We start from the raw sequence: 57,671 nt of genomic DNA on the forward strand, positions 1-57,671 counted from the left end.
TGAACTCGGCTAGGCCCGGAAGGGAGCAACCGCAGCAAGCGACTCGTGTGCCGGGGTGTCGGCTCTAGGGGAACCTCCAATTGTCCCCATCCTTTTCCAATCTTCTTTATCTTTAACTCAGCTATTAGCAATAACTGCTCTACTTAGCATTTAGCAACACAGCTAAATTTACTCGAAAAAGCTTGTTGCAAATCGATGTAGCGATACCAATACCATATGACTTAGCTGTCGGCTTCTTCCTGCTGCATTCTTTTTTGTAGATTCTGTTTAAGAAAGGCGCGTGATTTCTCTAATGCTGCTTGGATTTCTCGTTTGAGCTCTTGTAACTCGTTGTAATCTTCGAAGAAATAGGTGTCGACTAGGTGACGAATATAGCGCACGGGCAGTTGATTGAGTGTCACACAGCAGAGATCGGCTAAATAATCCTCCGGTAATTCATCCATCAGGCCTTCATCGGATAACATTTCCATTAAGAGAACTTCGTAATAGTTACGGATTTCGAGTTGCATCGCTGTGCTCCATGATGATTTTTATTGAGTTTGCTACCACAAATGGTTGGCTGCAATAAAAAGTTGGCTATGTCTTTGGCTTAATTGTAGTTCGTCTCGGCTGTAGCCGCCGCCAATTACCGCCGCAACAGGAATATTTGCCGCTTTTGCCATAGATAACACGGTTAGATCACGTTGATACAATCCCTGCTTGCTGATCTTTAGGTGCCCTAAGTCATCATCTTGATGAATATCGACGCCGGCGTCATACAGGATGAGATCTGGTTGATGGAGTCGAATCAACAACTCAAGAGTCTGTTCGACGGTTTCCTGATAAGCGCTGTCATCTGCACCTTTCGTCAATTCAATATCATAGTGTGACTGCTGTTTACGACTGGGAAAATTCTCTTTGCAGTGGATGGAGCAACTGATAATGCCTTGATGCCTGTGGCTGAGGGTGGCTGTGCCATCACCTTGATGTACGTCACAGTCAAAAATCAGCACCTTATGTAATTGCTGCTCGGCCATCAGTTTACGGGCGGCGATAATCAAGTCGTTGAAAATACAGTAGCCGCTGCCAAAGTCATAGTGTGCATGGTGATAACCGCCCGTTAAGTGAAGGGCGATACCCGTTTGCAAGGCTAAATGTGCGGTTAAACTCGTCCCCGATACCGAGTGCAAAGTACGTTCGACTAAGGCCTCACTCCATGGAAAGCCGATGCGTCTAAAGGCCGTATTGGCTAAGCTGCCTTGGATAAATTGTTCGACATAATCTTGCTGATGCACCTGCATTACATCTTCTGCCGTCATCGGTGAGGGAGTATGAAATTGAGCCGGAACAGCCAGTTGATTATCGAGCAGATACTGATAAAGACGTGCGTATTTGGTTGTGGGAAAGCGGTGGTGGGAGGGTAACGCCAGCTTGGAGTAGCTGGCGTGATAAACCAATGGGATCATCTTGATTAGAGTTGTGAAATAGCCCAGCTCATAAACTCTTTACGTGTTTTCTCATCGGCTTGTAACCACCAGTATTGCAACATCTGTTGTGGATTCGCGCCAGCCGCTTTAGAAGTATCAACCGGAGCGGTTAATGAGGTGGCGTTCACAGCTGCCTGCGCCGAAGTGGGGGCTGGCGCGGCAACAACCGCCGCTGTGCCTGCTGCGCCCGTTGCAGCGGCTGCAGTGCCTGACACATCTACCGCTTGGTTACCGCTAAAGAGACGGGAGACAAAGCTCTCTTCTTCAATGTCGGTGTTTGTCACTTTGTAATTCACCTGACCTTTGTCTGAGCGGGTTAATACAACCTGAGGATTTTGAGCGAAGGTTTTAGGCTTTTTAACGACCTTGCCCTCAGCGGCTTGCAAATAATATTGATGATCGCCGTCCACTTCTAAGGTCACGATAAAAGGGGAAGACTTTACGAAGGTCTGGCTGTCACTGAAATCGTCTTCAACCATCTCATGGTAACGGATCGCGATTTTGTGAGTGCCGGGCGCCAACTCTAAGCTGCTTTTATGGTTGAATACGCTGGACTCGACTTTTTTGCCATCGAGGGCAAGGTATTCGAAGGACATAGGGATATTCAGATCTGCGGCAAAGGCTGAGGCAGAGCCGAGTAGCACTAGCAGGCTGCTGATTGGCAAAAGTGATTTCATTGTTGCTCCTTAACGATTATGACTCTGATGCGGACGTTCGAATGCTTGAATGCGATCTTCGATATAACTGATGGCTTGCCTGCATTTACCCAAACGACGATGCATCAAAAGGATGTCATTTTGCAAACGGATTTTGTCAGCACTATGACAGTTTTCAAGTTTTGATTCCATTTCTGCAATTTTTTGTTCAAATTTCTTAGCCCAATTCAGATGCTTATTCAGTTCGGCATAGATTTCGTGGCTATTTTGTAACACATTGCTGGCAATCCAAGCAAACCCACTGGCTTGGTGCGATTGGGTCTGTTGTTGGGCAAAACGCGCACGTTTACTGGCACGTTGTTGATTTTTAGACTTTATATCGATTGAGGTCGTCAGTAGCGCCCGTTTAACCGCGGTAAAACGGTCTTGAATACGTTCACAGCTTAGGGCGATGGTTTGCGGCGCGAGTTTTAGGGCGATTTGCTTCTCTAACTGACCGATACTATTACGAATTTGTTCAATGCAAGGCATGAGTTGGGCGCCATTTTGAATAAACAGCGACTGATTAAAGCGCTCAATATCCTGCAGAAGTTTACGCTGGCTCGGCGCAAGATGACTGTCGTGTTGCAGTACTTCTTGCTCAAGCGTTGTGAGCTGATTTTTCAACGTGCTGATTAGCTGCGAAGTGTTCAAAACCATGCGCTCCACGCCAGATTAGCGGCAATTGACAGGACAATTAATATAAACAACGGCCGAATAAAAGGCATACCAAATTTTATCGCGCAGCGGGCTCCGATAAAGGAGCCGAGCATCATAGATAATCCCATCCACAGACCGATTTGCCAATGGACTTGCCCTAGAAAGCCAAAAATCGCCAGCGCCGTCAAGTTGCTAGTAAAGGTCATCGCTCTCGCGAGTGCACAACTGTGTAAAAGAGGTAATTGATATAATGAACCTGAACTCACGGTCCAAAAGGCACCAATGCCGGGGCCTGCAAAACCATCGTATATGCCTAATAATAAACCTTGTAGGCTTTGTTTTAGTTTAGGTTGGGCTTTTGTTGGTGCCTGACAATCGGTATCCGAGATAGCATTTGGGCTAAGCAAGCTGTAAATCGCGATGCCAATAATGAGCAGTGGCAAGGCTTTTTCGAGCCACTGAGCATTTAACAGGTACACCAACACACTGCCGAGTACCGCGCCAATAAAGGTGGCGATAAACGCCATATACCAAAAACTGGGTCTGAGCAGATGTTGGCGATAATAGGTCCAAGCCGCCATGGACGAGCCAAAACTGGCGGCAAATTTATTGGTACCTAAGGCGGTGTGGGGTGGGATCCCGAGGGTGAGCAGGGCTGGAATAGAGAGCAGGCCTCCACCACCGACCACGGCATCGATAAAACCTGCAATTAAGCCAATGACAGCCAACAGGGCCCAGTTGCTGGGCTCGAGTAACAACTCCAAATCTTAATCCTACTCAATGACTCGTCTAAAGGGGGGCAGTGCGTCTAGCAAGGATTTGCCGTAACGTTTAGTCACTAATCGTCTATCTAGGATAGTGACTCGGCCATAATCCTGCTCTTTACGCAGTAATCTACCACAACTTTGGATAAGCTTTCGCGATGCATCTGGAATGGTAAGTTGCAGAAACGGATTTCCGCCCTTTATTTTCACATACTCGGCATGGGCTTGCTCGACGGGTGAGGTTGGCACGGCAAAGGGCAGTTTAGTCACAATGAGGTTGGTGAGGTAATCCCCGGGTAAGTCTAGGCCTTCAGAAAAACTGCCGGTACCGAACAAGATACTCGGTTCACCTTTGTCGCACTTGGCTTTGTGGGTCTCAAGTAATTGCTGGCGCGGTGCATTACCTTGAATAAGAATTTCCTGCGTGAGCTTGCCCTCGAGCAGCTCGGTCACTTTCTCCATTTGCCAGTAAGAAGCAAACAACACTAAGGTGGCCATTTCGCCTTCAATCAGTTCCAAAATGTGTTCGGCAAGCTCAGCGGTATAGGCATCATCCGTCGGCTCGGTTTTCATCTTAGGTAAGTAGAGCGTGGCGTTATTCGGATAATCGAAGGGGGATTGCAGGGCGAGATAACGACTGCCGTCCTTTACCGATAATCCCACCTGATGGGCGAAATGGTCGAAGTTATTCAGCGCCCGCAGCGTTGCGCTGCATAATACGACGCCAGCCGCCTTTTGCCACAGCATAGACTCGAGCATAAACCCAACTTCAATCGGCGAGGCGCTAAACAGGTAATCGACCTGTTTGCCCGTGAGTAATTCAATCCAGCGGGCGAGGGGCGCGCCTTTAGTGGAATCTTCCTTTGCCATCATTTTCCAGAGCTTTTGCAGGTTTTCGAGTCGCTGCAACATAAAGCCCATTTCGGCCTGTAGCGCTTCTGCTTGATGCTTAGGAATGTCGCCATCTTTTATCGCCTCGGCCAGCAATAATTGCATCTTGTTAAATTGCTTGAGGGCAAGATTAGAGGTGGCCGCGAGATTTTCGGCTGGGATTTTTAGTGCATCGGGCAATTTACCGTGTTCGAACCGATAGCGGCTCTCGGGATTGGCAAACTGTTTGGTTTGAGTGTCACAAAAGTGGGCGACTTGATTGAGCTGAGCGATTAAGTCACCGATATGATCCTGCATCGCCTGCGCTGGGGCGATAATATTGTTGCTCTTTATCTGATTTTGTAACTTTGCACTGGTCTTCCCGACTTTTTCGAGCCAGTCGGCGGCGCCCCTAAGTGTTGCCTGTGCGCTAGAAAAGTCCCGGGCAACGATAGGTAAGTGATGGGCTTCGTCAATGACGTAAAATACGTCTTCGGGATCGGGTAAAATCACCCCGCCACCGAGCTCTAAGTCTGCAAACAGCAAACTGTGGTTGGCGATCAGTACATCCCAGGTATCCACGTCCTCGCGGGCCTTGTGAAACGGGCAATTTCGATGACTGGCGAGTTGCCGATGACAACTATGTTTATCGCAGGCGATTTGCTGCCAGAGATGGTCTGGTATCGGTGTCGATAGCGTATCGATTTCACCGTTCCAGCGGCCTTCATTAAAGTCGCTGAGTAGCTCCTGCAGCATGGCAATTTGGCTGTTATCCGGCTTTGTTTGCCACATGGCCATTTGGGTACTGTTATCATCGCCTATTAGCATCGCAAGCTTGGATAAACAGACATAACGCTGGCGCCCTTTTACCAGACCGAAGCGAAAGTTTAGTCCTGATTGTTCGAGAAAAAACGGTAAGTCTTTGTGCAGTAACTGCTCCTGCAGCGCCACGGTTGCCGTAGCGATACAGACTTTTTTCTTACTCGCGAGTGCAAGCGGGATCGTGCCCAAAATATAAGACAATGATTTACCAATCCCCGTACCCGCTTCGACCACTATGATGCGTCTATCTTTGTCATAGTCGCCAGCTAGGGTCTTAGAGATTTCTGCCACCATAAAATTTTGCTCGCGGCGTGGCCTAAAATTAGGCAAAGAGGCGGCAATATCTTTATAGATAGCGCGGATCTGGTTTTTTACGTTGTCAGGTAACATGCGGCACTACTTTATCGAATTAATGCTGTACATAATAACAGTGATTGCATAGCCTAAGAAACTTTTCTGCTATTTTATGGCAATTTTATTCTGTATCCCGAGAATCAATAAGCAGCGAGAGCCTTAGAGTGAAACCGCAGTTGAATCCCCCCGAGAGTCTGACACATGACACGGCTGCGCCCGTGAGTGTACAGGGACGCGTCCTGACGCGCCATGCTATTACGCGCGGTGCAACGCTTGTGCTGCAGTATTATCTCGCCACCGTTTCAGGCCCTGTGCTGGTGGAGTTACCTGACTCTGAGTACATTTGTTTTTGTCATCAAAGCGATATGGTGGCATTGCAGTTACAAACGCCGGGGCTGGCGCTGCGCTTTGTACCGCTTACGCTTAAAAGCTTTAAAAGACAATCCGTGGCGGCAATATATGCTCCATCGAGTAGTGTGTTTCGTCACTTGCAGCGGATAGCGACGGATGCGGGGATTCCCTTATTTGAGGCGGATATCCGTCCCGAGCAGCGTTTTTTAATCGAGCGTTTTGTGGCGCTCGATGTGGCATTTTTAGGGCATTTTGTCAGCAAAGCTGGCATAGATGGACAGTTGCCTGTTTTTAGCGCCATACGCGCCAAAGCGGTTGCGTCGCAGCCAGCAATTAAACTGCGCTCTATCTCCCTCGATTTTGAATGCAGTTTTGATGGTTTACTCTATTCCGTGGCCCTTTATGGACGCGATGTGCAATCTCAGCCCTATGAAAAAGTCATTATGGTGGGCGAGCCGCAGCATGATGCTGCAATCTATATCGAATGGGTGAACGATGAGGCAGCGCTTATCCATAGTCTCATCGCTTGGTTTACTGAGTTTGATCCCGATGTGATCATTGGTTGGTCGGTGGTGACCTTTGACTTAGCGCTGTTATATCGGCGTGCCATGTTGCATCGCATTCCGTTACGCATTGGGCGTGGTGGCGCGCTCCTTGAGTGGAAGGTCGAGAATAAATTTCGGCCAGAAACCTTAAGTTTACCGGGGCGAGTGGTGCTCGATGGTATTGATTGGTTAAAGGCGGCCTTTTATCAATTCGAGCGCTTCTCCTTGGAGTTTGTCGCCCAAGCGCTACTAGGTGAAGGCAAAGCGATTCATGATGTAGAAAATCGAGCGCAAGAGATTGATGCGCTATTTGCCGAAAATAAACAAGGGCTTGCACATTATAATCTGACCGATAGTCGCTTAGTGTGGGATATCTTTGAACATACGCAATTGTGGGATTTTGCCCTCGCTCGCGCCGAGTTAACGGGGTTAGAACTGGGGCGCGTAGGCGCCTCAGTCGCCGCATTCAACCACTTGTATCTACCGCATTTACATAGAGCGGGTTTCGTCGCGCCCGCAGAGCCTGCTAGCCAAGGGATAGAAAGCCCTGGCGGTTATGTGATGGATTCTGTCCCTGGTTTTTATCAGCATATTTTAGTGTTTGACTTTAAAAGCCTTTACCCATCGATTATCCGAACTTTTTTGATTGATCCTAAGGGGTTGATTGAAGGTTTAGATAATGAGAACGGATCTGCATTAGATAAGCCTGAAACTGTTCCGGGTTTTTTGGGCGCGCGGTTTAGTCGGCACCAACCGATCCTGCCCAAACTCATCCAAAATCTCTCAGAGCAACGTGAAAAAGCTAAGCGGGAGGCGAATGCGCCTTTATCGCAAGCGATTAAAATCATTATGAATTCGCTATATGGGGTTTTAGGCTCCCAAGGCTGTGTGTTCCATGATGCGAAACTGGCAAGCTCCATCACCATGCGCGGTCATCAAATTATGAAACAAACCCGCGCGTGGATTGAGGAGATGGGCTACCAAGTCATTTATGGAGATACTGACTCTACCTTCGTCTATTTAGGCCCAGAACCCGATCTCAGTGATATTAATGCCTTAGGTAAGCAGATTGCCGCGCGAATTAATCAGCAATGGCAGAGTAAAATCGTAAAGGAGTTTCAGCTAGAAAGCTTCCTTGAGCTACAGTTTGAGCGCCACTACGAACAGTTTTTTATGCCGACCCTGCGCGGCTCGGAAGAGGGGAGTAAGAAGCGCTATGTTGGAGCGTGGCGTAACCATAGCGGAGCGTTAGAAATCACTTTTAAGGGAATGGAGCAGGTTCGTAGCGATTGGAGTCCCTTAGCCCGGAAGGTGCAGGCAGAACTCTATGAACGCATGTTTAACCAACGGGATATTAGTGGTTATTTGGCTGATGTTATCGGCGAACTTCAAGCGGGCAAGCGCGATGATGAGTTAGTGTTTAGTAAGCGTATGCGCCGTAATTTAGAAGAATACACGGCTAAGTCTTCTCCCCATGTGAAAGTCGCGCGACAGCTTTGTGAGCTAACAGGAAAGTCATCCTTTGGCAAGCGAGGGGCGCAGATTGATTATGTAATTACTGTAAACGGTCCTGAACCTGTTTCGCATAGATCGTCTACAATTGATTATCAGTACTACATAGATAAGCAAATAGGCCCTATTGCAGAGCCTGTTTTTTCAATAATGAAACTAAATTACACCAGCATTACGTCGAATCAGCTATTGTTAATTTAGTGTTTTCATTGTGTTTTTTATGTTTTATTTGCGGTTGTTTGTAGTGATTTAAGCTGTTTTGTAGAGGTTAAGCGCGACGTTTTTGTGATGTTTATCTAGATATTCCTTCGGTTTCGCTTGGAGAGTTTGATGAAAGTTTGCTACTCTCGGTGGGAAATTGTAAGGAAATATAACAACGGAATGACGTTGATAAAACTATAGACGAAAAGGTTAAGCACCAAATGAACAAAACGTTAGTAGCTACTGCGCTAGCAGCACTCTTTCTCGCCCCAACGGTATCTGCAATCGAAATCTACAAAGACAATAAAAATGCGGTAGAAATCGGTGGCTTTATTGATGCGCGCGTAATCAACACTCAAGGTGAAACTGAGGTTGTTAATGGTGCTTCTCGAATTAATTTTGGTTTCAGCCGTGAGTTAACACACGGTTGGAACGCCTTTGCCAAATTGGAATGGGGTGTGAACCCTGTCGGCAACAGCGATATTGTCTATAACAACCGCTTCGAATCAGTGCAAAATGAGTTTTTCTACAACCGTTTAGGTTACGCAGGCATTAGCCATGATGAATACGGCACTATCACTATTGGTAAGCAATGGGGTGCTTGGTATGACGTGGTTTACAACACCAACTACGGTTTCGTATGGGATGGTAACGCTGCGGGTGTTTACACCTTCAACAAAGATGACGGTGCGGTAAACGGTGTTGGTCGTGGTGATAAGATTGTTCAATACCGTAATAGCATAGGCGATGTGAGTTTTGCGGTTCAGACACAATTAAAAAACAGCAGTTTCTATACCTGTGATATTGAAAATATCACAGAAGAAGCCTGCGAAGTAGAATGGAACGCTGGTAAGAAAGAAGCGCAACAAGTCACCTATGATTACACCTATGGCGGCTCTGTAACTTACAAAGCGACAGATAAGCTTAGCTTGATGGCGGGTATCAACCGCGGTGAATTTGATATTGCCTATGGCAATGGCGATCAAAAAACCGCTGTTGATTTGATCTACGGCGTGGGCGCAACTTGGGGCGACTTCGATAAAGATGGTTTATATGTTGCGGCCAACGTTCACAAAGAAGAAAACCATGATACCGATAATATTGGCCGCTTGATCAAAGATGCCTATGGTGTTGAAACTTTAGTTTCTTATAAGTTTGATAACGGTTTACGCCCATTTGTGTCTTACAACATTCTGGATGCCGGTAAAGATTATGTAATTCAACCAAACTTTAACGCCGATCCTAATGATGTGTTCAAGCGTCAGTTTGTAGTTGTAGGTTTACACTTTGTTTGGGATCCAAGCACGGTACTCTATGTTGAAGCACGTAAAGACTTCAGCGATTTTACCAGCGCAGACCAAGCGCAAGAAGCCAGAATGTCATTGTCAGAAGACGACGGCATCGCCATTGGTATCCGCTATACGCTTTAAGCCTCAGCTGTTTATCTAGAAACTAGATAACTAAAAGTTAACAAAAAACGCCAGTCAGCAATGACTGGCGTTTTTGTTTATGCCGCCGTCATTCAGGTCTCCCACTGTATCTTGTCTGCATTTTGTTTTATTTGTTTATTTTATGTTGATTAAAGGTTTTATATGTGATTTTATTGTTTCCATTGAGTACTCCGTTGTTTTGCGAGGTACTCCTGTTTGAAACTGCTTATTAAATAAGCGGATTATAATAAAGACATAATATGTCCAGGGAGATAGACAATGCATAAGAATAACTTTTTAGCCAAGTCTGTGCGTTTCGCATTGATTGGTGGTGTGGCTGCAACTGCGCTAAACGTGCCATTAGTAATGGCTGCTGATGAAGCTAGCGCCGAGAAAGTAGAACGTATTGAGGTAACTGGTTCACGTATTAAACGTAGTGATTTAGAAGGTGCATCACCTGTAACAACCATTTCATCAGAAGATATGAAAATGGAAGGAAACCTTACTGTTGCAGATGCCTTACGTAACAGCAACTTAAACACTTTCGGTTCTTTTTCCGAAAGGTCTGGTAGTTCTGCTCAGTCACAAGCAACCATTGATTTACGTGGTGCGGGCTCTGATCGAACGCTTGTGTTGATCGATGGTAAACGTTTCCCAGGATCACCAACATTAGGCGGAGGTTCTGCGAACCTTAACGCTATTCCAATGGCAGCAGTGGAACGTATTGAGATCCTAACTGACGGCGCTTCTTCAACCTATGGTTCAGATGCCATTGCTGGTGTTGTTAACATCATTATGAAGAAGAACTATCAAGGCATAGAATTTAATGTTGGAAGTGGTTCGCGTGAAGCAGATGGTGGCCAGACTAGCAAAGAATTTTCTGTTGTTGCTGGTTATCAGATGGATAAAGGTAATATAACGTTCGCTTTTGACCATCAAGACCGCAAAGGTATTTCGGATGGTGACCGTCCTTATACTGCTGCAAGTATGACTGATAATAATGGCGACGGAATAATTCAAGCTTATACAGATACAATAGGTTGGAGTATCTATGGCGCAACTGTTGCGTCACCAGATTTTTCTGAAGCTCAAGCATCACCATTGTGTGATGATCTAGCCGCTCAATATGGATCAGATGTATTTAAGAAAGTTGCTGCAGATGATGATTGGGGGCCAGGTTCAACCTACTGTATGTATGCGTTTGCAAACGTTTCATATAATAAAGCATCAATAGACCGTAATACTGTATACGTTGATGCAAATTATGAGATTTCTGAAAACGTTGAATGGTTTGGCCGTACAATGTTCACCCAAAACAATTCATTTGGTCGCTATGCGCCACCTGCAGCAGCATGGAATAAAATGTCTGCAGATAATCCTAATAATCCATATGGTGAGGAAACAACTGGTTATTGGCGTTGGGTTGGGATTGGAACTCGCGATGGTAATGTTGATGACTATAATCAAGATTACTTAACTGGATTGAGAGGGACAATAAGTGCTTTAAATGATGCTCAGTGGGAGTTTTACTACCACTACAATAAAGCTGATAATAAGTCAATTGGTGAGTACTATTTAAGTTATGCAGGTCTTGCTTACAATATCGCAAATGGTATCGATCTTGGTTCTGAGGAAGGCATTGCTAATATGAAGGCAACGACTTTGACTCAAAGTCGTGCCGAATTTCATCAATATAATGGCGGTATAGGATTTGATGCTTTTGAACTTCCTGGTGGGGCTGTTGCGCATTATTTTGGGATGGAATACTTTACTCAAGATTTTTCTGAGGTTTATGATGCTCAATCACAAGCAGGGTTAATTGGTGGTAGTGCTGGTAACTCTTCTAGTGGGGAAAGAGAAGTATTTGCTGCATTTTACGAAGCTGCATTACCCGTTATCGATAGTGTAGAAGTTAACTTAGCAGCTAGATACGATAAGTATAGTGACTTCGGTAGTAATATTTCTCCTAAAGTTTCTGCAAGATGGCAAGCGTTAGACAATGTGGTTGTCAGGGCTTCTTATTCTGAAGCTTTCCGTGCTCCACGATTAGATCAGCTTAATGCAGTAGATACTTTTAGTGCTGAAAGCGGAAAAGATTACCCTTTCTGCGTATCAAATCCGAATAGTAGTGGGACTTGTCCAACTAAGCAATTTGATACTTACATTTCATCAAATAAGGATTTAGATGCAGAAACGTCTAAATATATTAACTTTGGTGTAGCTTGGGATGTTATCGAACAGTTATCAATTAAGGTTGATTACTTTAACCTAGATATCGATAACGCTATTGCTCAAAGAAGTGTCACAAACGTGATGCGTGGTATTGCAAACGGGCAACTAACCCCAGATGATACTTTTTATGTTGAGCGAGCTCCAACATCCGACGGTACTTTAGGGAAAACGCTTAAAGTTGGTACAGGTTATGCCAATGGTGATAAATTAAAAATTGAAGGTATTGATGTTGTATTAAATGGGAACATTGAGACCGAAATTGGTGACTTTTCTGTAAATTGGAATAACTCGTTTGTTTTAGATTATACGTCTGAGCAGATTGGTGGTGCGAATGCTACTAATACAGCCGGTTGGGAAGGTCAACCAGATTATAAGAGCGTCTTCACTACAACTTATAAAATTGCGGACCATACCTTTGCATGGAATATGAATTACACAGCAAGTACATATGCTAAAGATAAAGCTATTGATCCCGCTGGTCTTATTCTCGTGCCAGAGGGTCATCTGGACTCATGGTTGATTCATAATATTAGTTATACATATGACGCCGGAAACTTTGGTGCTGTTACGTTAATGGTTAATAACCTAACAGATGAAGACCCAATATTGAATGAAGGCGTTTATGAGAATGCTGATCTGTATAACAACTACGGACGTGAGTACCGTGCTTCTTATACAATCAAATTCTAATGCATAGTTAATAAACTTCTTGCAGTTAAAAGGCCAGTTATATACTGGCCTTTTTATTAATTTATTGGCCAAATTTTGAAGTCTAAATTTTTTAAGCTTGGTCGTACTTGAAGAACCAGCCTTTAATTACATCTTGAAAGAAAGTTGAGCATTCAGTCTGATTACTCAAACAGTTGAAAATAGTTATTTAAGATGTAGGCTGTTCAGTAGTTTGGTTTGAATAGTGGGATATATGAATGAGTGAACACTGGAGTGAGTATTGGAAATCTGGACACTTAACTTCATTCGGTAATGAATTTAGTGAGAATTATACAGGCCACTTACGCAGTATCTGGGAGCGCATCTTTAACCGTTTGCCTGATAATTTTAGATTACTAGATATCGCGACAGGGAATGGCGCATTACCCCTTTTAGCACAGGATCATTTCAAAAAATCTGATGTTAAAGGAGCGATTAAAGGCATTGATTTTGCTAACATAAATTCTCAACCGTTGATCGAGCATCATCTTAATAATAATATTAGCATTGAGCTCATCGGGAATGTTAGAGCAGAGAGTTTACCTTTTTCAGATAGTGAATTTGATATGGTAATTTCTCAATTTGGTATCGAATATTCAGACATAGAGAAGTCTTTTTATGAAGTGAACCGAGTGCTGGTTAAAGGTGGAGTGTTTGAGTCAATTATCCACAATAAGGGTTCTTCCATTATCAGGAGTAATAGTAGGTTACTTGATTTCTTGCGGCTTAAACAGATTGATATCATCACTCAATTATTGAGACAACTTGCTCAGGATATGGGAACATTGCGTGGCCCAGACGATTTAAAGCGGGTGAAGTCTTGTCCTAAATGCGAACAGAGTCGAATGGACATTAATCGGCATTTGTCCGAGGTTGCCACAATCGATGAGATGGCATTACATGAAACTGAGCTTCTTAGTTATGTGAACAATTTTTTCAAGAATGGACTTTTTTGGCCTGTAGATAAAAAGCTTGAGTATCTTGATTTTGTTAATACGCAACTCGAAGTGTACAAAAACCGACTAAGTGAGCTCGTTGCTGCGGCTATGGATTCAGAGAAAATAAATACTCTTAAACAATATCTTATAACGCTAAAAGTAGAAGGGCTTGCGGTAGAAGAAGTGCATAATGAGAAGAATGAAGTCATTGCATGGCACATGCGATATTCGACATTTAAAAATGCTTAAGCACAGAAAATGCAAGTTTATCTATCAATAGGTTCATTTCAAGTCATAGCTTGTTAATGAGTGATACCCAAGTAAATGTTTAAATTCCGTTAACGACCAATTTTGGTTTCATTTCTTAAAAAGCATTATTTTTTAGTGGGTTAGATACTGCTTTTCAGTAGGGTTGGGAATTTAGAGCATACGCATAAAGATTATGTTGCTTAAAAAAACACCTTTCGTAAAAAAATTCATAACTAAGACTTCTTTACACTCGTTTTTACATGTTCTGAATGTTGACACAGGTCAACATTTTGTGAAATGATGCCAGCGGGTCTATGCCTGTAAGGGCATAGGAAAGGGAAGAAAAAACTAAGAATCACAAGAGAAAGATGAGCTTACGGTAAGCATTTCCTAAAGTAAGTCTTGCTTAAAGTGATGTTGCTGGTAAGTTAACTTTTTTATTCACTTCAAATTGGTTGGGAACTATGTCCAAGGTAAGCAATAGAACAAAAATCGCTACTGCACTTGTTGGCGTGCTGGCATTAGCGAGCAGCAACTTAGTAGTTGCAGATCCTCTTACCGACGTGCAGAAAGCGGATAGTATGATCCATGCTGATGCTGCTGCGTCGCAAAAGAACGTTGATAAGTATTTCGATCAAGCACAAGACATGCTTTTTGAGTATGGTTCAGTTGCTGATGAGCGTGAGTCACTGAAGTCCTATAACGATTACGTTGCCAGCTTGGTTGCTGATCAACAAAAAACAATGGACGCAGTTCAAAATGACATTAATGGCGTAGATAAACTGCGTCAGGGCGTTGTGCCTTTAATGTTTAAAATGGTTGAGTCTTTAGAACAATTCGTTCAATTAGACTTGCCATTCAACTCTGAAGTCCGTGCTAACCGTGTTAAAGAGTTAAAAACACTGCTAAACACAGCAGAAGTGACTTTAGCTGAAAAATACCGTTTGATCCTAGATGCGTACAGCATCGAGCGTGAGTATGGTAGTGCTGTTGCAGTTAACCAAGGTAAGTTGACCTTAGATGGTAAAGAAGTATTAGTAGACTTCTTTAACTTGGGTCGTGTTGCTCTGTATGCACAAAGCTTAGATCAAAAGACTGGCTGGATGTACAACCCAGAAACTAAGGGTTGGGATAAGTTAGATGACAGCTATCTGCGTGAACTGACTAAAGGTATCCGCATTGCCCGTAAACAAGGCGCTCTAGATCTATTCGCATTACCAATTCCTGCTGCGGAGACTGCACAATAATGAAGAAGTTAATTACTACAGCTGTATTAGCTGCAAGTTTTTCTTTAACTGCTGGTATGGCTAGCGCTGCTGATGCACCTAAGACCATCGACCAATTATTGCAGCAAGTTAAAGTTGATCGCGCTGCTGAAGGCAAAGTTAACAGCAAGCGTGAGCAAGAGTTCCAAGCTGAGCGTGGCGATAAAGCGGCATTATTGAAGCGTGAAAAAGACGCTTTAGCGGCTGAAAAACAACGCGGTAAAGATTTAAACCAAGCCTTCTTAGATAATGAGCGCAAAATCGCCCAGTTAGAAGAAGATCTGAAAACTGCTCAAGGTGACTTGGGTGAGATGTTCGGTGTGGTTAAAGGTGAAGCGGGTGATTTCGCTGGTAAATTAGCGAGTTCAAACGTCAGTGCTCAATTTCCTAATCGTGACAAATTTGTTGCTGATTTAGGTGCGCGTAAGCAATTACCAAAAATTGAAGAATTAGAGCAATTCTGGCAAGAACAGTTATTCGAAATGGTGCAATCTGGTAAGGTTGTTAAATTTAATGCGTCTGTTACTGCGATTGATGGTAGTGTAAAAAATACCACTATTCACCGTATTGGTACTTATAACCTAACGGCTGATGGCAAATATGTTGTTTACAATCCTGAATTAGGTTTAGTTCAAGAGTTATCACAACAGCCAGAAGGTTATCAAGTCAGTGCTGTTGGTAAATGGGAACAAACTACTTCAGGTACTGCACCATTCTACATTGACCCCGCTCGTGGTGTTTTGTTAAATATCTTTACAAACAAAGCGAGTATGGAAGATCGTTTAGAGTCTGGTGGCACAATTGGTTATATCATTCTGGTATTACTTGCACTTGGCTTATTAATTGCTGCAGAGCGTTTTATTGTTCTGGCTGCTATTGGTGCAAAAGTTAAAAATCAAGCGAAGAATGTTGATAAACCAGGTAATAACGCTCTTGGCCGTATCTTGAAGGTTTACCATGAAAACAAAGACGTTGATGTTGAAACGTTGGAGTTGAAATTGGATGAAGCCATTCTGAAAGAAACCCCAGCATTAGAAGCGCGTATTCCAATTCTAAAAGTGATTGCTGCTATCGGTCCTATGTTAGGTCTGCTAGGTACAGTAACCGGTATGATTGCAACTTTCCAAAGTATTCAATTGTTCGGTACTGGCGATCCAAAACTGATGGCTGGCGGTATCTCAATGGCGCTGGTAACGACGGTTCAAGGTCTGGTTGCGGCTCTACCTCTGATGTTATTGCATGCACTTTTAGTTGCACGTAGTAAATCAATCACCCAAATTTTGGAAGAACAAAGTGCGGGTATCATCGCAGCACATGCTGAGAAGAGGGCTAACTAATGATGATTCACCTGATGGACATATGGGATTCCGTCAGGGGCTTCATGGCCTCCGGAGGCAACGTCCTCTGGTTAGTTGCGTTTGTGCTGTTCTTAATGTGGGTATTGATGCTTGAACGTTACTGGTATCTAAATTGGATATCACCAAAGCAACATAAAGCAATCATAGCTGCATGGGATGCTAGAGAGGAAACTACCTCTTGGTATGCACACCGTATCCGTGAAGCTTGGCTGTCCCAAGCGAAGCAAGATTTGAATGCACGTATGCTGATGATTAAAACCTTAGTAGCGATTTGTCCTATGATAGGTTTATTAGGTACCGTTACCGGTATGATTTCAGTGTTCGATGTGATGGCAGTTCAGGGGACGAGTAATGCTCGTTTAATGGCGGCTGGTATTTCAATGGCAACCATGCCCACTATGGCGGGAATGGTTGCCGCATTATCGGGAGTATTCTTCAGTACTCGCCTTGATGTGAAAATGAAAATCAGCTTAGAAAAGCTAAAAGACAGCATGCCGCACCACTAGAGAGAGATTGAACATGGCACGTAAAAAGCATTCCAGTGTAGACGAGGAAGCGCAAATTGATATGACACCGATGCTCGACATCGTGTTCATCATGCTGATCTTCTTCATTGTAACAACGTCATTCGTGAAACCATCTGGTTTGGACTACAATAAACCAAAAGCTTCACAAGCGACTTCTAAGCCTTCGGCGAACATCTTTATCGGCGTCAGCAAAACTGGCGTGATTATGATGGAAAACCGTCAGGTTGATATCGAGCGTGTAACTGCAAACGTTGAGCGTATGCTAGCTGAAGCGCCTGAAGCAGCAGTGCTGATCCAGGCCGACAAAGATACGCAACACGGCTTAGTTGTTAAAGTTCTAGACCAAGTCAAAGCGGCTGGTATAGATAAGATTTCGGTATCTGCGGGGAACGATTAATATGCTAAGAGCACTAGTATCAATCATTATTGGTGCTGCTGTGACTTTTGGTCTGTTCGCTTTTATGGCGTTCTTGGTCGGTGGTGGGGCGCAACGCGCTGAAACATCGGCCGAGACCCCTGTAATTGAAATCACCATGGATAGACAGGATGCAAAAGCACAGAATAAACCAAGGGTAGTGCCTAAGCCGCCACCACCACCAGAGCAACCACAAAAGCCTGATACTACGCCACCAGACACTTCATCAAATATTGATACGTCTATGTCGTTCAATATGGGTGGTGTTGAAGCTGGTGGTCATAGTGCCGGTGGTTTCAAATTGGGTAATATGATGACGCGTGACGGCGATGCAACACCAATCGTCCGTATTGAGCCTCAATATCCAATTGCTGCGGCACGTGACGGTAAAGAAGGTTGGGTGCAGTTACGCTTTACCATTAACGAGTTGGGTGGTGTTGATGATGTTGAAATTATCAATGCTGAACCTAAACGTTTGTTTGATAAAGAAGCAATTCGTGCACTGAAAAAGTGGAAATATAAGCCAAAGATTGTTGATGGCAAGCCACTTAAACAACCTGGCATGACTGTGCAATTAGACTTCACTTTAGATAAAGGAGGCAAATAACAATGCGTAATGCAAATAAAATCGCAGTTGCGTTATTGCTGTCTCTTTGTGGTGGTGCATTATCGGTTTCATCAGCTGTTGCAGCTGAGAAATGTGAAGTAGATAAGCGTCAATCTAAAGCGGTAGGCGAAAGTGCTGCTAAAAAGGTTCAGAAATCCTTTGAAGCTTATACAAATGGTCAGCTTGATGAAGCAATCGCTATTTTGTTAGAAGCAAACCCAAAGAATGATTTCGATAAAGCGTATGTTGCGCGTATGCTCGGTAACTTCTATGCCGAAAAGGGCAAGATGGATACTGCGATCAAGTACCTGAAACAAGCCGTTGAAGCGGATATTTTAGGTGGAACAGATCACGCGGCGACACTGCGCCTCTATGCCGACTTATTGTTACAAGAGAAGAAGTTTAAGGAAGCGATTCCTTATTATTACAAGTGGATGGACTTTACTTGTAAGGCTGATTCTCAAATGTATCGTCGTATCGGTATTGCTTACACAGAACTGAAACAGTGGGACAAAGTGATTGAAGTGGCTGATAAAGGTCTTTCTCTCGCCGAAGCTCCTGATAAAGGTCTGTATCAGATGAAACTGACGTCTTACTTCAACCAGAAGAAGTATAAAAAAGCCGTTGGTGTGTTAGAAGTCATGGTGCCGTTATTCCCGGATGATGGCAGATTATGGGTTCAGTTAGCACAGTTTTATCTGATGGTAGAAGACTATGATAAGTCGCTCGCGACTTATGATTTGGCTTACCGTAATGGTTTCTTGGATACAGGAGCTAACATCACTCGTTTAGCTCAGCTAATGGCACAGAAAGGTGCGCCATACCAAGCTGCTAAAGTATTTGAGAAGAACATGAAGTCAGGTCTAATCACTCAGGATGCTAAATCCTATGAGATTCTGGCTGGTTTCTACCAAAACGCGAAAGAGTTCAAAGAAGCTGCTGAGTTTTATGGAAAAGCGGCTGCTATCAATAACGATGGCAAGCTGTACCTGAAACAAGGCCGTTTACTGAGCTTGAATGAAAAATACTCTGAAGCGATTCCAGTGCTTGAGAAAGCCATCTCTTTAGGTATCGAACATCCAGGTGAAGCAAACTTCGAATTGGCATTAGCCCATTTAAGTTTGAAACAGTACAAGTCAGCTTATAACCGCGCTGTATTAGCCGCGAAGGATAAGAAGACTGAGAAGAGTGCAAACAGCTATATCGCTTATATCAAAGAAAAAGCGCGTATGCACAACGTCGAACTGTAACTCACTGTATTCGCAATGCAGATCTAAAAAGCCCCGTAAGGGGCTTTTTCTTTATTGAAGTTTTATCAGTGCTTGCGATTGATTTTGATCGCGCTCTAGCTCCAATGACAACCTGGAGACATGATTAAATAATGATTCTATTTTTTGTTCTTGGCTCGGTAAGCAGATGCAGGCTGCGAGTTTATAATCAATCTTCAGCTTATGATTTTTTCCAAATTCTTGGTTAAACTCTTGAATATGTTTCGCTATCCTTTTTAAAACGACTTCCGTACCTTCCTCATCAATATTGAAAAGTCCTAACGCAAAATGGTTGTGATCTAACCTTGCAATCAAATCTGTCGCCCGTAGCAGTGCTTCTTGTACCTGTTTAGTAAAGAATTCGAGTAAATGGGGTTGTTTGACGGTTTCATGAATGTGAGGGCACAGATACAATAACGCCAAGCTTTGTTGCTCGCGTATGTGCCTGTGCCACTCTCGGTTGAATACTTCCATGAAATAGGTTTGGTTATAGACCCCTGTTTCAGGATCCCTAAAACCTGAGTTACGAAATGAGTAGATCATAGATGAATCCCGTAAGCAGACTTTGAACTAAGTATAGGAAGAGTTTGGCTATCACGGACCCAAAAGGAGAAATATATAAGATGAAATTAAGTTTATTAGCGGGAACGATAGCGTTAGTGTTTGCTTTACAAGGCTGCTCAAAGCCGGAAACAACGACAGCAGTACAGGAAGGTACGACCCAAGCCGCTCCGGCGCAAAGTGAAGCTCAAACCGCTGAGTCTAAATACGCTGCCTTAGTCGATGCCTATTTTAAAGATTACTTAAAGTTAGAACCGATTTACGCCACTTTTGTCGGTGTTAATGATTACAACGCGCAGTTTGGTGGAGACTTAACCGAGGAATATCTTAAGGCGCGTCATGATCTTAATACCCGTTATTTAGCGCAAGTGAGGGCGATTGACCTTGAGCAATTGCCAGCCGATTTACAACTCAGCTATGCGCTGTTTGTGTATGACCGCGAAATGGCCTTAGTAGACGAAACTTTCCCATCACGCTTTATGCCGATCAGCCAGTTCTACAGCACAGTGATCACTATGGTGCAACTGGGTAGCGGTGAGAGTGCACAGCCGTTTAACACAGTACAGGATTATCGCAACTGGGAGCAGCGTGTTAACGGCTTTATTGATTGGATCCAATTGGCCGAGAATCGCATGAATGAAGGTATTGCCAGTAAAGTGGTGTTACCGCGCGTGTTAGTTGAGCGGATTATTCCACAGCTTGATGCCATGCTTACTACGGATGCCAGCCAAAGCATTTTCTATTCACCGATTAATCACTTCCCAGAAGGGTTTTCGGATCAAGATAAAGCGGAGCTAACGGCAAGTTATCAGGCGATGATTAATGAGCGTTTAGTGCCTGCATTAACGGGGCTGCGCGATTACTTCAAGCAGACTTACTTACCTAAGTCCCGCGCGACGGATGGTTGGTCTGGTCTACCAAATGGTAAAGCTTGGTATCAGCATTTAGCCAATTCTCATACCACCACAACCATGCCAGTGGATGAAATTCACCAAATTGGTCTCAATGAGGTCGCACGCATTCTTTCTGAGATGGACAAAGTGCGTGAGCAAGTTGGTTTTAAAGGTGACTTAAAAGCCTTTTTTGCCTCTTTATCGTCTGAGCCACAATACTTCTATGGCGATCGCCAAGGCTTAATCGATGGTTATATGGTGCTGAAAGATAAGATTAACCAAGTATTGCCACAGTATTTTAATGTAATGCCAAAGGCCGACTATGTGGTTAAACCGGTTGAAAGCTTTAGAGAGCAATCTGCTGCGGGCGCGTCCTATGAATCACCAGCTGTGGATGGGAGCCGTCCTGGGGTGTTTTATATCAACACTTATAACCTGAAAGCGCAGCCGAAATGGGGCATGACGACGTTATCATTACATGAGGCTGCGCCTGGTCACCATTTCCAAATCGCCATTAAGCAAGAGCTAACAGGCGTTCCTGAGTTCCAACGTTTCAGTGGCTATACCGCCTTCGAAGAGGGCTGGGCGCTGTATGCTGAATACTTAGGCATCGAAATGGGGCTATTTAGCGACCCTTATCAGTACTTTGGTAAGCTTTCAGACGAAATGCTGCGTGCAATGCGTTTGGTGGTGGATACGGGATTACATGCCAAAGGCTGGAGCCGCGAACAAGCGATTCAATATATGAAGGATAATTCGCCCATGGCCGAGTCGGATATTATTGCTGAGGTTGAACGTTACATGGCGATTCCGGGTCAAGCACTCTCCTACAAAGTGGGCCAGCTAAAAATCCTCGCCCTGCGTGAGCGTGCTGAAAAAGCCCTAGGTGATAAGTTTGACCTTAAGGCTTTCCATGATCAAATCCTCACCTCTGGCTCATTACCTATGGCGGTGATGGAGCAGAAGATCGACCGTTGGATTGCTGCGACTAAGGCTTAACACAGAGTCGATTATGCTGCGCCGTTATCGATAACAAAATTAATGACGGCGCGGTTTAAGACTTTTTAATTAAACAGAATGTTTTTATACTCAACATTCACATCCCGTTTTCAGTCATAAAAACGGGAACCATATGATATTTGGGGCAAATGTCTCAGGATTATTCAGGGAGTTTTATCATGGTTCAGGCTACAGCAAGACATTTGTTAGTGAGCAGCGAAGAGCAGTGCCAAGCACTTAAACAACAGGTCCTCGACGGTGCCGATTTTGCGCAAATCGCCCGCGCCCATTCTTCATGTCCATCGGGTGCACAAGGTGGTGAATTAGGTTCATTCGGCCCAGGCATGATGGTGCGTGAGTTTGATGAAGTGGTATTTAGTGCACCATTAAACGTGGTTCAAGGTCCAGTTAAAACCCAGTTTGGTTATCACTTACTCGAAGTCACCAGCCGCGGTTAATCGTCTTCTTGCCGAGACAATGGCAGCGTTTGGCTGCCATTTTTTTTAGTTCGTCCATCCATTGGGGAGCCGCTATGCTTGAACTCTATACCGACAGACTAAGACTTCGCAGTTTACAAGAGCAGGATTGGCCACATTTCTTGGCATTACATCAAGATCCTGACATCAATCGTTACGTGCGTATTCCTGAAGCTCCCGAAGTGATCAGACAAAAGTTTGAGCAGCGCTCAGCCACCTGGGACTATGCCTCTGGCGATTGGCTCACGCTGGTAATTGAAACCCTTGATTGCGCTGAGTTTATCGGTTTAACCGGGCTTCATTGCCATAGTGTGGAGGAGCAACGTGCCGAGGTCGGTTATTTGCTGGCGCACGCAGGGCAAGGTAAAGGCTATGCCACTGAGAGTTTACAGGCGGTTGTCGATTGGGCTTGTTTAAGTCTGTCAGTCCATAAATTGGTTGGGCATTGCGCCAAAGATAATATCGGCTCAGCCCGGGTAATGGAGAAATGTGGCTTTCAACTCGAAGGCGTGTTTCGGCAGCATTTTAAGATAGGCGATGAGTGGCTAGATGAATCCGCCTATGGGCTGCTCGCCGATGAAAGGCAAAGATAAGTTAAATTATCTGCATCCCATGGGACATGCTGCTATAATGCCGCAGGTTTATTTTTTTGAGGCGTGTTTAAGTGGCGCAAATTAATCAGTTAGCTTTGTATCCTGGCGAAGATTTTATTGAATTGTACAAAGTATTAAAAGTACAAGGCATGTCGAATGCCGGTGGCGAAGCAAAGCATGTTATTGATGAAGGTTTGGTTACCGTCAATGGCGAAGTGGAAACACGCAAACGTAAAAAAGTTGTTGCGGGTGACATCGTCAGCTTTAATGGTCAATCGGTTCAAATCATTGCGGCTGAATAAGCCAGATACTGTGGAGTAGGATATGCAATTTCCAGACGACGATAATGGCAAAATGCTGGCTGCGATGGCCGAAGCCGGAATTGACCTCACTAAAGCCCTAGATGTTGATTTCTTTTTAGTTTTCGATGATCAGCGTGATGCTGAATCTGCACTCGAAGAGTTAGCCAACTCCGATTTAGAAGGCGAAGTTGAGCTGAACCTTAACGATGAACTTGGCAAGTGGGAAATCATCGTATGCATCAACATGGTGCCGGACTACGATGACTTGGTTGAGCAAGAAACCATTCTCAATGATTTTGCGGCTGAGTTTGGCGGCATGACCGATGGATGGGGCGTGATGCAACATCAAGAAGGTGATGATGAGTTTATGGATGACGACCATGTTCACGATGAACATTGCCATCACTAAGCCTATTGCCGGATAAGCATTAAAAACCACCGCTCAGGTGGTTTTTTGCTATCTAAGCTTTGTCGATATCTGACGATTGCCGATATGGGGCAAATAACTCGAGCATCCAATCGATAAAGGCTTGCACCTTTAGCGGTAAGCTAGGGGATTTTGGGGTGAGCAAGTAATAAGCGTATGGGCTGGTAAAAGGCGCTTGAAACGGGATCACTAAGCTGCCATTGGCCAATTGATCTTCGATAAAAAAACGTGGGATCAGTGCTGCGCCCATGCCACTGGCTGCGGCTTGACTCAACATATAAAAATGCTCGACGCCAAAGGTTTGTGCCTGCGTGAGTACCAGTCCCACTTTATCCGCCCAATACTCCCATAGCTCTGGCCGTGTGGTGTGTTTCAGCAGGGTGACCTGATTGATGTCTTCGATGCTTTTGAGCTTAGGCGCGAGTGACGGTGCGCACACTAAGCACAAGTCTTCATCCATCAGCTTGATGTAATTTACCCCTCTGGGGAGCTGAGTGCTGCTGCGAATGGCGATGTCGTAACGGCCTTGGCTGAAATCGACGGCGAAGTCACCAATCGAGAGATCCACATACAAATGCGGATGCCGAGATTTAAATTGCTCCATCCGGGGGATTAACCAGTTGATGGTTAAACTGGGTAACACATTGATCGCTAAAGTTTGTGGCCGCGAGCCTTGACTACGTAAATCGGCGGTGGCACTGGACAAGGTTTGCAGAGCCGCTTGCACATGGGGCAAGTAGCGCTTGGCTTCGTCCGTGAGTGCGACTTTTTTATGCAGGCGCACGAAGAGGGCAAAACCTAAGAATTCCTCTAGTACACGGATTTGTTTACTGATGGCGCCGTGGGTGACATGCAGTTCTTTGCTGGCAAGAGTCATGCTTTGCAAGCGGGCGGCAGACTCGAAAGCCCGTAATGCATTGAGGGGCGGCAAGGAAGTAAACATAGGCGTATCCGAATCGAGTAAATGATAAGGGTATTTAGTGTGAGCTTTGCTCACGCTAGCGCGACAATAACTCCTTTGCGTTTATAAGGCAAACGCAGTGTAATGCGAAGCCTTAGCTCCTATTACTCAATAATAACAATCATGGAATTTGAATTGACTCTACAAATTGCGGCATTACTCTTTGGCGTGGCTATGGTGGCGGGGTTTATCGACTCTATCGCTGGCGGCGGGGGATTGCTGACTATCCCTGCGTTAATGTGGGCGGGTTTACCGCCGGCGGTAGCGCTCGGGACCAACAAATTACAGGCCTGCGGTGGCAGCTTCTTTGCGAGTTTGTACTTTGTGCGTAAGGGATTGGTCGATTTGAAGGCCGTTAAACTGTCCCTTATCTGTGCCTTTGCGGGCGCAGCCTTAGGCACTATTCTGGTGCAGTTGGTCGATGCCAAAGTGCTGGAGTTAGTCTTACCCTTTTTAATCCTCGCGATTGGTTGTTATTTCTTGTTTTCGAAAAAGATTTCGGAAGATGACCGCCACCAAGTATTAACGCCTACCGCCTTTGCCTTTACCGCCGCGCTCGGTGTGGGTTTGTATGATGGCTTTTTTGGTCCTGGCACAGGGAGTTTCTTCGCGCTGGCCTTTGTGACCTTGGCCGGTTTTGGTCTAGCAAAGGCGACGGCACACGCCAAGGTGTTAAACTTCTCGACCAATATCGCTTCGCTTATCTTCTTTACCTTAGGTGGCAAAGTGATTTGGGTGCTTGGTTTAGTGATGCTTGCCGGGCAGGCAATCGGCGCCACCTTAGGTTCGCGCTTAGTCGTGACCAAGGGCACTAAGATCATTAAGCCTTTAGTGGTGACTATGTCCTTAGCCATGAGTGTGAAGCTGCTAGCCAGCCAATATCACCTGTTTTGATATAGCCTGAATCGTATTTAACTCTCCCTGATAAGGCCGATTGCCTATTTGTGCGGCATAGTCCATGAGCATAGTTTTCGGCCTTACTGCTGCAAATCTCTTCACTCCCTTGGTATTCGCTATACTCCGCAGTCATGTTTAGGATAACCTAGCATTTTTAAAGCGTTTTTAGGGGCAATTGGCTGTGTTATTGCCAAGGGTTTACGCCTGAGACTTCACACGTTAAATGGTATGCGCCCACGCGATAGAATCGGCTTAGTATCCATTAAGGTTTAGCAACGATGAGATTTATCCATACCTCGGACTGGCACATTGGTCGCCAGTTACACAATCAATCACTCTTAGAAGACCAAGCCTATGTGCTTGATCAAATCGTGACATTGGCTGAGCAGCACACTGTCGATGCGGTGATTATTGCCGGGGATATTTACGATAGGTCGATTCCTCCTGCCAGCGCCGTGGCTTTGCTCGATGAGGTGCTTAATCGCCTCATCACCGAGTTAGGATTACAAGTGCTGATGATTGCCGGTAACCACGACGGGCACGAACGTTTAGGCTTTGCGGCTAAACAAATGGCGGCAAGTGGCTTACACATTATTGGGCCGCTTCAGGCTGATTTAACGCCGATCCGCTTAAGCAGCCCAAGTGGCGATGCTTACTTTTATCCGCTGCCTTACGCCGAACCAGCAACCGTGCGCCAAGTATTTGATGCGGATGCTAAGGGGCTCAGCGTATCCAGCCATGAAGAGGCGATGGCGCTACTGCTAGAGCAAGTCCGCAGCCACGATAGCCAAGGGTTACCTAAAGTCGTTGTTAGTCATTGCTTTTTAGATGGTGGCAGTGAATCCGAGTCCGAGCGGCCATTGAGTATTGGTGGCGCCGATAAAATTTCCCCACGGCTTTTTAGTGAGTTTGACTATGTCGCCCTCGGCCACTTACACGGACCGCAATATAAAGGCCGTGAACATGTACGTTATTCTGGCTCGATTTTGAAATACTCCTTTAGCGAACAGCATCAACATAAGTCTGTCACTTTAGTGGATCTCGCCGCGCACACTCCGGCGCAGATCCAACTCTTGCCCTTAACTGCGCTGCGCGATGTGCGGATTATCGAGGGAGAATTGGCGTATTTATTAGATCTTGGGAAGACCGATGCCAAGCGTGAGGATTATCTGATGGTCAGACTCCTTGATAAGCACGCCATTTTAGATGCCATGGGCAAATTGCGCAGTGTCTATCCCAATGTGCTGCATCTAGAACGTACTGGATTAATGGCGGGCGAACAGGCCATCGCACTCAATCGCGACCATATCAAAAAAGGCGAAATGGCCATGTTCCGTGATTTTTTCAGTCAAGTCTCTGGCGAGGAATTGAGTGATGCGCAGCAAGCGGTCATGGATGAGATTTTAACTAAGCTTCACAGGGATGAAGGTGATAGCGGTGGATCTACTCGCGTTGTAGCAAAAGGGGAGCAATCCGCATGAAGCCACTCTCGCTGTCGATGTCGGCCTTTGGCCCCTTTGCTTCGACTCAAACTATTGATTTTACCGAACTGGGGAATAACCCCTTATTCCTGATCAACGGGCCAACAGGCGCGGGCAAAACTACGTTGCTCGACGGAATTTGTTTTGCGCTTTACGGCAAAACCACGGGTAACGAACGCGAAGGCAGTCAGATGCGCTGCGATATGGCCGATGATAGCGTACTGACTGAGGTAACCTTTCATTTTCAATTAGGTAGTACGGGTTATCGTATTCGCCGCGTCCCCGAGCAGGAAAGATTAAAGAAAAGCGGTGATGGCTCAACGGTACAAAAGAGTGAGGCGCAGCTGTATAAGATTGCCCCAGATGGCAGTGAAACCCTTATCGTTGCCAGTAAAGTGTCTGACGCCACGGCCGAAATCGAGGCATTAACTGGCCTAGATGTGGAGCAGTTCCGCCAAGTGATGGTGCTGCCGCAGGGGAAATTTCGCGAATTGCTGATGGCCGACTCTAAGGCGCGTGAGCAGATTTTTAGCCAATTATTCCAAACCCATATCTATAAGCGCATCGAAGATACTCTAAAGGCAAAGGCGGCGGATATTCGTGCCTTAGTGAAAGAACAGCGCGCTCGCCGCGACGGTATTTTGCAAACGGCAGCACTCACATCCGATGATGAACTTGCCGCTGAGTTTAGCCGCATAGAACCCGAATTTGCGGCGGCGACGGCAGCAAAAGAGCAAAGCGTTGCGGCGCATTTGGCGGCATTAAAACAGCGTGATAGCGCGCAGCAACTCTTTGCGGAATTTACTCGCTTAGAGGAATTGCAGGCTGAGGCGCTTCGTCTTAATGAGCAGCAAGCGCATATTGCAACCCAAACGACACGGCTTGAGGTGGCCAAGCAAGCACTGCGGGTAAAACCCTTATTAGATAATGCCTTGTCGCGGGAGCAAGAAGCGAGTGTTGCAGCCGCTCAGCGCGATAGCGCACAGTTGACGCTCGATGCCGCTAAGCTCGCCCTCGCTCATGCTGAAACTGCGGCGCAGGACATTATCCCCCTTGAACATAAGCTGCGTGAGGTTGAGCAGCAACACAGTCATCTCAGTGCGTTAGTGCCGCAGCTGGCAGAGTTTGCCAGCTTGGAACAAGCTTTAGCGCAGGCAAAAGAGATACTGCAACACACCAAGCTGCAGGGGCAGGAGAGTAAAACTGCACTTGCAACCTTAGTTGAGCAGCGCAGTCATTGTGAGAATCAATTGCCAGCCTTGCAATCGCAAAGTGAGCAGCAACTTGCCACTGCGCAGGCGCTGCAGCAGCACCGTCATATGCTCGAGCAGTTCAAGCAGTGGCAGCAGATCTGTGCCAAAGTCGCGCACACTCAAGGGATTCTTGAGCAGGTCGGCTCACAAGGAAAAGCACTTAATACCCAATATCAAGGAGCCTCAACGGCTTACAAGTCTTTGCAGCTAAAATGGTTTCAAGGTCAGGCAGCCATTTTAGCTAGAGAGTTAAAACCCCATGAACCATGCCCGGTTTGTGGCAGTTCGGCCCATCCTCATCCCGCGGTGAGTCATGAGGATTTACCAACGGATCTACAATTGCAGGCGGCGCTGGATGCCGAGGCTTTGGCGCTCGATAATCTCAATAAAGCGCGGGCAGAATATCGCGGGCTGCAAAAGCAATTAGAAGCACAGCAACAGCAGGCGAATGAGCTGGCAACAGTCCTTGGCGATAAGGTTGAGTTGTCGCTCGAATCCCATAGCCAAACCTTAGAAATACTCATGCTGCAAGCGAGGCAAGCCGATGATGCGGCGCAGGCGCTGCAGCAGTTACAGCAACAGATCAAAACCTTGCAGCAGCAAGAGTCGACTTTGACACAGCAACTGGAACTTGAGCGTGAGCGTTACCGTGAGCAAGAAGGCAAAGTCGAGCGGCTATCGGGTCAATTTGCGGAAAAAGCGCTGAGGATCCCAGAAGAATACCGAACACTGGAGGTATTGAATCAAGCGATTGCGAATAACCAGCAGCAACTCGAACAGATAAAGCGTCAGATTGATGCATTGAGAACCGCGCAGCAGCAGGCGGCGCAGCAGAGTGTAGCGGCGCAAACGGCATTATCGGCGGCAATAGAGCGTTGTCATGCTACGGCAGATCTGCAGGCGCAAGCACAGCAGACACTACTGACGGCGCTCGAAAACGCAGGCTTTATTGATAGGGATGCATTGCGCGAAGCCTTGTTAACTGATGAGCAAATGCAGACGCTGGCCGAGGGTATAGAAACCTATCACAGACAGTGCGCCTTAAATCAGTCGCAACTGACTCAGCTTACAACCAAGTTGAGCGAGTCGACATCACCCGATCTTGACGCCTTAGAGGCCTTGCTCAGTGAGCGACTCGCGCAGCTTAAAGCAGCGGAAGAGGTATGGAGCCAACTCAATACTCGGCTCACCCTGCTTAACAATACCCAAACTCAGCTGGCGGTGGTCGATCAAAAGGCCAAATCCCTCGAGGATGAATACGCTGTGATTGGCACCTTGGCCGATTTTGCCAACGGTAATACGGGCAACAAAATTTCCCTGCAACGCTTTGTGCTCAGCGTACTGCTCGACGATGTGTTGCTTGCGGCAACGCAGAGGCTGCATTTAATGAGTAAAGGGCGCTACCGATTACTGCGTAAAGAGGACAGGGCGAAGGGCAATAAGGCCTCAGGGCTAGAGCTTGAAGTCGAGGATGCCTACACCTCTAAAGTGCGTCCCGTGGGGACCTTAAGTGGTGGTGAGAGTTTTATGGCAGCTTTGTCGATGGCCTTGGGCTTATCGGATGTGGTTCAAGCCTACGCAGGGGGGATAAAACTCGATACCTTATTTATTGACGAAGGCTTTGGCAGCCTAGATCAGGACTCCCTCGAACTTGCCATTCGCACGCTGATGGATTTGCAGTCGGCAGGGAGGATGATTGGGGTGATTTCCCATGTATCCGAAATGAAAGAACAGATAGGCACTCGAATTGATATCTTGAAAACCTCCCATGGGAGTGAAATCAAGGTGATTTTGCCTTAGTCTAACTTAAGCGGAGAAATATTAGCTTAACACCTTGTTTTTATTGAAATGACAAACGAGATTTTGCGCTATTTAACATCTATATACAGAACACACAATCGGTTTAAAGTGCTAACTGACGCATGTTTTTAGTAAATAGTGCTATAAAAGTGCAAAATAGCGTTTGTCATAATCGGTTTTTTGGGATAAGTTGACAAAATTCGGGCTTCCCCCTGAGGGACTGGTTCAAAAATATAACGCAATAACGATAACAAAAGGTGAAAGCGTTGCAGACAGGTAAACCCAATTTGGCTAATTTTCCGCAAATTCGTTTGCAGAATTTATCTTCAGCCCATAAGAATATTCTCCTCGTTGGTGGTTTATTAATCGGTGCGGCGATGTTAATGCCGAATGCCAACCATGTGGTTCCTACTGCTCAACGTATTCCCGTCGCACTCGATCTCGAGACGATTTTGCCGCAGGTTTCTGAGCCTGTTGAAACAGCTCCAATTGTTGATAATACCCCTCATTTTGAACGCGTCATTGCTTCCGGCGATACCTTAAGTGCTTTATTTTCTAAAGCCGGTGTTGATCAGCAAACCATGTATAAAGTGTTAGAAGCCGACTTAAACATTCTGGCGCTCGATACCTTATTACCTGGCAACCGTATTCAATTTTGGCTGGATAATGAAGGTCAACTGCAAAAGTTAGAGCTGTATTTTAACGCTGCCCGCCAAGTGGTATTTACCCGTTATGAAGATGGCAGCTTTAACGTTGAAGAAATTAACGTTGAAGGTGTGTGGCAAAACCGTATTCTCACCGGCGATATTAAAGGTTCATTCTACGTTTCGGCGCAAAAAATGGGTTTAGCAGCGGCCGATATTCAGCGGATTGAAGATTTACTCAAAGAGAAAGTGAATTTTGCTCGGGATTTACGTGCTGGCGATAAATTTTCTGTTTTGGTAAATGATCAATATGTTGAGGGCGAAGCAACGGGAAGCAGCCAAATATTAGGCGTGAGCATTAAAACGGGCCGCTCCGAAATTAGTGCATTCCAACATACCGATGGCAGTTATTACGATGCTAAAGGCCAAAGCTTAGTGCGTGCTTTCCAACGTATTCCGTTGGCAAAACAACCACGCATGAGTTCTCGTTTTAACCCGACGCGTAAACATCCTATTACTGGCCGTATTTCACCACACAATGGTACCGACTTTTCAGTGCCTATTGGTACTAAAGTTATTGCCCCTGGCGATGGTGTCGTAAGCTTAGTCACCGATCACCAATTCGCGGGTAAATATATTGTGATTGAACACGGTGGTAAGTACCGTACACGCTATTTACACCTTTCTAAGGCATTAGTACGTAAAGGTCAACGCGTCACCCGTGGCCAAGTGATTGCTTTATCAGGCAATACAGGACGTTCTACCGGTCCACATTTGCACTATGAATTCCATGTTAACGGCAAGCCAGTGGATCCTATGAGAGCCGATATCCCGATGGCGAGCCAATTAGCGAATCAAGAATTACGTACCTTCACCAATATCGTGAAGAGCCGCCAAGCGTTAATGAACTTAGGCTAACCCATTCATTAATCCGAGAGAGCAGAATATAAAAACGCTGATGAATTTGATGTCATCGGCGTTTTTATTTGCGCTGTGTTTAACGATAACGGCAAGAAAACGCTGTATTCATCAAAATACAAGTTTAATGGGATTGATGCTTGGCCGAATAAGCAATGAGTGTTACTGCTTTAATAAGCGTTGAATAGAGTGAAACTGGCACAACATAAAGGGTACAAGCAGATATCGCCTTATAGATGCTCTGAGTGCGATATAAGCAAGTCACTTGGCACTACATTAGCTTGTATCTAGTTTGATTCAGTGACGCAGAATAAACCGTCAATTCAAACGAATTAACTGGCCTGACGTTTCTGCATTGCCTTTAACGCACATTTACACAGACGACCTTTTAAAGCTGGGCAGCCTCCGCAGGGGGATTTTTTATAAGGACGAAGTGCAAAACTGCGTTCAGTGGCTAATGGACGAATACGCTTAATAACGGCGGATGATAAAAATTTAGCATCATTTGCGGCACTAAAATGGGCTTTAGCTAATTTAAGTTGTTTCTTGCGGGCGGTCTTATCGAGGGTTTGGATTTGCTGTTTCGCCACATATTCGGCTAATAATTGGCTTAAGTGTTTACGCTGCTGTTTTTTATGTTGAGCGCGAGTCGCATGCATTATTGGGGTATTTGCCGAATAAAGGTTTTGCAATTCAACAGGGCTATTAGATTTTGCCTGCTGCTTTTGCAGTTTCTTGGCCTGTTTGTTACACCACTTTTCTAGCTTTTTACCAATCTTTTGCTTTTTCATACGACTTTTTACACGGCTTGAGTGCAGTAACGGATAAGACAGATTCATTCTAAATGAAAATTATTATCAGTCAACTGCGCGTGATAAATCGACGAGTAAAATGCGAGCCTAGTCGAAAAAGTTTATTTAGTTTGAGTAGGGCGATTGATTAGCGTCGATACAGGTTAGCAGTAAACGCAGATCGAATTCGAATTGATGGTAATCGGGCTCCATATAAGTACACAATTTATAGAAAGCTTTATTATGATCCTTCTCTTTTAAGTGGGCGAGTTCGTGTACCACCACCATTCTGAGCAAGGGTTCGGGGACGCGCTTTAAACGTGAAGAGATACGGATTTCGTTCTTAGCCTTGATTTTATTCCCTTGCACTCTGGAGACGTAAGAATGTAAGCCAAGTGCATGATGACTCATGCTAATTTTGTCATCGAAGATCACTTTTGACAGGGGAGAGGATTGGCGTAAAAACTGATTTTTTATCCCTTGGGTATAGTCATAGAGGGCTTTGTCGCTGCGGATCTCGTGGACAGTGGGATGACGACGCAGCAAAACATCCGCAAGCTTTCCACCTTCGAGTAGTTGCTGAACTTGGCGTTGGATATCCGGACTATAACCGCTTAAATATTTTAAGGTTTGCATTGCTTCTAGCTGTGGAGAAACGAGCTTAGCGCTACAGTTGCGCTAAGCTCACAGGGCTTTAAGCTTTACCGAAAATACGGCGATTTTGCTGAGCGTAGGCCGCCTCAAAGGCGGGTTGTTGGAAGCGTTTAAGATCTAAGCTGTCAAAATCAACTTGAGGTGGATTACGCTTGTTTTGTTCCTTGATAGCAACAGGTGATAACAAGGTCACCGGCAGATCGCCGAGTTGAATTGCGGCTTCGAGTTTAAAGCTGGTGGCAGAACCAGCCAGTTTGCCTTTTTGCTCGCGCTCGATAACGACGATTTCATCGACCTTATAATCTTCCATTAACTTATGGAAAGCGAAGTGAAATTCACGGATAGTTTCCGCTGAGGCGGATTGAGCGACGCTAAAAGACACTTTACGGCAGCTTGGTACGTTGAAGGTTTCACCTTCGTAGCTCAGCAGACTGATAATGGCTTCGCCGCCTTTTAATTCAACACCACAAATTCGCATGTTACACCTTTAAATATCAACATTTCTTACATATGGCAGGAGCATATTCCCACCCGTAATGTCGAGAGTCTGCACTATGGACTCTCGCGAGTAAATCATTAACGCTCGTCGTCATGATCCTGCAACAATGGCGCCGCAGGTTTTTTCCGCATGGGTGCATCACCCACATCAACCCCTGTGATAAAGCGTTTGTCACGGGAGGCGGCGGTTTTAACCGTTTTTGACTTGGTTTTTGCTTTGGCCTTGGTACCTGCCTTAGCGACCGCTTTAGTTGCGGCAGTCTTTGGCTTGTCTTTTAAGCCACTAAATTTAGCTTCGAGGCCCTGAATCACACTGATCTCAAAGGTCTTTCTAAGGAAGAGTTGTACTTTCTTAAAGTTATCCCAATCCTTAGGGCCAACGAGGGAGATTGCATCACCTTTGGCGCCCGCGCGGCCGGTACGACCGATACGGTGGACATATTCTTCGGCAAATTTTGGCATGTCGAAGTTAATGACAAGGGAGACATTGAGTAAGTCTAAGCCACGGGATGCCACATCTGTGGTCACCAGAATCTGCTGCTGACCACGGGCAAATTGATCCATGATTTGATTACGGGCCGCCTGCTTCAGCTCGCCGCTTAGGGCGGCTGTGGCAAAACCCTGCGCCGAGAGTTTGCTCGCTAAGCGCTCGGTATCTGCTCGGGTGGCGGTAAAAATAATCACTTGCTTGTGGGTTTCGTCGCTAAGCAAATGCGTGAGCAGGGCTTCTTTGTGATCTAAGTGATCACACAGATAAATCCGTTGGGTAATGTCTTGGTGTTCAGTGTGGGCAGCACCAATCGCCACATGCGACGGATTTTTAAGTAATGCTGCGGCAATCTCATTGATTTCACTGTGATCTAAGGTGGCCGAAAACATTAAGGTTTGACGACGCTTATGATCGGCAGCAGCGTTGATGGCTTTTAATTGCGGCGCAAAACCTAGATCCAGCATACGGTCTGCTTCATCGAGGACAAGCAGTTCTAATCCATTGAGGAAGAGGTTTTTTTGCTCTAAATGATCGGCGATGCGTCCTGGCGTTGCCACGATAAAATGCGGCTCTTTTGCCAGTGCTTTGGCTTGATCGTTAAAGTTCTCACCGCCCAAAACGCTAATGGCTTTGTATTGAGTGTTGGCAACCAGCAAACGTAGCTGGCTATACACTTGGTGGGCCAATTCGCGGGTTGGTAATAAAATCAGTACTCTAGGATCGCGCTTGGTCAAGGCGCGGGTGGAAATAACCCTTTGCATTGCTGGCAACAAAAATGCCAAGGTCTTACCCGACCCTGTCTTTGATGATGCCATTAAATCTTTACCTGCCAATGCGATAGGCAGTGCTTGTTCCTGGATGGCGGTTGGGGTTGCAATCCCCATATGCTTTAAGCTTTGTAACAGACGCTGGTCCAGAGAAAAATCAGTAAACTGCAAAGGTATATCCCCTAAATCTGAGTGAGGGCAGATTATAGCCTTAAATCACTATGCTCAGCTATCTTGATTGGTCATTATCTTACTGAATCCGCTAAATAGCCGCTGTTATGGCTGGCGATGTAACAAAGACGTGAGCAGTAATCCCCCAACATGCGTATAACGGGTTAGGCTGCTCCTTGGGGTACGCGTATTCGATGGACCTTGGATTCATTTCCACAGCGGCCTTTTAACGCGCTAAGTGGAATAAATCCATAAATGATTGACAGTACTTAGGGCGGAATTTAGCTTATTCAAATCATTGAGTTGTTAAGGGAAACATATTATGGGCAAAGGGACAAAACCCACCATTGGCATTGCGCTTGGAAGCGGAGCCGCCAAAGGCTGGGCTCACATCGGTGTACTCAATGGCCTAGCCGCCATGGGAGTCAAACCCGATAAAGTGGCCGGATGTTCAATCGGCGCGCTTGTCGGGGCGGCCTATGCCCATAATCATTTGACCGAGCTTGAGGAATGGGTGCGCAGTTTTTCGAGCTGGGATGTCCTCGGGCTGATGGATATTCGTTGGCGCAAGGGCGGTTTGATTGGCGGTGAGAAAGTCTTCGATGTGCTGCAATCACGTATTGGGGATATCAATATTGAAGATTTAGATCGCCCCTTTGCGGCCATTGCGACGGACCTATATTCAGGGCAAGAAATCTGGTTTCGTCATGGCGATTTACGCCAAGCCGTGCGCGCATCATGCTCTATGCCGGGGATATTAGCCCCCGTGCGCCAAGGGGAGCGTTGGTTAGTCGATGGCGCCGTGGTGAACCCTGTGCCCGTGTCGGTGAGCCGTGCCATGGGCGTGGATATTGTGATTGCTGTGGATTTGCACGGGTTTCATTCGGGGCGGCTGCAGGTATTGCCCGTCAATATGACCAGTCATAAGGCGCCGAAGGAAGAAACCGAAATGCCAGCACGCCAAGAAACCGGCTTTATGGATTTATTTGCGAGGGGGCGGGAGTATGTCAGCAGCTTAACCGACAAGTTTTCCCTCGGTACTAAATCCAATCCCGGTATGATTGCGGTGATGTCACAGTCGATGGGGATTTTAGAGCAGCGCCATAAGCGGGCACGGTTGATGGGAGATCCTCCCGATGTTCTCGTAGTGCCAGAAGTGGCCAATATCGGCACTATGGAATTTCACCGCGCCGATGAAGCGATTGCGGCGGGGGAGGCGGCTGTCGCGAAAGTGGCGCACTTGATTGAAGCCGCGATTTGGAAAGGCTAAGTTGTGAGGATACTTAGTCTTCGAATAATAATTTAGGCAAGTGACTGTTTGATTGGCTTATTTTTTGCTTTAACCCCATCACACAGTGTTAGATGCCGAATTATTGACGATGAATCCTCTTTTAAATGCCTTAAATCTGAACCGTAGCAGTGTTGCCGATGCCTATGGCCTGAACAGCAAGAAGACGGACACGAGTAAGACAGAATCCTTGACGGATGCCAAGTCATCCACCAAGGATACGCCTAAGACTGAAGCGAAACCGAGTGATGAGATTGCCTTGTCACCCCGCGCGCTTAGGGCGCAAAAAATCCAAGCCATGTCGAAGGATTTTTTTGCCGATGGCCAGTTTAGTGTGTCTGATATTCCGGCCCTAGTGTCTCGGCTGCAAAAGGACGGCATTTTGTCCGATGCACAGGTTGAGCGCCTGTCACAAAATGGCATTAATTTGCCGAGTCAAAAGCCGAGCAAGCAATCCCTACAGGACTTTATCGACGACGAGCTAAAGTCCTTAGCGGAAAAGTCACCAAACAGTCCGATGATCAACACCTTAGTCGATGCTAAAAACGTATTGTCGAATATGGATGATGCACAATCTCCTGTGCTGGCACAAAAAGCCACTAAGGTATTTGGCCAGTTAACCGATTATCTAAATAGCAATCCAACTCTGAGCGACAGCCAAAAACAGTTATGGCAAGGGCTTAAATCGACTATGCAAGTGGCTTCCTCTATGGGGATGCAGCAATCGGCATCGGGGCAACTGAGTAGCTATCTTGCCTTAGCCAAGCGTTAACTCTGTTTGAGTGTAAACCTTAGCTAAGGCAAACGCCGAGCTACGGACTGCTTTTATTCCAAGGACTTTTGATTACAAGGACTTTGGCTTTCTGGCCAAGGTCCTTTGTCGTGATTAGCGGGCATTTTTAGCGTCCGCTATCCTGCTTTATGGCCAAGGTCAAGGCTTAAAACTGAGATCATTGGGCTTGGCTACAGTTCTTCTTTGTTCTTTTTATCCATCCGATAAATCATGATCTGGATCATGGAATTTTAGGTGTTAATGCCGCTTAATTGCCTAGATATTGTGTTTGTTGATTATCTAAACACTATATGTAGTGTTAATTTTAATCGGAATGGAGAGGAACTGAACAATGCCAGTCGTGATCAAGCGGGATGGTTGCCGCACACCTTTTGATGAAACAAGGATAAGAGATGCAGTGATAGCGGCTGCAAACTCGGTTGGGATAGAGGATGCTGACTATGCCGCGACGGTTGCCGCTTGTGTGAGGGAGCGAGTGGCCAATCTGGCAGAAGTCGAGATCCACCATTTACAGGATGCGGTTGAAAACCTACTGATGGAAGGACCTTACAAGTCTCTGGCGCGGGTCTATATCGAGTATCGCCATGACAGAGACATTTGCCGCGATGCGACCAGTAAACTCAATCTCGAAATCCGTGGTTTAGTCGAGCAGAGCAATGCGGCGCTGCTAAATGAAAACGCTAATAAAGACTCTAAAGTGATCCCTACCCAGCGGGATTTACTCGCGGGTATCGTCGCGAAACATTACGCCAAGAGCCATATTCTGCCTAAGGATGTAGTGGCCGCCCATGAACTTGGTGAAATCCATTACCACGATCTCGATTATTCGCCATTTTTCCCGATGTTTAACTGCATGTTGATTGATTTGGCGGGCATGTTGACCCACGGTTTTAAGATGGGCAACGCCGAAATTGAGACCCCAAAATCCATCTCCACCGCTACGGCGGTCACGGCGCAGATCATTGCCCAAGTGGCCAGTCATATTTATGGCGGCACCACGATTAACCGCATCGATGAAGTGCTCGCGCCTTTTGTGGCGAAGAGCTACGACAAACACTATCAAGTGGCGCTCAACTGGCAGATTAAAGATGCCAAGGCCTATGCGACGGCGCTCACCGAAAAAGAATGTCATGACGCTTTCCAATCCCTCGAATATGAAGTGAATACCTTACATACCGCCAATGGGCAAACCCCCTTTGTCACCTTTGGTTTTGGTCTGGGTACTTCGTGGGAATCGCGTTTAATTCAGCAATCTATGTTGAAAGTGCGTATGACGGGCCTAGGCAAAAATCGTAAGACTGCCGTGTTCCCTAAACTGGTGTTTGCGATTCGAGATGGCATTAACCACAAGGCCGGTGATTGCAACTACGATGTCAAACAAATGGCCCTAAAATGCGCCAGCATGCGTATGTATCCGGATATTTTGAACTACGAGCAAGTGGAAAAGGTCACGGGGTCATTTAAAACCCCTATGGGCTGTCGCAGCTTTTTAGGCTCCTATAAAGAAAATGGCGAATTGGTCCATGAAGGGCGCAATAACCTTGGGGTTGTGAGCTTAAACTTGCCCCGCGTAGCCCTCGAGGCCAATGGCGATGAGGCTGAATTTTATCGCATTTTAGATGAGCGTTTACTGCTTGCCCGCCGCGCATTAGACACCCGCATCGAACGTTTAAACGGCGTTAAAGCCAGAGTTGCGCCCATTCTGTATATGGAAGGCGCCTGCGGTGTGCGCCTGCGCGCCGATGATGATATCGCCCAAATTTTTAAAAATGGTCGGGCATCGATTTCATTAGGCTATATCGGTTTGCATGAAACCATCAATGCGCTCTATGGCACTGAAACCCATGTATTTGATGATGCCAAGCTTCGTGAAAAAGCGGTGGCGATTGTCGCGCACCTTAAAGCGGCTACCGATGCATGGAAGGCCGAAACCGGTTATGGGTTTAGCCTTTATAGCACCCCGAGTGAGAGTCTCTGCAGCCGTTTCTGTAAACTCGATGCGCGCCAATTCGGCGTGGTTGCAGGGGTAACCGATAAGGGCTATTACACCAATAGCTTCCACTTGGATGTGGAAAAGCGGGTGAATCCCTACGATAAAATTGATTTTGAGCAGCCATATCCTGCGATCGCCAATGGCGGATTTATCTGCTACGGCGAATATCCGAATATGCAGCACAACATCGAAGCACTCGAAAATGTGTGGGATTACAGCTATAGTCGCGTGCCTTACTACGGTACTAACACGCCGATTGATGAATGCTACGACTGCGGTTTTACCGGTGAGTTTAGCTGTACCAGTAAAGGTTTTACTTGCCCTAAATGCGGTAACCATGAGCCAAGCCGAGTGTCTGTCACTCGCCGAGTGTGTGGTTACTTAGGTAGCCCAGATGCCAGACCATTCAACCATGGCAAGCAAGAAGAAGTGAAACGCAGGATCAAACACTTGTAACACTTTTGCCTTGTTTGTTTTGTTACACTGGCACAGTCGCACTGGTGGTGACTGTGCTTTGATGTTTAGCCCGTAATCATATTGGGCTCTAGCGCGGACGCAGCAATGAACTATCACCAATATTATCCCGTTGACGTGGTGAACGGTCCCGGCACCCGGGTCACCCTATTTGTGTCAGGTTGTGAGCACCAATGCCGAGGTTGCTATAATCAAAGTACTTGGGATGTGCGCTCAGGCCATTTGTTTGATAAGACGATGGAAGATACGCTTATCGCCGATCTACAGGATGAGCGCATCGTGCGCCGCGGCTTGTCACTCTCTGGCGGCGATCCGCTCTTACCCGCCAACCTTGAGGGGATCCTCGCGTTAGTGAAGCGAGTGAAAACCGAATGTCCGGGTAAAGATATTTGGCTGTGGACAGGTTATACCTGGGATGCGCTAACGGATAAGCAGCGGGCGGTATTGGAATATGTGGACGTGCTGGTGGATGGTAAATTCGAGCAGAGCCTTGCCGATCCGAGTTTGCCATATCGCGGCAGCAGCAATCAGGTGATCCGTTTCTTATAAAAGCGGTAACGAGGATCGCTAACTTGCTGTTATAATCCCACACCTTGACACAGTGACCCGGACATTCAGGCCCTAAATGGTGCACATATCGACTGGGATTCACTTAAGTAATTTAAGGTAAAATGATGAATTTAAAGCAAGAACTGCAGCAGCTTAACGATAAGTTAGATAAGTTTCGTCGTAAACTGGCGGCAGCAGAGCAACGTGGCGATGCCGTTATTGTGGCGCAATTTAAACGCGATATAGCAGCGGTCACTAAGCAAATCAATAGTGTAAAAACGCAGCAGTCGCGTCTTTTACAAAAGCAAGGCACAGATATTCAACACTTGCCATTCCACCGCGCCCTCACCAAAGCTGAGCAAGCCGACATGGGTCAACTGAAAAAGTCAGTTAAAGGCCTAGTGGTTGTGCATCCAATGACAGCATTAGGACGCGAAATGGGCTTAACCGAAGTCACAGGTTTTGCGCCAGCAAAGTTTTAAGTTTTATTGGCAAGTTATTCATTGAGTTGCAAAATAAGGCACATGCCTATTTTGCAGCGCCTTGAATGGTTGTTCGACAGATTGAGTTATACCCGTGATAGCGCCGCAGGCTTAGATTTATAGTTGATTAAATTACTAAAGTATTTCGTGAACACGGAAAACGCTTTAGAATAGGCGCTCAGTAGGCGAAGAGCCCAATCATCGTTTTGTTTATGGATGTTCCTTCCGTCTCATGGAATGAGAGTAGTCGTTAAGGTTAAGTCATGTCGATAAAATATGTCGCGACGTCAAAATTACCCACTCCCTGGGGCGTTTTTGCCATGCACGGTTTTGAAGATACTGAAACCGGTAAAGAGCATGTTGCCCTCACATTTGGCACCCTAAGTAGCGATGCCCCCGTATTAGGTCGTATTCACTCTGAATGTCTTACGGGCGATGCCTTGTTTAGCTTACGCTGTGACTGTGGCTTCCAGCTGCAAACCGCGATGCAGAACATTGCCGAAACCGGCAGTGGATTTATCTTATATTTGCGCCAAGAAGGCCGTGGTATTGGTCTGCTGAATAAGATCCGTGCCTATGAATTACAAGATAAAGGCGCCAATACGGTTGAGGCGAACGAGCAATTAGGTTTCCCGGCGGACATGCGTAAGTACGATATGATCCAACCTATGCTTGAACAAATTGGCGTGAAGCATGTACGCTTAATGACCAATAACCCTCGCAAAGTCAAAGCGATGAAAGAAATCGGCATCGAAGTGGTTGAGCGTGTTCCCCTGCAAGTCGGTAAAAATCGCTACAATGAAGCTTACTTAAAGACCAAATCCACCGAACTTGGCCATATGATGTCTGAGTATCATTTTACGGATGAAGAGTAATCTTTAACCCAAGCGATAACCGATTAGGCTTAGCAAATCAGGATCTGTTTGCATAAATTGAAGACCATCTTTAGCCGGTTACTCGTTAAATGCTTTTCCTGTTCGGCGCTATCAATGGGGTGTGTCTTCCCACTGTTGGCGTCGACCGCTCCCATTGCAAGCCACACCCCAGTGCAGACCGGACAGCAATCTCAGTCGCTTGCTCAAATGAGCCCGGAATCGCCGATTGATGGTCAAAATAATCCTAACTCTGTTTATGCCTTTGGCAGTTATCTTGGTACGGGGGTATATCGTGCCGCCGATCAAAATGCCACAGTGGTGAGTATTCCCCTAAGCTTTGATTTCTTAAAGGATGAGAGCAGCCAAACCTGGCTGCGTTTACCCTTATCCTTCGGTTTTTTTGACTACTTAGCCAAAGATATTACCGATGGTGAATTGCCTTCCTCGGTCGGCACTATGACGATGACTCCAGGCATAGAGCATCATTGGCAGGCAACGGTAAACACGCGGATGGAAGCCTATCTGGATGTGGGCTTTGGGACAAATTTCGATACCGATGCGAACGTGGCAATTTTAGCCTCTGGCGTGAGTAGCTTGTATGACTTCAGCCTTGCGGGTGAAGACAGCGTTTGGGTGTCGAGACTCAGGTTTGCTGGTTACAGTGAGCGGGTAGGGAAATTAACCGACCAATTTGCAGTGCTGCAAACTGGGGTGGATATTGGTCTTTCACCGCGCTGGCAATGGTTGAATATTCAGGTGCAGCCGAGAGTCTTTGCGGTCGGTTATTGGTATTTCAACGAGCTGGATTTTAGCCAAGATGCTGAAAATGAAACCATAGTCTCCGGCAGCTATGAGATTGGTGCCACGCTAGCGTTTTCTAAGCCCTTGGGCGGAGAGCTCCTCGGCATAGATAGAATCGGGATCAGTTATCGCACCGGCGACGGGTTAAATATCTGGCGACTATTATTTAGTTTTCCGATTTAATCTGTTTCAACCCAAGCTCATGACGTGTTGATATACAAACACTAACGCAGATTGGCGCTATTAAGCCTTAGCCTGCAGATTTTTGCGCATCCCGCATTTTCTTATCCATTAACACGGCAATTTGATTACCGAGTTGCATAATTTGCTCCTGCAATAGCTTACGTTGCTGAGCTGCGGCTTCAGAATCATCTCCTTCGAGTTTGGTGAGCATTTCCTGCAAGGCTTTGATTTGTTCCTTTATGCGTTTAATTTGCTCATCAATAATCGATGTGGGCTCTTCGGTATCAGTCGTTTCCGTCTGCTGCAGTTTTTCTGCTGCTTGTCCCCTTAAAGCTGAACCTACTTCAGTGGCGAGGGCTTGTCTTCCCGCATTGGAGATATTGACCGTTTCTTGAGGTGACGAGTCTATGGTCTCTGTTGAGCCGTTGGATGAAGGCGTGGTGGTGATATAGGCACTGGACACTGACTTAAAGGCGCCGCTGCTTGCCGCAGTATTTAATCCATTAATGTTCACGATAGATTCCTTTGAGACTTCAATGTGGCTGTTCAACTATCTTCATCAGAGTGACAAAAGCTGAGTCACACATCTGAGTGCTAAGTTTTGAGTGCTAAGTAGTGAGCGCAGAGTGTGCTTTATCGAGCTATCGGCAGATGGATAAAAAACTCAAGCAGATTTTCCTCCTTATTTTGCAAAGGGCGCGATATGTGGGATTAAGAACAGGGCAAACAGACAGTGAGTTATCGCTTAAGGGGGCGCATAGTCGGATTGACCTGCTAAATCAGAGGATTTGGTAATACGGTATATCTAAGGTAACGTAGGCCAATTAATTGTACGACAATAATTTTACCCTACTAGGATGCGAGTCAATGGATCATAAAAAACGCGCCGCACTATTCAATACCGCCACTTTTAAGGCGGTTTCTCTCTTATCCCTCAGTGTCTTGAGTGGCATTTCTGCTCCGGCGATGGCCAAGAATATCTTAGATAAACTGACGGTTGCCGAAGGTTTTAACGTAAGTTTATTCGCTGATGATGTTGAAAATGCGCGCGAAATTGCCGTATCCGATAAAGGTATTGTCTATGCTGGCTCGATGAAGGCTGGGAATGTTTATGCCCTTATCGACCGCAACCAAGACGGCGTTGCCGATGAGAAAATCCTGGTAGCCTCAGGACTTAAGCTACCTTCGGGCGTGGTCATCAAAGATGGCGATTTGTATGTCTCTGAAGTCGAGCGCATCATTCGATTCAAGGATATCGACAATAACTTAAACTCAGCCAAATTTGATGTGGTCTTCGATGGATTTCCAAGTGAAACCCACCATGGCTGGAAAGTGTTAGGGGTTTCACCGACAGGTGAGTTAATCATTCCAGTGGGCGTACCCTGTAATGTGTGCGCGGAGAATGAACGCTATGGGCGTATATTCTCGCTGAATCTGGAGACCAAAAAATTAACCACTATCGCCCAAGGCGTTCGTAATTCCGTCGGATTTGATTTTCAGCCTGGCACTCAAACTCTTTGGTTTAGCGATAATGGCCGCGACATGATGGGCGATGATATTCCTCCCTGCGAAATCAATAAGGTCAGTTACTTGGGTGAACATTTTGGTTTCCCTTATGTGCATGCAGGTACGATTCTTGACCCTGAGTTTGGCAATGGTAAAGATCCCGCCAAATACACTGCTCCAGCGCTATCCCTAGGTGCGCATGTGGCGCCGCTGGGTATTCATTTTTATCTTGGTAAACAGTTCCCTAGCGATTATCAACAGCAGTTGTTTGTGGCCGAGCATGGTTCGTGGAATCGCACTAAGAAAGCGGGTTATAAAGTGGCCGTGGCGACAATAGAGCAAGGTAAGGTAGTCAAATACACCCCATTTTTAACTGGCTTTATGCAGGATGAACAAACCTTTGGTCGCCCTGTGGCCTTTGCTGAATTGGCCGATGGCAGTTTACTGGTGTCGGATGATTATGCGGGAGCAATTTACCGTGTGACTTATCCGCAGACAAAGTAGCCTAAAGGTAAAGTCTAAACGCTAACCCTGCTGATAAACCGCTTAAAAATAATGCGCGGGATAATCGAGTGAATTATCCCGCGCATTTTTGTCTGTTCTTTTTTGTCTGTTCTTATTAGTACGCTTTGAATGTGCTCGCGAAATTAGTCGCGCTTGCCCCAAATATGGCTATTGATCTGGCCATCCGTTGTCGATGCCGCTGCGTTCGCCTGAGCAGATTTCTGCGCTGGTTTTGCAGGTTTTTTGGTCGCAGTTTTCGACGGGGTATTGGATGATTTTGTGGCTGGCAGCGGCAGTTTATTAGTTTTTAAATACAAATATTCCACCTTTTCACGCGCCCAGTCGGTTTTTCTTAAAAAGCGCAGGCTCGATTTGATACTCGGATCTTCGGTAAAACAACGGATTTTGATACGAGCGCCGAGTTCTTCCCAGCCATAGTGTTCCACCAGTTGGGTGACTATGGCTTCGAGTGTGATGCCGTGTAATGGGTTATTTGTTTGAGTCATCTTGAATAAACAGCCGTGAACAATGGCAGGATTATACCAGTAATATGCGCCTAGGCTTAAGTTGATGGATAAAAAAACGGGCACTATTGAGTGCCCGTTCAATTTGAGTCGCGATATTTCTAGTGATTTTGCTAGAAATTAGGCTTCATCGGGTAATTCGCTGTCGCTATCGACTTCGCCTTTACCTTTGGTTTTCACAATCAGTAAGCCTGTGATCACTAAGGTTGAAATGGTACCTGCAATGGTCGACAGGGTCATAGGTAAGCCCGCGCCTAAGGTTGCCGAGTTGAGCAGGAAGGTAATAACCACAGTAGTCATAAACATCGCTGGAATAGTGGTGATCCAGTGCAGTTTATTGTGACGCAGTAGGTAAGCAGAGGCTGTCCAGAGCATCAATACTGCAGTCGCTTGGTTAGCCACACCGAAGTAGCGCCAGATCACGCCGAAGTCAACTTGAGTCAGTAAACCACCAATCACAAATAATGGGATGGCTAGGGCTAAACGTTTTGGTAACGCAACCTGTGGCATTTTAAAGAACTCAGCCAAGATCAAACGGGCAGAGCGGAAAGCGGTGTCGCCTGAAGTAATTGGCAGAATAATTACCCCAAGGATTGCCATAAAGCCACCTACAGCACCTAATAGACCAGTAGAGGCTTCGTATACTACGTTTGCAGGGTTGCCTGCCATGCCAGTGCTTAACCCTTCAACACCGTGGAAGTAAGACAGTGCAATCGCACACCAGAGTAGGGCGATGATACCTTCACCGATCATGGCGCCAAAGAACACGAAACGGCCGTTCTTTTCGTTTTCAACACAACGTGCCATCAGAGGTGATTGTGTCGCGTGGAAGCCTGAAATTGCACCACAAGCAATGGTGATAAACAGTGCAGGCCACAGTGGCATGTCTTTAGGGTTTAAGTTTTGGAAGAAGTCACCTGCTTGCACATTGGGCAGCAGTGTGTGTTCGCTCGATAATATGATCGCAAAGGCTAAACCAAAGGACATGAAGAACAGCAGCGCGCCAAAGAATGGATACAGACGGCCGATAATTTTATCGACAGGTACCACAGTCGCAATCAGGTAGTAAACGAAGATAATTGCAACGAAAATGCTGACATCCCAACCAGTTAGCTTGCCTAACAGACCTGCTGGAGCAGAGATAAACACCACACCCACAAGTAACAGCAGGATGATGGCAAACACGTTCATAAAGTGTTTGGCGCTCTTACCTAAGTATTTACCCGCAAGGTTTGGCACAGATTGGCCGCCGTTACGGACAGACAGCATACCCGAGAAGTAATCGTGCACCGCACCGGCAAAAATACAACCGATCACAATCCACAGCATGGCTGCTGGACCGTAAAGCGCACCTAGGATTGGGCCGAAGATTGGACCCACACCCGCGATATTTAATAATTGGATTAAGTACACCTTGCCTTTCGACATAGGCACATAGTCTACGCCGTCGGTTTGGCTGAAAGCCGGTGTTTGACGTTTTTCGTTGATACCAAATACCTTTTCAACAAAGGTACCGTAGATAAAGTAACCGCCGATCAATAGACCGACGCAGAGTAGGAACCACATCATTTTAGTTATCTCCCCATTTTGAGTTGTGCAGAGTGTAAACAAGTTGTTTACACAAAACAGGGCTAACTGGCTGAGAGGTCGATAACGCTGACTCAGCGGTAATAGAATGGGGCGAGCGGTTGCATACGTATGTCATTCATAAGTATTAAACGCCCCGAGCGGTTAGGATATGAGCATCAGCAGTTAATAATCGGACTATTGGAAGCCAAACAATTGCTTAAGGCTTTTGAGGTAGCGGCGGGATACGGGCACTTTGTCACCAAGCAGGGTGGTGACTTCGGCGCCTGTATCGAGCAGTTCTATCTCGGCAATGGCTTTGGGCGAAATCAGATATTGGCGATGACAACGCACCAGCGGCGTTTTTTCCTCTAACACCTTCAGCGTGAGCTGAGTGTGGACCTTGCCTTTGGTACAGGCGACATGGATACCGCTTAAATCGCTAAAGACATATTCGACATCTTGAATGGGAATGACTTTTAACTTACTGCCGCTGTAACAGGGCAAATGTTCCAGAGTCGATGGCGCGATCAGATTCACGGCTTGTGGCGTAAGATCCTTACGTACTCGTTTCAAGGTTTGGCTGAGACGCTCGGCATCTATGGGTTTGAGTAGATAATCAAAGGCATGATTATCAAAGGCTTTTACTGCAAACTCATCGAACGCGGTCACAAACACGATTTTCGGCAAAGTGTCGGGGTCGAGCATGGCAATCAACTCCATGCCGGAAATCCGCGGCATTTGAATGTCGAGAAAAATCAATTGAGGTTTTTCTTTGGCAATGGTTTGCAGTGCTTCAATCGCATTGGAGCATTGGCCAATAATGTCAATATCGGCTTCTTGACCGAGCAGATCGGCCAGTTCTTCGCGGGCAAACAATTCATCGTCGACAATTAAACAAGTGATCACGTGCTAGTTTCCGTCTGTTCTATGGGTAAGCGGATGGTGACTTTGGTGTACTCATCCGGCTCGCATTCCACCTGAATGCCATACTGCTCGCCAAACAGGTTTTGTATCCGTTTATGGACTAAATTCATGCCTAGCCCTTCAGAACCAATAATGGGTTGGTAAAGCCCCGCATTATCAGTGACTTCTAAGACCAATACCTGTTCATCCATCCGGCCTGTCACCTTGATTTGCCCTTGTTCAATCATATGGGAGGTGCCGTGTTTGACGGCATTCTCAATGATGGGCTGCAGGGTAAAGGCAGGCACTTTGCAGTGATAGAGTGACTCAGGGATAGCGATATTGACCTGTAATTTATCAATAAATCTAGCTTTCTCAATGGTGAGATAGGAGGCGATGTGATCGAGCTCATCCCCGAGTGTCACTAAACCCGTGGTACGCTTTAAATTGATCCGCAAAAATTGCGACAACTGCTGTAACAGTTGCTTCGACATATCGGGATCGCGCTTAATAATCGCACTGATGGTATTGAGTGCGTTGAATAAAAAATGGGGATTCACTTGAGCTTGCAGCAATTTGAGTTCGGCTTGGGTCAGTAGATTTTGCTGCTGCTCAAAACGGCCATAGAGGATCTGGTTCGACAATAGCCGCGCGATCCCTTCCCCTAAGGTGCGGTTAATGTTCAAGAACAGTTTATTTTTGGGTTCATATAACTTGATGGTGCCAATGACTTCGGTGTCGCTGCGAAGTGGGATCACCAGGCTCGAACCGAGTTTACACTGGCTTGAAATCGAGCAGGAATAGGGCATCTCCACTCCATCGGCGAACATCACCTTGTTTTGGTTTATGGCCTCAAGGGTGATTTTTGAGGAAATCGGTGTGCCAGGGATATGATGGTCGGCGCCTATGCCAATAAAAGCCAAGAGTTTTTCGCGGTCGGTAATGGCTACAGCACCGACATTGGTCTCTTGGATCACAATTTGTGCGACCTTGCCGCTGCTCTCTTCGTTAAACCCCTTGGAGAGCAAGCCCACGCTGCGCTCGGCAATCTTGAGCGCCTTAGTCGAGAAGCTGGAGGATAGTTTATCGAACATGGTTTTTTGGTCACGGATCATGCTCATAAACAGCGCCGCACCGATGGAGTTAACCAAGAGCATCGGCGGCGCAATCTGTCGAACTAATTCCCAGGCATCATCAAATGGGCGAGCGATCAGTAGAATAATGCTCATCTGCATCATTTCAGCGTAAAAGGTCACTAGGCAAACTAACAGTGGATTGTAGATAAGCTCACTTTTGCCCGCGCGGCGCAGGTAAAAACTGATCATGCCCGCCGACAGGCCTTCGAGAGTGGTGGAAATCGCGCAGGCTAAATCGGTAAATCCCCCCATGCTGTAACGGTGCAAACCACCCGTGATACCGACGAAAAATCCCGTGACAGGCCCGCCGAGTAAGCCACCTAAGACGGCGCCCATCGCGCGAGTATTGGCAATGGCGCCCGAGGTTTGCTCGCCAAAATAGGTTGCCATGATGCAAAAGCTTGAAAAGATGAGGTAAATAAATACCTTGTGCGGTAGGCGAGGCGCGGTTTCGGCGAACAGTTTAAAGAGTGGCGTTTTACTGACCAAATACACTATCACTAAGTAGAGTGACATCTGTTGAGTCAGGAGCAAGATCAAGGACATAGTGGCTCACTTTATCGTCAATGCAGTCGGCACAGGCATAGAAATCGGCAGTATGTGCGCAAGATCAGGGTTAAAATTCAACAGTTCGGATATAAAGCTTAATCTTATTTACATCTTTTGGAGAGACTATGTCCGATTCTGTTCACGGTCATGACGTTATGGCGCTGATGGTAGCGCAAGAAAATCCGCTTTTAAAGCCTGAGTTTATCGCCTTGATGGCACAAACCTTTGGTGACAATGCGCGTTATCATACCTGCAGCGCCGATAATCTAAAGGCAGAAGAGCTAATCAGTTTATTGATCCGCAAGGGGAAAATGCTGGAGTCTGCGCAAGGGCTCACACTGGTCGCGGGTCGGCAGTGTAATCATTCACACCACTAAGATGATTGAAGTACTCTTGTTAATCTAAGCCTTGCTAATCGAAGCCTAGCCTAATTGCAGTCAGGCTTCATATGAGCCTCGGCGAACGGATCTTAGTCGATATAGCGCCAGTCCAGTTTAGCAACATTGGCCGCATTAGGTTGCGGCCAATGAAATCTCCCGAAAGCGCAATTTTATAGAAGGAGAAAGTTGCATCCTGGCAGTTGCTATTGCGGAAAAATTTAATCGGTTTTGGATAAACGATTAATATCAATGAATAAAGAGCAGGGTTAGCCTTCATCTTTCTTACTTTTATTGACTACTTTAAGCTGTTCATCGGCGGTTTTTCGGCTGAATTCATCAATCAAAATACGCAGCAGACGCGATTTGGCAATCTTGGTTTCTTTTGCCAGGCCATCGAGCTGGGAAATACTGGTTTCGGTTAAGGTAAAAGTCGCGTGACGGTAGATCTTGGCGGACTTTTTATCTAATCCCTTTGGCTCGGGAGTGGGGATGCTAAGAATACTTGCTTTACCAAGAGCATAGTTATTGGCATCTTCAATAAAATCATCAACAGAAACCGACTTGATGACTTGTTTGGGTTTCTTACGTTTAAGATCAGTTAAGCTCATAACTATTTTCTGGAGGTAAGGTGAACAGCTCATCCACAATTGCGCGGATTTCGTCGGCCGCTTTTCCATCGGGCTCAATTTCCATCACGGACGATCCTTTTTCCTCACTGTCATCGTAAATATTGCGGCAGAACGTGACCGAGTTGAGCACGCGTAGGCCAAAGGATTGGACAACTTCTTTCGCCTCAAGGATCCGTTTGACCTGTGTGGGCAGTGCGGGACATTGGGTGAGTACTATGGTGGCCACCATTTTGGGGTTAACCATCTTACAGGTGCTGAGCATGTCTTCCATATGGGGCAAGGTTTTTAGATCGCGACGCTTAGGTCTTAGGGGGATCACCACGTAAGTGGCCACCGACATCGCGGCGCGCATCGCAAGGTTATCTTGGCCACCACAGTCGACAATCACATAGTCGAAACGCTCATTAAGACTGAGCAAATCGTTACGAATTTTGCCGTAGAGTTGAATACAGTTAATGGCAGGGAGGCTAGGGTCGTTGTTTCGGGCTTGGATCCAATCGGATGTGGTACGTTGTGGGTCACAGTCGACCATCAGCACATTGGCGTCAAATTTCTGTTTTATATAAACCGCCAGATTTTGCGCGAGGCAACTCTTGCCACTGCCACCTTTTTCACCACCCACCAGCAATATCATAGCTATGTCCCCTGTACGAATAGTTCAACTAATTCAGTGTAGAACAGCTCAATCGACCCTGCGTAGCTGGATTGAAATTAAAGCAATTGCATGGCGACATGATAACTTTGATCATGACGTTTAGAGCAGCGGCAGACCTGACCCTTAACACTATTCTCATGATCTGTGTCTGGATTAAAGGTCACGCTAACTAAATCACCCAATGTGAAGGGTTTTTTGTAATCAAACAGTATGCCTCTACGGGCTAAATCGATGCACACACCTTGGTCGGTATGCTCTATACCGTTATTGTCAGTCCAATGTAAAAGTACACGTTCGGCTTCCATATCCACGCGAAGCGACCCACGTTTTTCTTCAAATCCTGTTGGATGGTCACCCATAACTCAATTGCCCCGTAAATAATTGATCTCAGTAAAACTAGCATAATTGCTTTTTGGCAGAATACCAATGTGAAAGCGAGGTCTTTGACGGGGATTTTACTGGCAGGAACAACGCGCCATTGCGTTTGGCTGGCAATGGCGCGTGGGAGAGTTAATTATCGTATTCTTGATTTTTAGGGTAAGGCATTTTTAATTGGCCCCAACGGATAACGATAACCGTAGCCGCTAAGATCAACGTAGAGAGTGAAATGGCGGCAATTCGCCAGTCATCCATGCTCTTCATATCTAAAATTAAATACCGCGCTAGGGCGACAATCGCAATGTACAGCGGCATACGCACGGGTAATTTGCCCGATTCGGCGTAGTTGGCCACCATGGCGAGCACTTCAAGGTAAATAAACAATAACAGCAGATCGGCAAGCGCTACGGCGCCGACATTAAAGACATGAACAATTTCTTGGCCGATGGCGACAACAGTCGCAATCGCGATGATGATTAATACTAGATGCTCAACGGCTTTTAAGCCCTTAGCACCGTATTGACGATAAAATGGCATAGGTACTCCCTACTGAATATTTTTATAAATAGTAACAGTAAAAATACCTTAGGTAGGGAAAAGAGGCGTGATTCTCTGTGACTCAATTCACAAGATAACAAATGCTCGTTGAGCCACAGAATCAAGCGCCACGATTTTAGACGCCGCTTTAGCCTGGGCGTCCATCGGCCCTTACGCGACAAAGCATGGGCCCATAGCAGTAACAGAAACAACCAAAGGCTATGATCCACAGTGCAATGGCGGCGAGCATGAGTTCGATAAACCATGCACTGAACAAGCCCGCGAGGACGCGCAGCAATGTGGCGAAGAGGATCAAGGCAAAAGCCAACGCCATGGGTCGTGGCGGTGTTAGCGTGCGGCCTGTATGTCCGAGTGAGACCCGTGACATCATGGCGAGGATCATTCCGCCTAATCCCCCAACAGTAATCGCATGCATGCCAACGGAAAGTGGTAATCCCGCAGCAATCAGCCCTAAGCCGATGGGGATGCATAAGTAACTTAAATGCAGCGACCATAATAGTGGCACGGGCCAACTCGCGCGCCATCCCCAACGTGACCATCGAAATAACAGGACTACGCCTGCGACGCCCGCCAGAAGGCGAGTTAATAGGGTTTCAGTGAAAAAGAGGCTCAGCACGAGGGCAAAGAGGCTCGCAAAACTGACAAACTCAATTGCTGGGATAGGGGCTTGCTTTTGCCATTGGGTTGCGCGCTCAGTGAAAAATGGGATCACTCGTCCACCGAGCAGCGCCACTATCACGGCGACCAATATCACAGCGGCATAGAGTCCGTTATTCATCCAATTCAATTGATTCGTCATTAAGCCGTAATAACTCACGCCGTTGAAGAGGGTGAGTAAACTAAGAATGGGAATAAACACAAAGTTGCGCCACTGGCGAACCTCTATCACCGAAATGGCTAACAAGACCGCAGTTAAGGGTAAAAACAGCAGATCGATGGTCATAATGACAACAAACGGAATGTTGAAGGGCAATATGAACAACAACCGAGGCAGTAGCCAGACTAAAAATAGCCCAGCTAAAGGCAAGCCTTTAACGCCGGGGCGCCCCGTCCAGTTTTGAACGGCCGTCAGTAAAAAGCCTGCAACCACTGCGCAGACAAAGCCAAAAATCATCTCATGGCCATGCCACCAGAGTGGATTGAGTGTACTTGGCAGTAACGACTTGCCGGAGAGCAAACCGCCCCAAATACCCAAACTTAAGAGACTAAACAGGCTTGCAAACAGGAAAAAGGGTCTAAAACCTAAGCGAAACAAAGCCACTTTAGGTTGTAAGTGTGCGGGTTCATCAATATTCAGCATACAGATCAGTGGTGAAGGTGAACATGGGAATATTTTAAGCTGCAAATAAAATGAATGTATATATCTCCTTTTGAGTAACAGTCAGTTTACTGTGGTGAAAGCTGTTTATTTTGTTGTTAGCTGCAACGGATTGGCTCTTAGATGCGAGACGAGATAACAGGCTGCTTTACGATTCGAGTTTAGCAAGTTGCAAGTGTGACAAGGTCTGGGAGGGGAATGCACAGAGGAGTTAACTTGTTCAATAGCTAGAGCTGGTGAGCCAGAAAAACTCGATACTACAGATTAAGCTAATGGTATCTAATCCGAATCAATAACAAGGCATCTAAGCGCTAGTCAAAGTGCTTAGATGCTATTGGATGCGCTTAGATACAGCCCAGGTGAGTATGGGATGGTGCGGCAAAGATTCGACAAATTATTTTGTCTTACGCTTTTGCCATTTAAACATGATGGAATATTTCCACAGATTACTGATCGTTAGATATCCCACGGCGGAAAATATTACTCCTAATACTAAGCAACCCAGCAAAAATGCAGGACCAATAGTGGCTAGTGAGGATTCAATCCATTGCCAGCTGGCTTCAAAGGCAAACTCTTGCGGCGCATGGCCCAGAAGTTTTGCGCCCAATAAATAAGCGCCATAAAACATCACGGGCATGGTGAGCGGATTGGTGATCCACACTAATGCGACAGAGACAGGAATATTGACATTAAACAGGATGGCGAAAGCGGCGGCGACGACCATTTGAAAGGGCATTGGGATCCAAGCGACAAACAAACCTATGGCAAAGGCCCCCGGGGCAGAGCGGCGATTAAGCGCCCACAGATTGGGGTTATGTAATAAGCGACCGAAAATGCGTAGGTGTTTGTGCTCACGCAGGGTTTCAGGCTTAGGCATATATTTTTTGATTAATTTTTTTGGCATAGGCTGAAATTGCTGTCTTAACTTAATTCACTATGAATGGATTCATTTTTGGCTTTAGTGCCACCTTATTATCAGCGATGTTGTGGCCCTCGCTGCTGCCAATCAATTGTTTACCCTACCTTTGCCTTGGGGCACTCATCTTATTCAAAAAAGCGCCTAGTTTGTCTGGCATGCTTTTCGCGATGTGTTGGCTTACGGGGTTTTGCTTAGTCTTATCTCGGCAGGATCTTCCTTTATCGCAACAGCCAATTCAAGTGAGGGCCGAAATCATATCACTAGTTAGTCAAAACAGCGACTGGGTTAGCTTCGATATTATTGTCGATAAACCAAATTTAATCTTTTGGCCAAGGGCTAAGTTGCGACTCACTTGGCAATCTCCCGAAGCGGTGCAAGTGGGACAAGTTTGGTCATTTACGCTGATGCCTAAAAGTATCTCAAGCGTGTTAAATCAAGGCGGTTACAACGAACAAAAGCAATTGATTAGTCAGCATATTGTTGGCAAAGGACGAGTCATTCATGCTCAACTGCTCACGACTCATTTTTCATTAAGGAATCACCTGATTAGCCAATTATCCCCTAAGTTGTCGACATTCGCGCAGGGGGATATTTTGCTGGCGCTGATTTTGGGCGATAAGCAACTCATACCCGCCAGTAAGTGGCAGGCATTAAGGCAAACGGGAACCGGGCATTTAGTGGCGATATCTGGGCTGCATTTATCTGTGGTCACCGCCTGGGTGTATGTGTGTACGCTGTTTCTATTGAGCCGCTTCGCGGCGCATCCCAGTCGGCGCAATCTAGTGATTGCACTATTGCTCTCTGGCTGCAGTGCCTTCTTTTATAGCTATTTAGCGGGATTTGCCGTTTCGACCCAACGCGCGTTAGTGATGATCCTATTGATCATGCTGCTGAGTTTATTAAGACGCTACTCGAGTGCGTGGGATCGTTTACTGTTTGCACTCTTTATTGTGCTTTTGCTCGATCCGCTTGCCTGTTTGAGTGCTGGTTTTTGGCTGTCGTTTTGCGCCTTGGCGATTATTTTGTATACCTTGGAAAGCGTGCCGCGTATTCAGCCCGTTGAAGGTAACGCGAGCTTTAGAGCAAAAGCGAGAGGAAGACTTGCGCAGTTTTGGTCAATTCAATGGCGTTTAAGTCTGGTATTAGGGCTGGTGCAGGCGGTGTTTTTCGGCGGCCTTAGTGTACACAGTCTGTGGATGAATATGCTGGTGGTGCCGTGGTTTAGCTTAATCGTTATCCCCTTGTCTATGCTGGCGTTTATCCTCTGGTGGTTGGGCACACTTTTTGGTCAAGCATGGTTTGGCTTGTTCCATCTGGCTGATTTAACACTGTTACCCTATGGCTGGTTACTCAAACTCAGCGGTAATTTACCCGCCCATTGGCATTCGGTCTCAGATACCTTGCTTGGAGCTAGTCTGTGCGTATTGTTGGCCTTGATTCTATGGCGTTACCTTCCGCATCATAGTCGATATGGACTATGGCATTTACCCATAGTCTTGCTGTTTATTCCGTTCATATTAGTGATTTTTCCACGGGTGACTGTGTCATCTTCGCCTCAGTGGACGCTGCATCTACTCGATGTTGGGCAGGGCTTAGCCGTGGTGATTGCACAGGATAAACGGGCACTTATCTATGACACGGGCGCCGCCTTTGGTGAGGATTTTAGCTATAGCGAACGGGTGATTATCCCGTTTCTTAACAGTAAAGGTTTAGCTCAGGTGGATTATATTGTTGTGAGTCATGGCGATAACGATCATGCCGGCGGTGCCGAGGTGTTGGCCAGAGCCTATCCAAGGGCAAACTGGATAACCGATGTGGCTCATTTAGCTGGCATGCCCTGTTTGCCGCAGCAAATTCAGTGGCAGCAATTAACGTTAAACTTTATTTCCACGCAGACAGCGCTGGGTGGGAATAACGCCTCTTGCGTACTGCGCATTGAGGATAGCGTGCACAGTGCGTTACTCAGTGGTGATATTGAGAAGGAAACCGAAGCGGTATTGATTGAGCAAGCACTCAAAGGCGCCCAGCTTAAAAGCCAAGTGCTTATTGCGCCGCACCATGGCAGTCGCACCTCATCAACCCCTGCCTTTATCGATGCGGTCGCCCCTGAGTTAGTGTTGTTTCCGGCAGGTCTGAATAATCGTTATGGCTTCCCAAAGCCCGATGTGGTTGCACGTTATCAGGCGCGGAATATTGCTTATTTAACGACGGGGCGAGAAGGACAGATCAGTGTTTCTTTTGGTGCTGAACGATTGGAGGTGAAGACCTATCGGCGTGATTTTGCGCCATTTTGGTATAACCGCTTGTTTAGATTTGGTGACTTGATTAATCCAGAGTAGAATGGCCACTTTGCCATAATTTAGTGTTTTCAATGACAGCATCTCCTAAAGACGAAATGTGGACAGTTTTCAAGCGACTACTGAGCTACCTCAAACCGATGAAGGGCATGTTTTTGCTTTCCGTTGTCGGCCTGATTGTATATGGGCTTGTCGACGCGGCCTTTATTTCTTTTATCGGTCCTTTTATCGATAAAGGCTTTTCCAGTGCTCCGGCGATCAGTAACGGTATCGCACTCCCCACTAGCCAAGGCTTCCATGCCGATAACCAAGTGTTATTAATGGCACCGATAGTGGTTATTTTGATGTTCTCCCTGCGCGGTTTTGCGAACTTTGTCTCCACCTACGGCATTTCTTACATGAGTGCGCGTTTGATCATGGATATGCGTCAGCAAGTGTTTGAGCACTATCTGAGCCTGCCCGTGAGCTACATGGACAAAGAAAACACCGGGAACTTGATTTCAAAAGTGACCTTCGATACCGAGCAAATTGCCCGTGCATCGGGGAGTGCCTTGATTTCCATCGTGCGTGATGGGGTGACGGTTATCGGTATGCTTGCCCTGATGTTTTATAACTCTTGGAAGCTTTCCCTCTGTATTTTAGTGATTGGCCCGATTATGGGATTGGTGATCACTATTGTTAGTCGCCGCTTCCGTAAGGTATCGAAACAAATCCAAACGGCGATGGGCGATGTCAGTGCCGCGACCGAACAGATGATCAAGGGCCATAAAAACGTCTTGGCCTTCGGCGGACAAGAAACCGAAACGGCGCGTTTCGCCAAAGTGAATGACAGAAACCGTCATCAAAACATGAAACTCGCCGTGGCGCAGGCGATTAGCCAGCCGCTTATCATGGTAATTGGCTCCTTTGCCTTGGCCTTTGTGCTGTATGCAGCGAGCCTCGATAGCATGAAAGCCGATCTGACCGCAGGTACCTTCGCAACCATCCTCGGCGCTATGATGGCCATGTTACAACCGATCAAAAACCTCACGCGTGTGAATGCCGAATTTCAGCGCGGTATCGCGGCCTGTACCACGGTCTTTGAACTGTTAGACACTTTGCCTGAATCCGATACGGGGACTTATACCGTCAAGCGTGCTAAGGGCAACTTACGTTTCGATAATGTGTCCTTCAGCTACGATGGGCAGGAGCGCCGCGCCTTAGATAAAATCGACTTCGAGGTCACCCAAGGGCAAACCTTGGCCTTAGTCGGCCGTTCTGGCTCGGGTAAATCCACTATCGCCAGTCTGGTAACGCGTTTTTATACTGGCTTGGAATCTGGTGACATTCTGCTCGATGATGTGAGCATCTATGATTACTCATTGAAATCATTACGTAATCAAGTGGCGCTAGTGTCGCAGCAAGTGACGTTGTTTAACGATACCATTGCCAATAACATCGCCTATGCCTATCCCGGTGAAGCGACCCGCGAGCAGATTATCCAAGCGGCGACCTTGGCCCATGCGATGGAATTTATCGAGCAATTGCCTGAAGGTTTAGATACTCAAGTGGGTGAAAACGGCGTGTTATTATCGGGCGGCCAGAGACAACGTATC

At 46.3% G+C, this 57,671-nt stretch carries 53 protein-coding genes and 1 other RNA gene (2 of these 54 cut by a window edge); 31 read left to right on the top strand and 23 right to left on the bottom strand.

The window, feature by feature from the left end:
• An RNA gene (gene ffs / locus ACUZ8J_RS07815) (signal recognition particle sRNA small type) lies at window positions 1-63 on the top strand; it begins 22 nt to the left of the window's first position.
• A gap of 158 nt (window positions 64-221) precedes the next feature.
• On the opposite strand, the gene ACUZ8J_RS07820 is transcribed toward ffs, so the two are convergent.
• From ACUZ8J_RS07820 to dinG, 6 genes are read right to left on the bottom strand one after another with little or no spacing between them, the layout of a single operon-like run.
• Entirely contained in the window at window positions 222-509 is a 288-nt protein-coding gene (locus tag ACUZ8J_RS07820) for a late competence development ComFB family protein (RefSeq protein ID WP_011623229.1), read from the bottom strand.
• Window positions 510-542: 33 nt separating this feature from the next.
• Window positions 543-1,445 carry a histone deacetylase family protein gene (locus tag ACUZ8J_RS07825; RefSeq protein WP_446693518.1) on the bottom strand — a complete coding sequence of 301 codons (903 nt, stop codon included), beginning with the start codon at window positions 1,443-1,445 and terminating at the stop codon, window positions 543-545.
• A gap of 5 nt (window positions 1,446-1,450) precedes the next feature.
• Window positions 1,451-2,143 (bottom strand): DUF2057 domain-containing protein, encoded by a 693-nt coding sequence (locus ACUZ8J_RS07830; protein ID WP_446693519.1) that lies wholly within the window; start codon window positions 2,141-2,143, stop codon window positions 1,451-1,453.
• A 9-nt stretch (window positions 2,144-2,152) separates the two neighbouring features.
• Complete coding sequence (locus ACUZ8J_RS07835) at window positions 2,153-2,821, bottom strand: primosomal replication protein (RefSeq protein ID WP_176370290.1); 669 nt, start codon at window positions 2,819-2,821, stop codon at window positions 2,153-2,155.
• On the bottom strand, window positions 2,812-3,585 hold the full coding sequence (locus ACUZ8J_RS07840) for a sulfite exporter TauE/SafE family protein (protein WP_446693520.1): 774 nt from the start codon (window positions 3,583-3,585) through the stop codon (window positions 2,812-2,814). Before ACUZ8J_RS07840 ends, ACUZ8J_RS07835 begins: the two co-directional genes overlap by 10 nt.
• 9 nt (window positions 3,586-3,594) lie before the next feature.
• On the bottom strand, window positions 3,595-5,667 hold the full coding sequence (dinG, locus tag ACUZ8J_RS07845) for an ATP-dependent DNA helicase DinG (protein WP_446693521.1): 2,073 nt from the start codon (window positions 5,665-5,667) through the stop codon (window positions 3,595-3,597).
• A 140-nt stretch (window positions 5,668-5,807) separates the two neighbouring features.
• Between dinG and ACUZ8J_RS07850 the strand changes: the two genes are divergently transcribed.
• The 10 genes from ACUZ8J_RS07850 to ACUZ8J_RS07895 all read left to right on the top strand — a co-directional run bounded on the left by ACUZ8J_RS07850 (window position 5,808) and on the right by ACUZ8J_RS07895 (window position 19,219).
• On the top strand, window positions 5,808-8,240 hold the full coding sequence (locus tag ACUZ8J_RS07850; RefSeq protein WP_446694917.1) for a DNA polymerase II: 2,433 nt from the start codon (window positions 5,808-5,810) through the stop codon (window positions 8,238-8,240).
• Between the two features lie 221 nt (window positions 8,241-8,461).
• Window positions 8,462-9,670: a porin gene (locus ACUZ8J_RS07855; RefSeq protein ID WP_446693522.1), complete on the top strand. Its 1,209-nt coding sequence runs from the start codon at window positions 8,462-8,464 to the stop codon at window positions 9,668-9,670.
• 279 nt (window positions 9,671-9,949) lie between these two features.
• Window positions 9,950-12,592 carry a TonB-dependent receptor plug domain-containing protein gene (locus tag ACUZ8J_RS07860; RefSeq protein ID WP_446693523.1) on the top strand — a complete coding sequence of 881 codons (2,643 nt, stop codon included), beginning with the start codon at window positions 9,950-9,952 and terminating at the stop codon, window positions 12,590-12,592.
• A 236-nt stretch (window positions 12,593-12,828) separates the two neighbouring features.
• On the top strand, window positions 12,829-13,797 hold the full coding sequence (locus tag ACUZ8J_RS07865) for a class I SAM-dependent methyltransferase (RefSeq protein WP_446693524.1): 969 nt from the start codon (window positions 12,829-12,831) through the stop codon (window positions 13,795-13,797).
• A 464-nt stretch (window positions 13,798-14,261) separates the two neighbouring features.
• A complete protein-coding gene (locus ACUZ8J_RS07870; RefSeq protein ID WP_037417266.1) occupies window positions 14,262-15,044 on the top strand; it encodes a DUF3450 domain-containing protein in 783 nt (260 codons plus the stop codon).
• Window positions 15,044-16,399, top strand: a complete 1,356-nt coding sequence (locus ACUZ8J_RS07875) for a MotA/TolQ/ExbB proton channel family protein (protein ID WP_037428132.1) — start codon at window positions 15,044-15,046, stop codon at window positions 16,397-16,399. Before ACUZ8J_RS07870 ends, ACUZ8J_RS07875 begins: the two co-directional genes overlap by 1 nt.
• Entirely contained in the window at window positions 16,399-16,926 is a 528-nt protein-coding gene (locus tag ACUZ8J_RS07880; RefSeq protein ID WP_080612365.1) for a MotA/TolQ/ExbB proton channel family protein, read from the top strand. The genes ACUZ8J_RS07875 and ACUZ8J_RS07880 overlap by 1 nt, the downstream gene beginning before the upstream one ends.
• Window positions 16,927-16,939: 13 nt before the next feature.
• Window positions 16,940-17,344, top strand: coding sequence for an ExbD/TolR family protein (locus tag ACUZ8J_RS07885; protein WP_011623215.1), 405 nt, complete (start codon window positions 16,940-16,942; stop codon window positions 17,342-17,344).
• Between the two features lies 1 nt (window position 17,345).
• The gene (locus ACUZ8J_RS07890) at window positions 17,346-17,969 is read left to right on the top strand and encodes an energy transducer TonB (RefSeq protein WP_023265313.1); all 624 of its coding nucleotides are present in this window, start codon (window positions 17,346-17,348) and stop codon (window positions 17,967-17,969) included.
• A 2-nt stretch (window positions 17,970-17,971) separates the two neighbouring features.
• Complete coding sequence (locus tag ACUZ8J_RS07895; RefSeq protein WP_023265314.1) at window positions 17,972-19,219, top strand: tetratricopeptide repeat protein; 1,248 nt, start codon at window positions 17,972-17,974, stop codon at window positions 19,217-19,219.
• A gap of 51 nt (window positions 19,220-19,270) precedes the next feature.
• Here ACUZ8J_RS07895 and ACUZ8J_RS07900 read toward each other — a convergent pair whose 3' ends face one another.
• A complete protein-coding gene (locus ACUZ8J_RS07900; RefSeq protein WP_023265315.1) occupies window positions 19,271-19,780 on the bottom strand; it encodes a diguanylate cyclase domain-containing protein in 510 nt (169 codons plus the stop codon).
• Window positions 19,781-19,860: 80 nt separating this feature from the next.
• On the opposite strand from ACUZ8J_RS07900, the gene ACUZ8J_RS07905 reads away from it, so the two are divergent.
• The 5 genes from ACUZ8J_RS07905 to ACUZ8J_RS07925 all read left to right on the top strand — a co-directional run bounded on the left by ACUZ8J_RS07905 (window position 19,861) and on the right by ACUZ8J_RS07925 (window position 23,470).
• The gene (locus ACUZ8J_RS07905) at window positions 19,861-21,690 is read left to right on the top strand and encodes a DUF885 domain-containing protein (protein ID WP_446693525.1); all 1,830 of its coding nucleotides are present in this window, start codon (window positions 19,861-19,863) and stop codon (window positions 21,688-21,690) included.
• Between the two features lie 179 nt (window positions 21,691-21,869).
• Window positions 21,870-22,148 (top strand): peptidylprolyl isomerase, encoded by a 279-nt coding sequence (locus ACUZ8J_RS07910; protein WP_446693526.1) that lies wholly within the window; start codon window positions 21,870-21,872, stop codon window positions 22,146-22,148.
• A gap of 74 nt (window positions 22,149-22,222) precedes the next feature.
• The gene (locus ACUZ8J_RS07915) at window positions 22,223-22,759 is read left to right on the top strand and encodes a GNAT family N-acetyltransferase (RefSeq protein WP_446693527.1); all 537 of its coding nucleotides are present in this window, start codon (window positions 22,223-22,225) and stop codon (window positions 22,757-22,759) included.
• 71 nt (window positions 22,760-22,830) lie between these two features.
• Entirely contained in the window at window positions 22,831-23,061 is a 231-nt protein-coding gene (locus tag ACUZ8J_RS07920) for an RNA-binding S4 domain-containing protein (RefSeq protein ID WP_023265319.1), read from the top strand.
• Between the two features lie 22 nt (window positions 23,062-23,083).
• Window positions 23,084-23,470 carry a ribonuclease E inhibitor RraB gene (locus ACUZ8J_RS07925; protein ID WP_011717512.1) on the top strand — a complete coding sequence of 129 codons (387 nt, stop codon included), beginning with the start codon at window positions 23,084-23,086 and terminating at the stop codon, window positions 23,468-23,470.
• A 52-nt stretch (window positions 23,471-23,522) separates the two neighbouring features.
• Here the strand turns inward: ACUZ8J_RS07925 and ACUZ8J_RS07930 are convergent, their stop codons facing one another.
• Window positions 23,523-24,431: a LysR substrate-binding domain-containing protein gene (locus ACUZ8J_RS07930; RefSeq protein WP_109285815.1), complete on the bottom strand. Its 909-nt coding sequence runs from the start codon at window positions 24,429-24,431 to the stop codon at window positions 23,523-23,525.
• Window positions 24,432-24,572: 141 nt separating this feature from the next.
• On the opposite strand from ACUZ8J_RS07930, the gene ACUZ8J_RS07935 reads away from it, so the two are divergent.
• From ACUZ8J_RS07935 to ACUZ8J_RS07950, 4 genes are all read left to right on the top strand, one after another.
• Window positions 24,573-25,343 carry a TSUP family transporter gene (locus ACUZ8J_RS07935; protein ID WP_023267800.1) on the top strand — a complete coding sequence of 257 codons (771 nt, stop codon included), beginning with the start codon at window positions 24,573-24,575 and terminating at the stop codon, window positions 25,341-25,343.
• A gap of 281 nt (window positions 25,344-25,624) precedes the next feature.
• Window positions 25,625-26,827, top strand: coding sequence for an exonuclease SbcCD subunit D (locus ACUZ8J_RS07940; protein WP_446693528.1), 1,203 nt, complete (start codon window positions 25,625-25,627; stop codon window positions 26,825-26,827).
• A complete protein-coding gene (locus ACUZ8J_RS07945) occupies window positions 26,824-29,880 on the top strand; it encodes an SbcC/MukB-like Walker B domain-containing protein (protein WP_446693529.1) in 3,057 nt (1,018 codons plus the stop codon). The genes ACUZ8J_RS07940 and ACUZ8J_RS07945 overlap by 4 nt, the downstream gene beginning before the upstream one ends.
• 266 nt (window positions 29,881-30,146) lie before the next feature.
• Window positions 30,147-31,442: a peptidoglycan DD-metalloendopeptidase family protein gene (locus tag ACUZ8J_RS07950; protein ID WP_086902587.1), complete on the top strand. Its 1,296-nt coding sequence runs from the start codon at window positions 30,147-30,149 to the stop codon at window positions 31,440-31,442.
• A gap of 332 nt (window positions 31,443-31,774) precedes the next feature.
• Here the strand turns inward: ACUZ8J_RS07950 and ACUZ8J_RS07955 are convergent, their stop codons facing one another.
• From ACUZ8J_RS07955 to ACUZ8J_RS07970, 4 genes are all read right to left on the bottom strand, one after another.
• Window positions 31,775-32,233, bottom strand: coding sequence for a hypothetical protein (locus ACUZ8J_RS07955; protein WP_446693530.1), 459 nt, complete (start codon window positions 32,231-32,233; stop codon window positions 31,775-31,777).
• A gap of 126 nt (window positions 32,234-32,359) precedes the next feature.
• Window positions 32,360-32,869 carry a M48 metallopeptidase family protein gene (locus tag ACUZ8J_RS07960; RefSeq protein WP_011623200.1) on the bottom strand — a complete coding sequence of 170 codons (510 nt, stop codon included), beginning with the start codon at window positions 32,867-32,869 and terminating at the stop codon, window positions 32,360-32,362.
• 58 nt (window positions 32,870-32,927) lie between these two features.
• Complete coding sequence (locus ACUZ8J_RS07965) at window positions 32,928-33,365, bottom strand: DUF3010 family protein (RefSeq protein WP_089067519.1); 438 nt, start codon at window positions 33,363-33,365, stop codon at window positions 32,928-32,930.
• Window positions 33,366-33,463: 98 nt separating this feature from the next.
• Window positions 33,464-34,813: a DEAD/DEAH box helicase gene (locus ACUZ8J_RS07970; protein WP_446693531.1), complete on the bottom strand. Its 1,350-nt coding sequence runs from the start codon at window positions 34,811-34,813 to the stop codon at window positions 33,464-33,466.
• A gap of 322 nt (window positions 34,814-35,135) precedes the next feature.
• Between ACUZ8J_RS07970 and rssA the strand changes: the two genes are divergently transcribed.
• The 7 genes from rssA (at window position 35,136) to ACUZ8J_RS08005 (ending at window position 42,251) form a co-directional block, all read left to right on the top strand.
• On the top strand, window positions 35,136-36,083 hold the full coding sequence (gene rssA / locus ACUZ8J_RS07975; RefSeq protein ID WP_248968277.1) for a patatin-like phospholipase RssA: 948 nt from the start codon (window positions 35,136-35,138) through the stop codon (window positions 36,081-36,083).
• A 109-nt stretch (window positions 36,084-36,192) separates the two neighbouring features.
• A complete protein-coding gene (locus ACUZ8J_RS07980) occupies window positions 36,193-36,873 on the top strand; it encodes a hypothetical protein (protein ID WP_446693532.1) in 681 nt (226 codons plus the stop codon).
• A 352-nt stretch (window positions 36,874-37,225) separates the two neighbouring features.
• Entirely contained in the window at window positions 37,226-39,343 is a 2,118-nt protein-coding gene (gene nrdD, locus ACUZ8J_RS07985) for an anaerobic ribonucleoside-triphosphate reductase (protein WP_086902592.1), read from the top strand.
• 105 nt (window positions 39,344-39,448) lie between these two features.
• Window positions 39,449-39,910, top strand: a complete 462-nt coding sequence (gene nrdG, locus ACUZ8J_RS07990) for an anaerobic ribonucleoside-triphosphate reductase-activating protein (protein ID WP_446693533.1) — start codon at window positions 39,449-39,451, stop codon at window positions 39,908-39,910.
• A 125-nt stretch (window positions 39,911-40,035) separates the two neighbouring features.
• Window positions 40,036-40,392: a YibL family ribosome-associated protein gene (locus ACUZ8J_RS07995; protein WP_011623193.1), complete on the top strand. Its 357-nt coding sequence runs from the start codon at window positions 40,036-40,038 to the stop codon at window positions 40,390-40,392.
• A gap of 263 nt (window positions 40,393-40,655) precedes the next feature.
• Complete coding sequence (gene ribA / locus ACUZ8J_RS08000) at window positions 40,656-41,267, top strand: GTP cyclohydrolase II (RefSeq protein WP_023267813.1); 612 nt, start codon at window positions 40,656-40,658, stop codon at window positions 41,265-41,267.
• A gap of 114 nt (window positions 41,268-41,381) precedes the next feature.
• Entirely contained in the window at window positions 41,382-42,251 is an 870-nt protein-coding gene (locus tag ACUZ8J_RS08005) for a hypothetical protein (RefSeq protein ID WP_446693534.1), read from the top strand.
• Between the two features lie 67 nt (window positions 42,252-42,318).
• On the opposite strand, the gene ACUZ8J_RS08010 is transcribed toward ACUZ8J_RS08005, so the two are convergent.
• Window positions 42,319-42,765, bottom strand: coding sequence for a hypothetical protein (locus tag ACUZ8J_RS08010; RefSeq protein WP_446693535.1), 447 nt, complete (start codon window positions 42,763-42,765; stop codon window positions 42,319-42,321).
• Between the two features lie 452 nt (window positions 42,766-43,217).
• Here ACUZ8J_RS08010 and ACUZ8J_RS08015 point away from each other — a divergent pair, with 452 nt between their 5' ends.
• Window positions 43,218-44,261, top strand: a complete 1,044-nt coding sequence (locus ACUZ8J_RS08015; RefSeq protein ID WP_446694918.1) for a PQQ-dependent sugar dehydrogenase — start codon at window positions 43,218-43,220, stop codon at window positions 44,259-44,261.
• A 143-nt stretch (window positions 44,262-44,404) separates the two neighbouring features.
• Here ACUZ8J_RS08015 and ACUZ8J_RS08020 read toward each other — a convergent pair whose 3' ends face one another.
• The 4 genes from ACUZ8J_RS08020 to ACUZ8J_RS08035 form a co-directional block, all read right to left on the bottom strand.
• Window positions 44,405-44,767 carry a VF530 family protein gene (locus ACUZ8J_RS08020; RefSeq protein ID WP_446693536.1) on the bottom strand — a complete coding sequence of 121 codons (363 nt, stop codon included), beginning with the start codon at window positions 44,765-44,767 and terminating at the stop codon, window positions 44,405-44,407.
• Window positions 44,768-44,905: 138 nt separating this feature from the next.
• The gene (locus tag ACUZ8J_RS08025; protein ID WP_089067524.1) at window positions 44,906-46,354 is read right to left on the bottom strand and encodes a carbon starvation CstA family protein; all 1,449 of its coding nucleotides are present in this window, start codon (window positions 46,352-46,354) and stop codon (window positions 44,906-44,908) included.
• A gap of 195 nt (window positions 46,355-46,549) precedes the next feature.
• On the bottom strand, window positions 46,550-47,260 hold the full coding sequence (btsR, locus tag ACUZ8J_RS08030) for a two-component system response regulator BtsR (protein ID WP_089067525.1): 711 nt from the start codon (window positions 47,258-47,260) through the stop codon (window positions 46,550-46,552).
• On the bottom strand, window positions 47,257-48,939 hold the full coding sequence (locus ACUZ8J_RS08035) for a LytS/YhcK type 5TM receptor domain-containing protein (protein WP_446693537.1): 1,683 nt from the start codon (window positions 48,937-48,939) through the stop codon (window positions 47,257-47,259). Before ACUZ8J_RS08035 ends, btsR begins: the two co-directional genes overlap by 4 nt.
• 128 nt (window positions 48,940-49,067) lie before the next feature.
• Between ACUZ8J_RS08035 and ACUZ8J_RS08040 the strand changes: the two genes are divergently transcribed.
• Window positions 49,068-49,319: a YecH family metal-binding protein gene (locus ACUZ8J_RS08040; RefSeq protein ID WP_126511555.1), complete on the top strand. Its 252-nt coding sequence runs from the start codon at window positions 49,068-49,070 to the stop codon at window positions 49,317-49,319.
• 269 nt (window positions 49,320-49,588) lie between these two features.
• Here the strand turns inward: ACUZ8J_RS08040 and ACUZ8J_RS08045 are convergent, their stop codons facing one another.
• From ACUZ8J_RS08045 to ACUZ8J_RS08070, 6 genes are all read right to left on the bottom strand, one after another.
• Window positions 49,589-49,930 (bottom strand): replication protein RepA, encoded by a 342-nt coding sequence (locus ACUZ8J_RS08045; RefSeq protein ID WP_089067527.1) that lies wholly within the window; start codon window positions 49,928-49,930, stop codon window positions 49,589-49,591.
• Entirely contained in the window at window positions 49,917-50,585 is a 669-nt protein-coding gene (locus ACUZ8J_RS08050) for an AAA family ATPase (RefSeq protein WP_086902600.1), read from the bottom strand. The genes ACUZ8J_RS08045 and ACUZ8J_RS08050 overlap by 14 nt, the downstream gene beginning before the upstream one ends.
• Window positions 50,586-50,662: 77 nt before the next feature.
• The gene (locus ACUZ8J_RS08055) at window positions 50,663-50,965 is read right to left on the bottom strand and encodes a PilZ domain-containing protein (protein WP_446693538.1); all 303 of its coding nucleotides are present in this window, start codon (window positions 50,963-50,965) and stop codon (window positions 50,663-50,665) included.
• A 151-nt stretch (window positions 50,966-51,116) separates the two neighbouring features.
• Window positions 51,117-51,521 carry a phosphate-starvation-inducible protein PsiE gene (locus ACUZ8J_RS08060; protein ID WP_011623180.1) on the bottom strand — a complete coding sequence of 135 codons (405 nt, stop codon included), beginning with the start codon at window positions 51,519-51,521 and terminating at the stop codon, window positions 51,117-51,119.
• A gap of 148 nt (window positions 51,522-51,669) precedes the next feature.
• The gene (locus ACUZ8J_RS08065) at window positions 51,670-52,842 is read right to left on the bottom strand and encodes an NnrS family protein (protein WP_446693539.1); all 1,173 of its coding nucleotides are present in this window, start codon (window positions 52,840-52,842) and stop codon (window positions 51,670-51,672) included.
• Window positions 52,843-53,254: 412 nt separating this feature from the next.
• A complete protein-coding gene (locus tag ACUZ8J_RS08070; protein WP_446693540.1) occupies window positions 53,255-53,764 on the bottom strand; it encodes a DUF2062 domain-containing protein in 510 nt (169 codons plus the stop codon).
• Window positions 53,765-53,796: 32 nt separating this feature from the next.
• Between ACUZ8J_RS08070 and ACUZ8J_RS08075 the strand changes: the two genes are divergently transcribed.
• Complete coding sequence (locus tag ACUZ8J_RS08075) at window positions 53,797-56,118, top strand: DNA internalization-related competence protein ComEC/Rec2 (protein WP_446693541.1); 2,322 nt, start codon at window positions 53,797-53,799, stop codon at window positions 56,116-56,118.
• A gap of 32 nt (window positions 56,119-56,150) precedes the next feature.
• Window positions 56,151-57,671, top strand: the 5' portion of a protein-coding gene (gene msbA, locus ACUZ8J_RS08080; RefSeq protein WP_446693542.1) for a lipid A export permease/ATP-binding protein MsbA. It continues 282 nt past the right edge of the window; the window shows 1,521 of its 1,803 coding nt (coding positions 1-1,521); its start codon is at window positions 56,151-56,153; its stop codon lies off the right edge, out of view.

Source organism: Shewanella sp. Koi 1, from assembly GCF_052907445.1.

What these genes read in the sequence shown, in the direction of transcription:
- ACUZ8J_RS07825 (WP_446693518.1), bottom strand. Translation starts at nt 1,445, where the DNA reads ATGATCCCATTGGTTTATCACGCCAGCTACTCCAAGCTGGCGTTACCC.
- ACUZ8J_RS08055 (WP_446693538.1), bottom strand. Translation starts at nt 50,965, where the DNA reads ATGGGTGACCATCCAACAGGATTTGAAGAAAAACGTGGGTCGCTTCGC.
- ACUZ8J_RS08005 (WP_446693534.1), top strand. Translation starts at nt 41,382, where the DNA reads ATGGGGTGTGTCTTCCCACTGTTGGCGTCGACCGCTCCCATTGCAAGC.
- ACUZ8J_RS07945 (WP_446693529.1), top strand. Translation starts at nt 26,824, where the DNA reads ATGAAGCCACTCTCGCTGTCGATGTCGGCCTTTGGCCCCTTTGCTTCG.
- ACUZ8J_RS07995 (WP_011623193.1), top strand. Translation starts at nt 40,036, where the DNA reads ATGAATTTAAAGCAAGAACTGCAGCAGCTTAACGATAAGTTAGATAAG.
- dinG (WP_446693521.1), bottom strand. Translation starts at nt 5,667, where the DNA reads ATGTTACCTGACAACGTAAAAAACCAGATCCGCGCTATCTATAAAGAT.
- ACUZ8J_RS07965 (WP_089067519.1), bottom strand. Translation starts at nt 33,365, where the DNA reads ATGCGAATTTGTGGTGTTGAATTAAAAGGCGGCGAAGCCATTATCAGT.
- nrdD (WP_086902592.1), top strand. Translation starts at nt 37,226, where the DNA reads ATGCCAGTCGTGATCAAGCGGGATGGTTGCCGCACACCTTTTGATGAA.
- ACUZ8J_RS07890 (WP_023265313.1), top strand. Translation starts at nt 17,346, where the DNA reads ATGCTAAGAGCACTAGTATCAATCATTATTGGTGCTGCTGTGACTTTT.
- ACUZ8J_RS07935 (WP_023267800.1), top strand. Translation starts at nt 24,573, where the DNA reads ATGGAATTTGAATTGACTCTACAAATTGCGGCATTACTCTTTGGCGTG.
- ACUZ8J_RS08035 (WP_446693537.1), bottom strand. Translation starts at nt 48,939, where the DNA reads ATGTCCTTGATCTTGCTCCTGACTCAACAGATGTCACTCTACTTAGTG.
- ACUZ8J_RS07885 (WP_011623215.1), top strand. Translation starts at nt 16,940, where the DNA reads ATGGCACGTAAAAAGCATTCCAGTGTAGACGAGGAAGCGCAAATTGAT.
- ACUZ8J_RS07820 (WP_011623229.1), bottom strand. Translation starts at nt 509, where the DNA reads ATGCAACTCGAAATCCGTAACTATTACGAAGTTCTCTTAATGGAAATG.
- ACUZ8J_RS07855 (WP_446693522.1), top strand. Translation starts at nt 8,462, where the DNA reads ATGAACAAAACGTTAGTAGCTACTGCGCTAGCAGCACTCTTTCTCGCC.
- ACUZ8J_RS07905 (WP_446693525.1), top strand. Translation starts at nt 19,861, where the DNA reads ATGAAATTAAGTTTATTAGCGGGAACGATAGCGTTAGTGTTTGCTTTA.
- ACUZ8J_RS08020 (WP_446693536.1), bottom strand. Translation starts at nt 44,767, where the DNA reads ATGACTCAAACAAATAACCCATTACACGGCATCACACTCGAAGCCATA.
- ACUZ8J_RS07830 (WP_446693519.1), bottom strand. Translation starts at nt 2,143, where the DNA reads ATGAAATCACTTTTGCCAATCAGCAGCCTGCTAGTGCTACTCGGCTCT.
- ACUZ8J_RS08075 (WP_446693541.1), top strand. Translation starts at nt 53,797, where the DNA reads ATGAATGGATTCATTTTTGGCTTTAGTGCCACCTTATTATCAGCGATG.
- ACUZ8J_RS08025 (WP_089067524.1), bottom strand. Translation starts at nt 46,354, where the DNA reads ATGATGTGGTTCCTACTCTGCGTCGGTCTATTGATCGGCGGTTACTTT.
- ACUZ8J_RS08045 (WP_089067527.1), bottom strand. Translation starts at nt 49,930, where the DNA reads ATGAGCTTAACTGATCTTAAACGTAAGAAACCCAAACAAGTCATCAAG.
- ACUZ8J_RS07930 (WP_109285815.1), bottom strand. Translation starts at nt 24,431, where the DNA reads ATGTTTACTTCCTTGCCGCCCCTCAATGCATTACGGGCTTTCGAGTCT.
- ACUZ8J_RS08015 (WP_446694918.1), top strand. Translation starts at nt 43,218, where the DNA reads ATGGCCAAGAATATCTTAGATAAACTGACGGTTGCCGAAGGTTTTAAC.
- ACUZ8J_RS07835 (WP_176370290.1), bottom strand. Translation starts at nt 2,821, where the DNA reads ATGGTTTTGAACACTTCGCAGCTAATCAGCACGTTGAAAAATCAGCTC.
- ACUZ8J_RS07900 (WP_023265315.1), bottom strand. Translation starts at nt 19,780, where the DNA reads ATGATCTACTCATTTCGTAACTCAGGTTTTAGGGATCCTGAAACAGGG.
- ACUZ8J_RS08065 (WP_446693539.1), bottom strand. Translation starts at nt 52,842, where the DNA reads ATGCTGAATATTGATGAACCCGCACACTTACAACCTAAAGTGGCTTTG.
- ACUZ8J_RS07895 (WP_023265314.1), top strand. Translation starts at nt 17,972, where the DNA reads ATGCGTAATGCAAATAAAATCGCAGTTGCGTTATTGCTGTCTCTTTGT.
- ACUZ8J_RS07955 (WP_446693530.1), bottom strand. Translation starts at nt 32,233, where the DNA reads ATGAAAAAGCAAAAGATTGGTAAAAAGCTAGAAAAGTGGTGTAACAAA.
- nrdG (WP_446693533.1), top strand. Translation starts at nt 39,449, where the DNA reads ATGAACTATCACCAATATTATCCCGTTGACGTGGTGAACGGTCCCGGC.
- ribA (WP_023267813.1), top strand. Translation starts at nt 40,656, where the DNA reads ATGTCGATAAAATATGTCGCGACGTCAAAATTACCCACTCCCTGGGGC.
- ACUZ8J_RS08050 (WP_086902600.1), bottom strand. Translation starts at nt 50,585, where the DNA reads ATGATATTGCTGGTGGGTGGTGAAAAAGGTGGCAGTGGCAAGAGTTGC.
- ACUZ8J_RS07980 (WP_446693532.1), top strand. Translation starts at nt 36,193, where the DNA reads ATGAATCCTCTTTTAAATGCCTTAAATCTGAACCGTAGCAGTGTTGCC.
- rssA (WP_248968277.1), top strand. Translation starts at nt 35,136, where the DNA reads ATGGGCAAAGGGACAAAACCCACCATTGGCATTGCGCTTGGAAGCGGA.
- ACUZ8J_RS07865 (WP_446693524.1), top strand. Translation starts at nt 12,829, where the DNA reads ATGAGTGAACACTGGAGTGAGTATTGGAAATCTGGACACTTAACTTCA.
- ACUZ8J_RS07940 (WP_446693528.1), top strand. Translation starts at nt 25,625, where the DNA reads ATGAGATTTATCCATACCTCGGACTGGCACATTGGTCGCCAGTTACAC.
- ACUZ8J_RS07860 (WP_446693523.1), top strand. Translation starts at nt 9,950, where the DNA reads ATGCATAAGAATAACTTTTTAGCCAAGTCTGTGCGTTTCGCATTGATT.
- ACUZ8J_RS07880 (WP_080612365.1), top strand. Translation starts at nt 16,399, where the DNA reads ATGATGATTCACCTGATGGACATATGGGATTCCGTCAGGGGCTTCATG.
- ACUZ8J_RS08040 (WP_126511555.1), top strand. Translation starts at nt 49,068, where the DNA reads ATGTCCGATTCTGTTCACGGTCATGACGTTATGGCGCTGATGGTAGCG.
- ACUZ8J_RS07910 (WP_446693526.1), top strand. Translation starts at nt 21,870, where the DNA reads ATGGTTCAGGCTACAGCAAGACATTTGTTAGTGAGCAGCGAAGAGCAG.
- ACUZ8J_RS07915 (WP_446693527.1), top strand. Translation starts at nt 22,223, where the DNA reads ATGCTTGAACTCTATACCGACAGACTAAGACTTCGCAGTTTACAAGAG.
- ACUZ8J_RS07875 (WP_037428132.1), top strand. Translation starts at nt 15,044, where the DNA reads ATGAAGAAGTTAATTACTACAGCTGTATTAGCTGCAAGTTTTTCTTTA.
- ACUZ8J_RS08060 (WP_011623180.1), bottom strand. Translation starts at nt 51,521, where the DNA reads ATGCCATTTTATCGTCAATACGGTGCTAAGGGCTTAAAAGCCGTTGAG.
- ACUZ8J_RS07870 (WP_037417266.1), top strand. Translation starts at nt 14,262, where the DNA reads ATGTCCAAGGTAAGCAATAGAACAAAAATCGCTACTGCACTTGTTGGC.
- ACUZ8J_RS07925 (WP_011717512.1), top strand. Translation starts at nt 23,084, where the DNA reads ATGCAATTTCCAGACGACGATAATGGCAAAATGCTGGCTGCGATGGCC.
- ACUZ8J_RS07960 (WP_011623200.1), bottom strand. Translation starts at nt 32,869, where the DNA reads ATGCAAACCTTAAAATATTTAAGCGGTTATAGTCCGGATATCCAACGC.
- ACUZ8J_RS08070 (WP_446693540.1), bottom strand. Translation starts at nt 53,764, where the DNA reads ATGCCAAAAAAATTAATCAAAAAATATATGCCTAAGCCTGAAACCCTG.